This is a genomic window from Agrobacterium sp. 22-223-1 (genome assembly GCF_053522385.1).
This window is the reverse complement of the sequence record NZ_JBNWCN010000004.1, coordinates 113,467-171,137: the sequence shown is the minus strand read 5'-3', so window position 1 is coordinate 171,137 and position 57,671 is coordinate 113,467. Positions and strand designations below refer to the sequence as shown.

General features: G+C 60.5%; 43 protein-coding genes and 1 riboswitch (2 of these 44 only partly in view). Of the genes, 20 read left to right on the top strand and 23 right to left on the bottom strand.

The features are described from left to right. Positions 1–1,115, bottom strand: the 5' portion of a protein-coding gene (locus tag ACQZ60_RS18300) for an AGE family epimerase/isomerase (RefSeq protein ID WP_448735833.1). 70 nt of this gene lie to the left of the window's left edge; only the first 1,115 of its 1,185 coding nucleotides appear in the window; it begins with the start codon at positions 1,113–1,115; the stop codon falls past the left edge of the window. A gap of 433 nt (positions 1,116–1,548) precedes the next feature. Here ACQZ60_RS18300 and bcsN point away from each other — a divergent pair, with 433 nt between their 5' ends. The 5 genes from bcsN to ACQZ60_RS18275 all read left to right on the top strand — a co-directional run bounded on the left by bcsN (position 1,549) and on the right by ACQZ60_RS18275 (position 10,621). Then, positions 1,549–2,451, top strand: a complete 903-nt coding sequence (gene bcsN, locus ACQZ60_RS18295) for a cellulose biosynthesis protein BcsN (protein ID WP_448735832.1) — start codon at positions 1,549–1,551, stop codon at positions 2,449–2,451. Between the two features lie 94 nt (positions 2,452–2,545). Next, positions 2,546–4,735: a UDP-forming cellulose synthase catalytic subunit gene (gene bcsA, locus ACQZ60_RS18290; RefSeq protein WP_448735831.1), complete on the top strand. Its 2,190-nt coding sequence runs from the start codon at positions 2,546–2,548 to the stop codon at positions 4,733–4,735. Beyond that, positions 4,732–7,245 carry a cellulose biosynthesis cyclic di-GMP-binding regulatory protein BcsB gene (locus ACQZ60_RS18285; RefSeq protein ID WP_448735830.1) on the top strand — a complete coding sequence of 838 codons (2,514 nt, stop codon included), beginning with the start codon at positions 4,732–4,734 and terminating at the stop codon, positions 7,243–7,245. Before bcsA ends, ACQZ60_RS18285 begins: the two co-directional genes overlap by 4 nt. Further along, a complete protein-coding gene (locus tag ACQZ60_RS18280; protein WP_020810508.1) occupies positions 7,242–8,297 on the top strand; it encodes a glycosyl hydrolase family 8 in 1,056 nt (351 codons plus the stop codon). The genes ACQZ60_RS18285 and ACQZ60_RS18280 overlap by 4 nt, the downstream gene beginning before the upstream one ends. Continuing rightward, on the top strand, positions 8,288–10,621 hold the full coding sequence (locus tag ACQZ60_RS18275) for a cellulose synthase (protein ID WP_448735829.1): 2,334 nt from the start codon (positions 8,288–8,290) through the stop codon (positions 10,619–10,621). The genes ACQZ60_RS18280 and ACQZ60_RS18275 overlap by 10 nt, the downstream gene beginning before the upstream one ends. 37 nt (positions 10,622–10,658) lie before the next feature. Here the strand turns inward: ACQZ60_RS18275 and ACQZ60_RS18270 are convergent, their stop codons facing one another. Beyond that, positions 10,659–11,813: an amidohydrolase gene (locus ACQZ60_RS18270; protein ID WP_448735828.1), complete on the bottom strand. Its 1,155-nt coding sequence runs from the start codon at positions 11,811–11,813 to the stop codon at positions 10,659–10,661. Between the two features lie 60 nt (positions 11,814–11,873). After that, positions 11,874–13,520: a GNAT family N-acetyltransferase gene (locus ACQZ60_RS18265; protein ID WP_142780434.1), complete on the bottom strand. Its 1,647-nt coding sequence runs from the start codon at positions 13,518–13,520 to the stop codon at positions 11,874–11,876. Positions 13,521–13,754: 234 nt separating this feature from the next. Here ACQZ60_RS18265 and ACQZ60_RS18260 point away from each other — a divergent pair, with 234 nt between their 5' ends. Both ACQZ60_RS18260 and ACQZ60_RS18255 read left to right on the top strand, forming a co-directional pair. Then, positions 13,755–14,489: an SDR family NAD(P)-dependent oxidoreductase gene (locus tag ACQZ60_RS18260; protein WP_448735827.1), complete on the top strand. Its 735-nt coding sequence runs from the start codon at positions 13,755–13,757 to the stop codon at positions 14,487–14,489. A 36-nt stretch (positions 14,490–14,525) separates the two neighbouring features. Beyond that, positions 14,526–15,872, top strand: coding sequence for an aspartate aminotransferase family protein (locus tag ACQZ60_RS18255; protein ID WP_448735826.1), 1,347 nt, complete (start codon positions 14,526–14,528; stop codon positions 15,870–15,872). A 45-nt stretch (positions 15,873–15,917) separates the two neighbouring features. On the opposite strand, the gene ACQZ60_RS18250 is transcribed toward ACQZ60_RS18255, so the two are convergent. Together ACQZ60_RS18250 and ACQZ60_RS18245 are read right to left on the bottom strand one after the other, a co-directional pair. Next, entirely contained in the window at positions 15,918–16,355 is a 438-nt protein-coding gene (locus ACQZ60_RS18250; protein ID WP_059758266.1) for an EamA family transporter, read from the bottom strand. Between the two features lie 182 nt (positions 16,356–16,537). Next, complete coding sequence (locus ACQZ60_RS18245) at positions 16,538–17,884, bottom strand: dicarboxylate/amino acid:cation symporter (RefSeq protein WP_003519920.1); 1,347 nt, start codon at positions 17,882–17,884, stop codon at positions 16,538–16,540. Positions 17,885–18,120: 236 nt separating this feature from the next. On the opposite strand from ACQZ60_RS18245, the gene ACQZ60_RS18240 reads away from it, so the two are divergent. Both ACQZ60_RS18240 and ACQZ60_RS18235 read left to right on the top strand, forming a co-directional pair. Then, complete coding sequence (locus ACQZ60_RS18240) at positions 18,121–19,962, top strand: sensor histidine kinase (protein WP_448735825.1); 1,842 nt, start codon at positions 18,121–18,123, stop codon at positions 19,960–19,962. Position 19,963: 1 nt separating this feature from the next. After that, positions 19,964–21,328, top strand: coding sequence for a sigma-54-dependent transcriptional regulator (locus ACQZ60_RS18235; RefSeq protein ID WP_020810515.1), 1,365 nt, complete (start codon positions 19,964–19,966; stop codon positions 21,326–21,328). 89 nt (positions 21,329–21,417) lie between these two features. Here the strand turns inward: ACQZ60_RS18235 and ACQZ60_RS18230 are convergent, their stop codons facing one another. Beyond that, positions 21,418–21,894 carry a BA14K family protein gene (locus tag ACQZ60_RS18230; protein ID WP_020810516.1) on the bottom strand — a complete coding sequence of 159 codons (477 nt, stop codon included), beginning with the start codon at positions 21,892–21,894 and terminating at the stop codon, positions 21,418–21,420. A 179-nt stretch (positions 21,895–22,073) separates the two neighbouring features. On the opposite strand from ACQZ60_RS18230, the gene ACQZ60_RS18225 reads away from it, so the two are divergent. Beyond that, positions 22,074–22,784 (top strand): GntR family transcriptional regulator, encoded by a 711-nt coding sequence (locus tag ACQZ60_RS18225; RefSeq protein ID WP_003519916.1) that lies wholly within the window; start codon positions 22,074–22,076, stop codon positions 22,782–22,784. Positions 22,785–22,831: 47 nt separating this feature from the next. Here the strand turns inward: ACQZ60_RS18225 and ACQZ60_RS18220 are convergent, their stop codons facing one another. Both ACQZ60_RS18220 and alr read right to left on the bottom strand, forming a co-directional pair. Next, complete coding sequence (locus ACQZ60_RS18220) at positions 22,832–24,088, bottom strand: D-amino acid dehydrogenase (RefSeq protein ID WP_020810517.1); 1,257 nt, start codon at positions 24,086–24,088, stop codon at positions 22,832–22,834. 7 nt (positions 24,089–24,095) lie between these two features. Continuing rightward, entirely contained in the window at positions 24,096–25,262 is a 1,167-nt protein-coding gene (gene alr, locus ACQZ60_RS18215) for an alanine racemase (RefSeq protein ID WP_020810518.1), read from the bottom strand. Between the two features lie 127 nt (positions 25,263–25,389). Between alr and ACQZ60_RS18210 the strand changes: the two genes are divergently transcribed. After that, positions 25,390–25,848 (top strand): Lrp/AsnC family transcriptional regulator, encoded by a 459-nt coding sequence (locus ACQZ60_RS18210; RefSeq protein ID WP_003500727.1) that lies wholly within the window; start codon positions 25,390–25,392, stop codon positions 25,846–25,848. Between the two features lie 232 nt (positions 25,849–26,080). Here ACQZ60_RS18210 and thiD read toward each other — a convergent pair whose 3' ends face one another. From thiD to ACQZ60_RS18185, 5 genes are read right to left on the bottom strand one after another with little or no spacing between them, the layout of a single operon-like run. After that, positions 26,081–26,878 carry a bifunctional hydroxymethylpyrimidine kinase/phosphomethylpyrimidine kinase gene (thiD, locus tag ACQZ60_RS18205; RefSeq protein ID WP_448735824.1) on the bottom strand — a complete coding sequence of 266 codons (798 nt, stop codon included), beginning with the start codon at positions 26,876–26,878 and terminating at the stop codon, positions 26,081–26,083. Further along, a complete protein-coding gene (gene thiE / locus ACQZ60_RS18200) occupies positions 26,875–27,537 on the bottom strand; it encodes a thiamine phosphate synthase (protein WP_020810520.1) in 663 nt (220 codons plus the stop codon). The genes thiD and thiE overlap by 4 nt, the downstream gene beginning before the upstream one ends. Then, positions 27,524–28,264: a hydroxyethylthiazole kinase gene (locus tag ACQZ60_RS18195; RefSeq protein WP_020810521.1), complete on the bottom strand. Its 741-nt coding sequence runs from the start codon at positions 28,262–28,264 to the stop codon at positions 27,524–27,526. Before ACQZ60_RS18195 ends, thiE begins: the two co-directional genes overlap by 14 nt. After that, positions 28,261–29,211, bottom strand: coding sequence for an ABC transporter substrate-binding protein (locus ACQZ60_RS18190; RefSeq protein ID WP_020810522.1), 951 nt, complete (start codon positions 29,209–29,211; stop codon positions 28,261–28,263). The genes ACQZ60_RS18195 and ACQZ60_RS18190 overlap by 4 nt, the downstream gene beginning before the upstream one ends. Beyond that, complete coding sequence (locus ACQZ60_RS18185) at positions 29,208–29,993, bottom strand: ABC transporter permease (protein ID WP_448735823.1); 786 nt, start codon at positions 29,991–29,993, stop codon at positions 29,208–29,210. Before ACQZ60_RS18185 ends, ACQZ60_RS18190 begins: the two co-directional genes overlap by 4 nt. 124 nt (positions 29,994–30,117) lie before the next feature. Next, positions 30,118–30,220, bottom strand: a riboswitch (TPP riboswitch). 219 nt (positions 30,221–30,439) lie between these two features. On the opposite strand from ACQZ60_RS18185, the gene ACQZ60_RS18180 reads away from it, so the two are divergent. Continuing rightward, entirely contained in the window at positions 30,440–31,729 is a 1,290-nt protein-coding gene (locus ACQZ60_RS18180) for a pilus assembly protein TadG-related protein (protein WP_448735822.1), read from the top strand. 25 nt (positions 31,730–31,754) lie between these two features. On the opposite strand, the gene ACQZ60_RS18175 is transcribed toward ACQZ60_RS18180, so the two are convergent. From ACQZ60_RS18175 to ACQZ60_RS18150, 6 genes are all read right to left on the bottom strand, one after another. After that, on the bottom strand, positions 31,755–33,749 hold the full coding sequence (locus tag ACQZ60_RS18175) for an alpha-glucosidase (RefSeq protein WP_448735821.1): 1,995 nt from the start codon (positions 33,747–33,749) through the stop codon (positions 31,755–31,757). 11 nt (positions 33,750–33,760) lie between these two features. After that, the gene (locus ACQZ60_RS18170; protein ID WP_003519886.1) at positions 33,761–34,615 is read right to left on the bottom strand and encodes a carbohydrate ABC transporter permease; all 855 of its coding nucleotides are present in this window, start codon (positions 34,613–34,615) and stop codon (positions 33,761–33,763) included. A gap of 4 nt (positions 34,616–34,619) precedes the next feature. Continuing rightward, positions 34,620–35,531, bottom strand: a complete 912-nt coding sequence (locus ACQZ60_RS18165) for a carbohydrate ABC transporter permease (RefSeq protein WP_020810525.1) — start codon at positions 35,529–35,531, stop codon at positions 34,620–34,622. A 174-nt stretch (positions 35,532–35,705) separates the two neighbouring features. Further along, positions 35,706–36,956 carry an ABC transporter substrate-binding protein gene (locus ACQZ60_RS18160; RefSeq protein WP_448735820.1) on the bottom strand — a complete coding sequence of 417 codons (1,251 nt, stop codon included), beginning with the start codon at positions 36,954–36,956 and terminating at the stop codon, positions 35,706–35,708. Positions 36,957–37,008: 52 nt separating this feature from the next. Continuing rightward, positions 37,009–38,085: an ABC transporter ATP-binding protein gene (locus ACQZ60_RS18155; RefSeq protein ID WP_142780421.1), complete on the bottom strand. Its 1,077-nt coding sequence runs from the start codon at positions 38,083–38,085 to the stop codon at positions 37,009–37,011. Positions 38,086–38,420: 335 nt separating this feature from the next. Continuing rightward, the gene (locus tag ACQZ60_RS18150; protein ID WP_059758203.1) at positions 38,421–39,125 is read right to left on the bottom strand and encodes a GntR family transcriptional regulator; all 705 of its coding nucleotides are present in this window, start codon (positions 39,123–39,125) and stop codon (positions 38,421–38,423) included. A gap of 100 nt (positions 39,126–39,225) precedes the next feature. Between ACQZ60_RS18150 and ACQZ60_RS18145 the strand changes: the two genes are divergently transcribed. The 5 genes from ACQZ60_RS18145 (at position 39,226) to ACQZ60_RS18125 (ending at position 46,729) form a co-directional block, all read left to right on the top strand. After that, positions 39,226–40,383 (top strand): LLM class flavin-dependent oxidoreductase, encoded by a 1,158-nt coding sequence (locus ACQZ60_RS18145; RefSeq protein WP_003519880.1) that lies wholly within the window; start codon positions 39,226–39,228, stop codon positions 40,381–40,383. Next, entirely contained in the window at positions 40,383–41,276 is an 894-nt protein-coding gene (locus ACQZ60_RS18140) for an aldo/keto reductase (protein ID WP_269829510.1), read from the top strand. Before ACQZ60_RS18145 ends, ACQZ60_RS18140 begins: the two co-directional genes overlap by 1 nt. Then, on the top strand, positions 41,276–41,800 hold the full coding sequence (locus tag ACQZ60_RS18135; protein WP_003519878.1) for a flavin reductase family protein: 525 nt from the start codon (positions 41,276–41,278) through the stop codon (positions 41,798–41,800). The genes ACQZ60_RS18140 and ACQZ60_RS18135 overlap by 1 nt, the downstream gene beginning before the upstream one ends. A 562-nt stretch (positions 41,801–42,362) precedes the next feature. Further along, positions 42,363–46,169, top strand: a complete 3,807-nt coding sequence (locus tag ACQZ60_RS18130; protein WP_448735819.1) for an autotransporter domain-containing protein — start codon at positions 42,363–42,365, stop codon at positions 46,167–46,169. Beyond that, the gene (locus tag ACQZ60_RS18125; protein WP_020810533.1) at positions 46,169–46,729 is read left to right on the top strand and encodes an invasion associated locus B family protein; all 561 of its coding nucleotides are present in this window, start codon (positions 46,169–46,171) and stop codon (positions 46,727–46,729) included. Before ACQZ60_RS18130 ends, ACQZ60_RS18125 begins: the two co-directional genes overlap by 1 nt. Here ACQZ60_RS18125 and ACQZ60_RS18120 read toward each other — a convergent pair. The 4 genes from ACQZ60_RS18120 to ACQZ60_RS18105 all read right to left on the bottom strand — a co-directional run bounded on the left by ACQZ60_RS18120 (position 46,726) and on the right by ACQZ60_RS18105 (position 54,165). Then, a complete protein-coding gene (locus tag ACQZ60_RS18120; protein WP_020810534.1) occupies positions 46,726–49,866 on the bottom strand; it encodes an efflux RND transporter permease subunit in 3,141 nt (1,046 codons plus the stop codon). The two genes, ACQZ60_RS18125 and ACQZ60_RS18120, sit on opposite strands and share 4 nt — an antisense overlap. Continuing rightward, positions 49,863–51,140: an efflux RND transporter periplasmic adaptor subunit gene (locus tag ACQZ60_RS18115; RefSeq protein WP_448735818.1), complete on the bottom strand. Its 1,278-nt coding sequence runs from the start codon at positions 51,138–51,140 to the stop codon at positions 49,863–49,865. Before ACQZ60_RS18115 ends, ACQZ60_RS18120 begins: the two co-directional genes overlap by 4 nt. Positions 51,141–51,429: 289 nt before the next feature. Beyond that, complete coding sequence (locus tag ACQZ60_RS18110; protein ID WP_003519875.1) at positions 51,430–52,626, bottom strand: polysaccharide biosynthesis/export family protein; 1,197 nt, start codon at positions 52,624–52,626, stop codon at positions 51,430–51,432. Positions 52,627–53,040: 414 nt separating this feature from the next. Beyond that, positions 53,041–54,165, bottom strand: coding sequence for a glycosyltransferase family 4 protein (locus ACQZ60_RS18105; RefSeq protein ID WP_003519874.1), 1,125 nt, complete (start codon positions 54,163–54,165; stop codon positions 53,041–53,043). 503 nt (positions 54,166–54,668) lie between these two features. Between ACQZ60_RS18105 and ACQZ60_RS18100 the strand changes: the two genes are divergently transcribed. The 3 genes from ACQZ60_RS18100 to ACQZ60_RS18090 form a co-directional block, all read left to right on the top strand. Next, positions 54,669–56,195 (top strand): ABC transporter substrate-binding protein, encoded by a 1,527-nt coding sequence (locus tag ACQZ60_RS18100; protein ID WP_020808538.1) that lies wholly within the window; start codon positions 54,669–54,671, stop codon positions 56,193–56,195. 208 nt (positions 56,196–56,403) lie between these two features. After that, entirely contained in the window at positions 56,404–57,345 is a 942-nt protein-coding gene (locus ACQZ60_RS18095; RefSeq protein WP_035220817.1) for an ABC transporter permease, read from the top strand. Then, on the top strand, positions 57,345–57,671 hold the 5' end (the start) of the coding sequence (locus tag ACQZ60_RS18090; RefSeq protein ID WP_065655629.1) for an ABC transporter permease. It continues 549 nt past the right edge of the window; only the first 327 of its 876 coding nucleotides appear in the window; it begins with the start codon at positions 57,345–57,347; the stop codon falls past the right edge of the window. Before ACQZ60_RS18095 ends, ACQZ60_RS18090 begins: the two co-directional genes overlap by 1 nt.

The following is a 57,671-nucleotide window of genomic DNA, read 5'->3' as shown; positions in this document are numbered from 1 at the left end:
GGTGCCGGCTCGTCGAGCATCGGCCTGTCGGCCGGCCACTTGTCGAACCACAGGCCCTTGACCGGCGTGTCGAGGAAAGGCTGCAGCGCGCCGATGGCGCTGAGACCGGAGGCGAGGTAACGTTGCCGCTCCTCGCCGCCCGTGACGCTCGCAAGCCGCACCGAAGCCTTCAGCCATTCCGTCTGCGGCCATAACCGCGCCAGCCCGTCATGCACCGAAAAATCGTCATAGAGGCTCATCACCGCCACCTTGCGGCGCGGGCAGATGCCGTAGGCCTCGCCGATCTCGAACAGCCGTTTTGCCTTGCCGATCGCTTCGTCGTTTCCACGCAGGCTGCCCCAGCGCACCAGAAGCCAGGCCCATTCGAACTGGTGGCCGGGCTCCATGATCCGGCCCCTGTCGCTGTCATGCGGTGTCCAGTCATGGGTAAAGAATTCGCGCAAGCCGCCATTGCCGCCATCGATGAAGCGGTTAAGCGCAAGATCGGCGATCTCGTCGGCCAGCGCCGACCACGGGCCGTCCGGGTCCTGCACCTCCCAGGCCAGCATCGCCTCGAAGAGATGCATGTGCGGATTGGAGCAGAGCGGCGTGCGCGGCGGGTTCGCTTCCTCGAAGCCGGCGACTGGATGTTTGTAATCGCGTTCGAGGATGGCGAGGATATCGAGCGCCCGGCCGCGCATTTCGTCCCGGCGCTCGGGAAGGCTTGCGGCGGCCTGTGCGGCGGCGAAAAGCGCAAAGGCCTGATTGTAGAGATCGAAGGAGGGATCGATCAGCCGGCCGGTCTGGTCGGCAAGGTTGCCGTAAAGGCCGTTTTCAAGGCGATAGACCTTCTCGAACCAGGAAAGCCCGTGCAGGAGCGCGTCTTTCCACGGTCCCTGCCAGCCATGCTGACCGGCGGCGGCGAAACAATAGGCCTGACGCGGCTGCACGCGGGCGCGGCGGTCATCGGAAAAAACCGGTTTGGCATCCTGGCCGAGACGTTCGTAAAAGCCGCCATCCGGCCGCGCCGAACCCGCCTCCCACCACAGGGGCAGGGCGTCCTCATCCAGCCATTTGCGTAATCTTCCGATCTCTTCGGCAAGCGTCTGCGCGATGCTCGGAAATGGCAATGTCATGCGTCAACTCTCTGTTTTTACAGTTGAATAAAAAGCGGACCAATAAAAATACGTCATTATGGAGGCAAGTAGACCATGGGACATATTGCGCTGCAACCGTAAAATTATCGACCTGACAGGAAGCCAACCCCCGGCGGCGCGATTGGTTCCACCTTCTTCCATGGCGAACATGGGGCGGCAATGGTGATTCGCTAGCCATAAAGTGTCAGAAATTACAACGCAAATTTGAGATTGCTTATTCGTAGTCCTCACGTATTTCGTAACAATGGTCTGGTCATTAGTGATTCGGTCTCCTTTTAACCTGGGCGGCGTTGGGGAAATAAAGGGGCGTAAGGCAGTGAATTTTTCTGCCTATACTTCATTGCTGTTCTCCATTGCGGTTCTGTCGGGCTGCAATACTCCCGCGGGCGTTCGGTCCTTCGGGGGACCCCAGATGCTGTCCCCTTCCGAGGCGCTGGTTTTCCCGCCGCCCGGTGGCCCCGAAATCGTGACCGTGGTCAACCGCACCTATTCCAACGCCGTGGCGCAGCAGGTCATCTTGCGCTCCGAGGCCGTCACGCCCGGGCAAAATTACATCAAGGCCGAGTTTTTCGGTCCGCAACAGGCCGGCGATACCGGTGGCGACGCCCTGGCTTTTTCCGGTTTCAGGGCATCTTCCGTCGCGCGGGAAATCCGCGCCGAGTTTCCGGGCGAAAACATCGCCATGTCGGCAAATTACCTGCAGAACGGTTATGGCGCGTTCTCCTATGCCGCCGGCAGCGGCCGTGGCGACGATACCTGCCTTTATGGCTGGCAGGACATACGCTCGCCGGAAAGCATGCGGCAGGATTTCCGCAATCTCGGGCGCATCAAGGTGCGGCTGCGCCTTTGCCAGTCGGGCGCCAGCGTCGAGCGGCTGCTGGCGGTTATGTATAATTACACGATCACCGGCACCTATGCGTCGCCCAGCTGGAACCCTTACGGCACGCCGCAGGCGGTGGATAAAAATCTCGGGCGTCCGGGCCATCCGGTCTATCCCATAAAGGCGGATGAGGTGCCGATGCGGCCCGGCGGCGAGGTGACCGCGAGCGTGCCGCCCCGGCCGGTTCGTCGCACGGCTGCCGTTGCACCGCCCGCCCAGCCGGAACCGCAGCCGCTTCCACCCGTTGCTGCGGTCAGTATCCCGTCGCCCGCATCGGCTGGCGTACCCCTCCAGCCTGCAAGGCCCACGGTGGCGGGCAGGCGCGCTGACGGTGTGCCGGCGGATAGCGGCCGGCAACCGTCGCAGGTCCCGCAGGTATCCATTCCGTCACCCGCATGTCTGTCCGGTTCGGGGGTGGCGTCAGGATGCAGGTGATCGCCGGAACCAGCGGGAAAGAGCACGCCAAGGCGCAGATCGCAAAAATTCCGGGCCGGAATTCCGGGTGGGGAAGACAACGGAAAGTTTCTGGATGAGCAAGGCCATCACAATCATTGTCTGGTTACTTGTGTCGCTTTGCGTTCTGGCCATCGTCACGATGCCGGTCAGCCTGCAGACGCATCTGGTCGCCACGGCGATTTCGCTCATCTTGCTGGCGACGATCAAGAGCTTCAACGGGCAGGGGGCCTGGCGTCTGGTAGCGCTCGGTTTCGGCACGGCCATCGTGCTGCGCTATGTCTACTGGCGCACCACCAGCACGTTGCCGCCCGTCAACCAGCTCGAGAACTTCATTCCCGGCTTTCTGCTCTATCTGGCGGAAATGTACAGCGTCGTGATGCTGGCGCTCAGCCTCGTCATCGTGTCGATGCCGCTGCCGTCGCGCAAGACGAGGCCCGGTTCACCCGATTACCGGCCGACGGTCGACGTCTTCGTGCCGAGCTATAACGAGGATGCGGAGCTTCTCGCCAATACGCTCGCAGCGGCCAAGAACATGGATTATCCGGTCGACCGGTTCACCGTCTGGCTGCTGGACGATGGCGGCTCGGTGCAGAAGCGCAACGCCAGCAATATCGTTGAGGCGCAGGCGGCGCAGCGCCGCCACGAGGAGTTGAAGAAGCTCTGCGAGGACCTCGACGTGCGTTATCTGACACGCGAGCGCAACGTCCACGCCAAGGCCGGAAATCTCAATAACGGGCTTGCCCATTCGACCGGCGAGCTCGTGACCGTGTTCGACGCCGACCACGCGCCCGCCCGCGACTTCCTTCTGGAAACGGTTGGCTATTTCGAGGAGGATCCGCGGCTCTTTCTGGTGCAGACGCCGCATTTCTTCGTCAATCCCGATCCCATCGAGCGCAATCTGCGCACCTTCGAGACGATGCCGAGCGAAAACGAGATGTTTTACGGCATCATCCAGCGCGGTCTCGACAAGTGGAACGGTGCATTCTTCTGCGGTTCGGCCGCCGTGCTGCGGCGCGAGGCGCTGCAGGACACCGAAGGTTTCAGCGGCGTCAGCATCACGGAAGATTGCGAAACGGCGCTGGCGCTGCATTCGCGCGGCTGGAACAGCATCTATGTCGACAAGCCGTTGATCGCCGGGTTGCAGCCGGCCACCTTCGCAAGCTTCATCGGCCAGCGCAGCCGCTGGGCGCAGGGTATGATGCAGATCCTGATCTTCCGCCAGCCCCTTTTCCGGCGCGGTCTCTCGTTTACGCAGCGCCTCTGCTACATGTCGTCGACGCTGTTCTGGCTGTTTCCGTTCCCGCGCACCATCTTCCTGTTCGCACCGCTGTTCTACCTGTTCTTCGACCTGCAGATTTTCGTGGCCTCGGGTGGCGAGTTTTTGGCCTATACGGCGGCCTATATGCTCGTGAACCTGATGATGCAGAACTATCTCTATGGCAGCTTCCGCTGGCCGTGGATTTCGGAACTTTACGAATATGTGCAGACGGTTCACCTCCTGCCCGCCGTCGTTTCGGTGATTTTCAATCCCGGCAAGCCCACCTTCAAGGTGACGGCGAAGGATGAATCCATTGCCGAGGCGCGGCTTTCGGAAATCAGCCGGCCGTTCTTCGTCATTTTTGCGCTGCTGCTGGTGGCGATGGCCTTTGCCGCTTGGCGCATCTACAGCGAGCCTTACAAGGCGGATGTCACGCTCGTGGTCGGCGGCTGGAACCTGCTCAATCTCATCTTCGCGGGCTGTGCGCTCGGTGTTGTTTCCGAGCGTGGCGACAAGTCGGCGTCGCGGCGCATCACGGTCAAACGGCGTTGCGAAGTCAAGCTCGAGGGTAGCGACGCCTGGATGCCGGCTTCCATCGATAACGTGTCGGTGCATGGTCTGCTGATCAATCTCTTCGACAGCGCGACAACCATCGAAAAAGGCGCGACGGCCATCGTGAAGGTCAAGCCGCATAGCGAGGGCGTGCCGGAAACCATGCCTGTCAACGTCGTGCGAACGGTGAAGGGTGAGGGTTTCGTCTCGATCGGCTGCACCTTCTCGCCGCAACGCGCCGTCGATCACCGCCTGATCGCGGACCTGATCTTCGCCAATTCGGAACAATGGAGCGAATTCCAGCGGGTGCGTCGCAAGAACCCCGGCCTTATCCGTGGTACGGCCATCTTCCTGGCCATATCGCTCTTCCAGACGCAGCGCGGCCTTTATTATCTGGTCCGAACGCTTCGGCCTGCTCCCAGAGACGCCAAACCTGTCGGAGCGGTAAAATGACCGGCCGTAAACCCATCCGGGATTCTCTGGCAATGTTGATATGGGGGGCCGTCGCCACGGGCGCGATGGCGCAGTCCTCCCCCTTCGACATGTCGCCGGAACGGCCCGCCCAGACGGCTCCGACACCCGTGCCCCCGTCCGCCGTCGCGCCTGCCGCGCCGCGTCAGCAGCCACCTGCCCAGATGCCGGCCCAAATTCCGGTCCAGGCGCCGTCTCAGCCATCCGCCCCGTCACCATTTGCGGTTCAGCCCGCGCCGCAGCCGCAACAGCGCCCCGCCGTTCCGTTGCCGCCGCCGGTTGCGGCTCCTCCGCGTCAGGAAGGCGCAAGACCTGTTCCTGCAAGGGCCCCGTCGCTCAACGCCGACAGCCGCCGCCGATACATCCTGCCCTATGAAAAGCTCAGCCTTTCCGGGGAGATGGACAGGCGGCAATGGAGCATCTATCTGACGCCGGAGCAGGTGAATGCCGCCGTTTCGCTCAATATCGGTTATCAGAACGCCATCGTGGTCGCGCCGGAAAGCTCGAATTTTCAGGTCAGCCTGAACAATGTCGCGCTGGATCCGGCGCGTATCGAAGCGCCCGACAGCGAGGGCAATGTCTCCTTGAAGATCCCGCCCGGCGTCTTGCAGGTCGGCTCGAATGTCGTGAGACTGGGCGTGCAGCAGCGCCACAGAACCGATTGCACGATCCAGTCCACCTACGATCTGTGGACCGATATAGACCCTGCCAATACCTATATCGGCTTTAATGCGGATGTCGCCGGAAGCTTTGCCAATATCGACGATATTCAGGCAACGGGGCAGGACGGAAAGGCGATGACGTCGATCGAGATTGTCGCACCGGCGCTCGCCAATCCGGCATTTGCGGATTCTCTCCTGCGCCTTTCACAGGCACTGGCGCTCAGAACCCAGATGCCGAACCAGACGATCCGTTTCGTGGCCGCTCCTTCCGCTGAGCGCAAGGCGGGCACGCTGACGGTCTTCGTCGGCACCGCCCGCGAGATTGCCGGAATTGCCGGAACGTTGCCACCCGAGGCTTCGGCGGGCGCTTTCGCCGGTTTTGGCGCCGCCGCGCCGGGCGGTCTTTCGCCGCTTTTCGTCAGCGGCCCCACCCCGCAGGCGGTGCAGGCGGCAATTGAGACGCTGTTTTCGTCGATATCGCGCACACCCGGGGCGCAGAGAACGACTTTTTCGACCCGCAGCTGGCATGCGCCGGATGTGCCGCTCGTCATGTCGGATCGCCGTATCGCGCTTTCCGAACTTGGTTTCGAAAGCACCGAATTTGGCGGCCGGCGTTTCCGCAACGAGTTTTACGTCGGCATGCCAGCCGATTTTTATGCGTCCGCCTATGGTGAGGCGTCGCTTCTCCTTGATGCCGCCTATTCGTCGCAGGTATTGCCGGGCAGCCACGTCGATATCTACGTCAATGACCAGATCGCCTCGACCGTACCGATTTCCAACAATGGCGGCGGCATTTTCCGGCATCTGCCGATCAATGTGACGATGCGTCATTTCAAGCCCGGGCCGAACAAGGTCACCATCGAGGCAGTGTTGATGACGGCGCAGGATCAGGCCTGCGCCCCCGGTGCCCCCGCCAGCACGACGCCGCGTTTTGCATTGTTCGACACGTCTGAACTTCATATTCCGGACTATGCGCAGATCGGCCGCAAGCCGGATCTTGCCGCGATGGCGGGGGCCGGACAGCCCTATCGGACCGGCGGAGCGCCTGTTGCCCTGTCGCTCGACCGTTTCGACACCGATACCATGTCTGCGGCAGCCACGCTGATCAGCCGGCTGGCAAGCGTGGCGGGGCATCCCATCGACATCGAGACTGTCGCCTCGCCGCTGGTGATCGGCGATCGCGACGCGCTGTTCGTCGGCACGATTTCGCAATTCCCGCAGGCATTGATCGGCCAGTTCAATCTCGTTCCTTCCAGCCAGATATCCTGGAAAATGGGAACCGGCGTTCAGCCGCCCGCCCAGAGCAGCGAGACCCTTTTCAATGACTGGCGCGAGCGGGTGGACGGCGGTGTCTGGGAGGGGCAGGTGTCTTCTCTCGAGGAATGGATGAAGCGGAATTTCGACCTGAGCTCGGATACGCTGCGCTTCCTGCCAGCCGCCGAGCAGCTCTATGCGCCGCCAAGCAATGTCTCCTTCATGCTTGCTCAGGGACTTAGTCCCTCCGGAGAAGGGGTGTGGACGCTTGCCACTGCGCCGACGTCCGCCGAACTTCTTGACGGCATGGCTGCGATGACGCGGGAAAACCGCTGGCGCGGTGTCACGGGACGTGTTGCCGCTTACGATGCCGCTGCCGAAAAGCTTGAAACGGTGGAGGTGGAACGGCCGTATTTTTACGTCACGCGGGCGTTTTCCCTTTCCAACTGGAGGCTGGTCGCCGCCAACTGGCTGTCTTCCAACGTTCTTTCCTATTCGCTGGCGTTCATCGGTTTCGTGTCTCTCCTCGGCCTCGCCACTTTCACGATGTTGCGCATGATGGGACGGCATCGATGAAGAGCGGGATCTCGAAACTGGCCGGCATTTTCTTCCTGTCCATGATGACGGTGATTGCAGGTATTTCCGTCAGCCGCGCCGCTTCGGTTTCGCCGGAGGCGTGGTCTGCCTATAAAGGCGCGTTTCTCGATCCCGGCGGCCGCGTCATCGATACCGGCAACGGCAATATCAGCCACAGCGAAGGCCAGGGCTATGGCATGTGGCTTGCCGTGCTTGCCGACAATCTGTCCGACTTCGAGCTGATCTGGAGTTTCACGCGCACCGAACTTTTGGTGCGTGATGACGGGCTTTCCGCCTGGAAATGGGATCCGCGCACCAGACCACATGTAACCGATATCAACAACGCCACGGATGGCGATATTCTGATCGCTTATGCGCTGGCGCTGGCGGCCGGGCAATGGAACCGGCAGGATTATGCCGAAGCATCCGCGGCCATCGCATCCGCCATTCTCAAGAAGACGGTGGTGCAACGCGGCGGGCGAACGCTGCTTCTGCCGGCGGCCAGCGGTTTCGACGAGGATGACCGGGAGGATGGGCCAGTGGTCAATCCTTCCTATCTGATTTTCGAGGCCTTTCCGGTGCTCGATCTTGTTGCGCCATCGCCGCTTTGGAAAGCGCTTGCCGATGACGGTGTGGCGCAGATCGGCACATTCGCTTTCAGCGATAGAAAACTGCCGGCCGACTGGGTATCGGTGAAGACGAAGCCGCAGCCGGCATCGGGCTTCCCGCCGGAATTCGGCTATAATGCGGTGCGCATACCGCTTTACCTCGCAAGGGCGAATATGGGCTCGCCGGAGCTGCTCGCCCGGCTGAAAGGCGGCATGACGCTGGAAAGCGGCGCTGCCGGAATCTTCGATCTGAAGAACGGAGCGGTCAAGGATGTCCTGTCCGATCCCGGTTATCGCATCATTCCGGCGCTTGCGGCCTGTATCGGCGGCGGGCCGGCCGTTTCCGCCGAACTTAAAAACTTCCAGCCAACACTTTATTATCCTTCCACATTGCATCTTCTGGCATTGTCGTTTCTGGCAAGGAATAACGGGGAATGCCGATGAACAAGCCACTGTCGACCTCGGCTCTCATTCTGCTTCTGATAGCGCTCGCCGCCTTTCACTGGCGCGACAGCATTCTCGGGCGGGTGTCGGACGTGCATACCTCGGCGGTCGGCGACAACCGGGCGGTACAGCGTGTTTTGCCGACGGCGGCCAATCCGGCGCAGATCAACGCTTTCGTCAAGAGCCGTGAAATGGCGCAGGTAACGCAGCCCGCGACACCGCCGGTCACTGTGCCGGCGACCGACCCCTTGCCGGTGACACAGGCTGGCGGGCAGGCGCCGCAAACACAGACGGCGCAGACGCCGGCCCCCCGTGCTACCCAGCCTGCATCGGCCGATATGCCCGAGGTCGATCTGAGTGCGTTGCGCTATTTCGCGGCGAGGGGCGATACGCAGCGTCTTCAGGCCGAAATCGCGCGCCTGCGCACGCTTTATCCCAACTGGACGCCGCCTGCCGATCCTCTCGCCATTCCCGAAAACGGCGATCCTCGGCTCGACGCCATGTGGCAACTTTATACCGACGGCCGTTATGCCGAAGTGAGGAAGGCGATTGCCGACCGCCAGCAGGCGGAGCCCGGCTGGCAGCCGCCCGACAATCTGACGGGCATGCTTGCCCTTGCCGAAGCGCGCCAGCGGCTCGTCAATGCTTCCGATCTCAAGCAATATGCGACAGTGGTGGATACGGCCGCGAATAATCCCGGCCTGCTGACCTGCGGCGAGGTCGATGTGCTGTGGCGGGTTGCCGATGCCTTCGCCAATACCGACCGGATGGGACGGGCGCGCGACGCCTATCTCTACATCCTCAACAATTGCACGGTCGCCAGCGACAGGCTCGCCACCGTGCAGAAGGCATCCGCGCTTTTGCCGGCGGAAATGATGGACGAACTGCTGGCCAAGGAAAAACCGGGCGCCGACGGTCAGCTGGAATTCGAACCGGTCAAGAACGATCTTGCCCGTCAGTTCGTGGCCAAGGCAGGGGAGAAAGAGGGCGTTGCCGTTCCTTCGGCCTATATAATGCGGCTTCAGCGGCTTGCCGAGACCGACAAGCTTGCAAGCGACGCCCTCCTGCTCGGCTGGTACAATATCCGGCAGAAGAACATGACGGAGGCGGAAAAATGGTTCCGCAAGGCGCGGGAAGAGGAAGACAGCGCATCGGCCTCGCAGGGGCTGGCGCTGGCGCTGATCGACCGTAACGAGCCGCGTGAGGCCGAGGACGTCATGTATAAATGGCGCAAGGCATCCGACGATGCGCTTGCGACCTATCTCGCCGCAACGGCCAATCTTCTCGCGCTGGAGCCGCCGGTCGTTCTGCCGCCGGAGGTGCTGCAACGTATCGCCGCCGAAACGGTGGCGCGCAAGGATGCGGCGACGGCGCAGCAATTCGGCTGGTATTCGCTTGCCTTCCGGCAGACGCCGCTTGCTTTGCAATGGTTCAGCACGGCCCTTGGCTGGAAACCCGATGATGAGCCGTCAGCCTACGGCATGGCGGTCAGCTATCACGATCTTCGCAATCTCGCCGGCCTGCGTGGCATCCAGCAGCAATGGGGAAGCCGTTCGCAACGTATAGCCGATGTGGGAACGGCGCGCATGGTGGACCAGTCCGGGCAGGCGGTTGCTCCCATAACCGCGCCGCCGGTTGTCGCACAGGTAACGGCGCCGCACGTGCAGACCAGTGCACCGCAGGGTGAGACGGCGGTGGTGTATGACCCGCCTGTCGTTCAGCAGCTTGAACCTTCGCGCAAGCAGGCGCGCCGCCCCGTGCAGGTGCAAAGGGAAACCAGCGCCGCATCGCGCCCGCGTTCCTGCGCGGCCTATCCCGATCCGCAACGTCTGCCGCCACAGCAGGCGCTCGATCTCGGCTGGTGCCTGATGGAGACGAACCGGCCGGCGGAGGCTCTCAAAGCTTTCGAATCCGCGATTGAAAGCGGTCAGTCCAATGTCAAAAGCGACGCAGCCTACGGCCAGAGCCTTGCCTATCTGCGCATGGGCTTGACGGACCATGCAGCCGTCTCGGCGACGAAATCGCGTATGGATCGCCCACGCGCGACGGAGCTGCAGGTCTCGATCCTTGCCGATCGAGCGGTTTCCGCGTTCGGGTCGAAGCGATATGCCGAAACGCTTCTTCTGCTGGACCAGCGGGCGCGGCTGGCGGATGAGCGCACGGACCTGATGGTGCTGCGCGGTTATTCCTACCTCGCCATGCGCCGTTATGGTGAGGCCGCCCAGATTTTCGAAAGCCTGACGGCTATCGGAAACAAGGATGGCATCCGGGGGCTGGCTGCGGTGCGTGCCGCCCGGCCGAGCAACGGTCCCCAGGGCGGCTGATGGGCGGCTGATCGCGGCTGGATATAGCCGGCCGCTGCTATCCCGCGTCGGTGAGGTTGCGGATGATGCGCATGAAGATACGCGCGCCGGTGCCGATCAGCGCATCCGGAAAGTCGTAATCCGGATTGTGCAGGTCGGGATAATCCCGGCCTGCGCCGAGAAAGAACATCGCCGATGACGAAACGGCACGAAAGCGGCCGAAATCTTCGGAAGCCCGCATGGGCAGACCCTCCGAACCGTGGGAGATTTTCTCCTCATCCAGCGCTCGCCGGATATGCCCGACCGCGTCAGGCGCATTTTCGCAATGCAGGAAAATATCGTCATAGGTGATGTCGAGCGTCAGCTTCTGTTCGTCCGCCACCTTTTTGGCCAGCGTTTCTGCAGCCTCGCAGAGTTTTTCCATCCGGTCGTCGGTCAGTGTCCGGAGTGTCGCCCAGATTTCGGCATCGGCCGGGGAAATGCCGAAGGCGGCTTCGCCCATCACGGCATGGGTGATCGTCACCATCGAAAAATCGGGTTTGGGCGGGAACCCGGAGCCCAGTTCGGCCAAGGCCGGCATCAGCCGGGATATTGCCCGCATCGGCGAAATGCCATGTTCGGGCGAAGACGCATGCGCCGTCTTGCCGGAAAGGTGAATCTTGATGCCGCGCGACGCGCAGTTGACCGGTCCCTCCACGACGCTGACATGGCCGAAAGGCAGGCCGGGCAGGTTATGGAGCGAAAAGGAATAATCCGGCTTTATCTGCCCAAAGCGCGGGTCGGCGAGGACGGCGGCGGCGCCCGCGCCGGTTTCTTCCGCCGGCTGGTACAGAAGGATGACGCGGCCTGTTGCGGGCCGCTGCCGTGAAAGGCCGAGCGCCAGCGCCGTCAGAATGGTGGAGTGGCCATCATGACCGCAAAGATGGCCCTTGCCATCGGTGCCGGAGCGGTATTCGACGTCACTCTTTTCGTGAATGGGCAGGGCATCGAGTTCTGAACGGATCAGGATCGCCGGGCCGCTTTTGCCGCTGTCATAGACCGCAGCTACGCCATGGCCGCCGAGATCGGCGAAAAGCTGGTCGGGCTGCGCCTGCTCGAGGAAAGCGCGGATGCGCCGCGCCGTTTCCTTCTCCTCGCCGGAAATTTCCGGATGACGGTGAAGATCATGGCGAAGCTCAATGAGATCGAGCATGTCCTTGTTGGTCAGAAACATCAAAAATCCTTGCAAGTCGTCAGGCCGGTTTTTCCTGCCGCAACTTACAGGGCGTAGCCTTTAATGCAAAACCTTTGGCGGGTGCCAGCGTTTGCCCGCCGCTTTCGGCTTGATGGCGAGCGTGACGACATCGGCTGGCAGCGGAACCTTGGCTTTTGCCAGTTCCAGCCGGGCAAGGGCTGCACGGGCCTTTTCCGCATATTCCAGATGCGCCGCATCGTCCGAATGATAGTGCTGCAGCCTGTCGAGGATTTCCGCACCTTCCATCGTTCTTTCGGCGGCAATCAGCGCTACGGCGCATTTGTAAAGCGCCTCCCGGTGGAAGGGCGCGCGATTGGTCACCTGGCGGAAGGCCTCGGATGCCTCATGGTAATGCTGCTGCGCCAGCCGGGCCTCGCCGATACGCAGCCAGAGGACGACGGGTTCCTGTCCGGCGGCCAGAAGGCTGAGAAAGGCGATTTCGGCCTCCCGGAATTCACCCCGGTCGAACAACAGATTGGCCAGCCCGAATTGCGCGCCGAGATGGTCCGGTGCCGCAGTCAGCACCTGCGCGAAGGCAATATTGGCGGCCGCTTTCTGGCCGGTCTTATAGAGTTTGAGGGCTTGTTCGTAGACAAAACGGATGCTGCGCGGGTGAAGCGTGCCGCCGAGATTGTCGCCCGAGCGGGTGCGAAACAGCGTGCAGCTCAGCTTCTGCTCCTCCGGCCCGAAGAAATATTTGTAAGGCTCGTTGCCGCGCAGGAAATCATAGGTTTTGAAACCCTGCTCGATCGCCCTGCGAATGCAATGGCCATGCAGCACAAGGCCGGGGGAAGGGGTCTTCCAGTTCTCGTCGCGGCCGGTAATGTAGAACAGGACCGATTTCTTTTGGCGGTCGATGATATTGGCGAGCGCGCCGAGCGGCTGGTCGCCGAACCAGAGCACCGGCACTTCCAGATCGCCACGGATATAGACATCCATCAGCATCTGCCGTGTCGCGCCGATCAGGAGTTCGGTGCGTTCCTTGCCCTTGTGCGGCGCCCAGCGGATGCGCCAGAAATCGAACAGGATGTCCATGTCCCGCTTGATTGTTTCCCTCGTTGCAAATGTGATGCGATATTCGTCGCCGCCCTCCACTTTTCTCAGGAAACGCCTCAGCTTCTGCCGGGTCTGGCTGCTCATATGGCTGTCGAGATAGCCGTCGAACGTCTCCGGCAGGGCCACCACCGGGCAGATGCAATTGTTGATGTTGTAGGGGTTGGTCGGCATGTTGTCGCGAAACATGACGAGCGGGCCCTGAAGTGCGCGGATCATCGCCTCGCGGCGTTCCGGCGGACCGGAAAGATAATCGAGCTTCAATTCGGTCCAGTTCTGCTGGCGTATATAGGAACAGAAACCGGCGACTGCGTGATTTTCATAGTCCGGCAGGGTGATGAAACCGGTGTAATCCGCCGCCGCATTACCGGCCATGACGATGCTGTCGTGGAAGCGTCCGGTTTTCTTGTCCGGTTCGGTGACGATGCGCAGCGGGAAAAACGCCACATAGGGCGAGCCTTCCGCCCGTTCGCGCAGCGCAAGAATGAACCAGCGTCTGCGGCGCGGCATATAGTCCCTCAGCCACCCCCAGGAGAGGAAATGCCGGGCATGGGGATCGGCCATGAACACCGCATCCCAGTTTTCGCGGATCGCCTCGAAGCCGGCGTCCGTGTCGATGATATCGATACGCATTCGTCCCCCTCCCAATACTGATCACACATTCGGGAGGCTTCATTTTATGGGTAAACGGTCGGCTTCAAATATTCCCTTCGGGTGAAAGCCGCGCATCAAATGGGATTAGCCCGTCGCCGATCCGCCATCGCTGCGCCGCGACAAAAAAGACCTTGTCAGCCGGTGGCAGCGCTCTAACATGCGGGGCTGAATGCGCGGCCGGCTCAACGGTCCGCATGGCACAGGAGTTCTCACATGGCTGTTCCTTATATGCTTCTGACCGGCGCAAGCCGCGGAATAGGGCACGCCACCGTCAAGCTGTTTCAGGAAAAGGGCTGGAGAATTCTCACCGTATCGCGGCAACCTTTCTCCGAGGAATGCCGTTGGCCGTCGGCGCGGGAGAGCCATATTCAGGCCGATCTGGAGGACCTGTCCCGCATCGACGATCTGGCGGACGAGGTGCGTTCACGCCTGCCGGAGGGAAAGCTTGCGGCGCTTGTCAACAATGCCGGAATTTCGCCGAAGGGGAAGGGCGGTAGCCGTCTCGGTGTGATGGATACGACGGCGGAAATCTGGACGCGGGTGCTGAACGTCAATCTCGTTTCGACGGCGCTGCTCGCCCGCACGCTTTTGCCGGAACTGGAAGCGGCAAAAGGCTCCATCGTCAACGTCACGTCGATTGTCGGCTCACGGGTGCATCCTTTTGCCGGCGTGGCCTATGCCACGTCGAAGGCGGCGCTCGCGGCGCTGACGCGGGAGCTGGCGCATGAGTTCGGCCCGCGCGGCGTGCGCGCCAATGCGATTGCGCCAGGCGAGATCAACACCGCCATCCTCTCCCCCGGAACGGCGGAGCTGGTGGAAGCCCAGGTGCCGCTCGGGCGGCTCGGCACCACGGCCGAGGTGGCGCAGACCATCTATTTCCTGTGCTCGGAACAGTCGAGCTACATCAACGGCGCGGAAATTCACATCAATGGCGGCCAGCACGTCTGACACGCCGAGCATCAACCGAAAATGGAGCCTTCATCGATGACCATCCTGCCGAATTCCGTCGAGGCACGAGATATCGCCTATCAGATGCATCCGAACGTCAATCTGCGCAAATTCGAAAAGACCGGCGGTCTGGTGATCGAGAGCGGCGAGGGCATCTATGTCACCGATAGCAGCGGCAAGCGCTATATCGAGGCGATGGCGGGGCTGTGGTCGGTGGCGCTCGGCTTCGGTGAACAGCGGCTGGTGGAAGCGGCGACGAAGCAGATGCAGAAACTGCCCTATTACCACACCTTTTCCTACAAGACGCACGGTCCGTCGGTCGATCTCGCCGAACTGCTGATCGAGCTTGCGCCAGTGCCGATGTCAAAGGTGCATTTCACCTCCTCTGGCTCCGAGGCTAACGATCTTGTCGCCAAGATGGTCTGGTATCGCTCCAATGCGCTGGGCAGACGAGACAAGAAGAAGATCATCGGCCGCATCAAGGGGTATCATGGTGTGACGATTGCCTCGGCCTCGATCACCGGCCTGCCGCGCAACCATGAAAGTTTCGACCTGCCGCTGGACCGCATGTTGCATACGGCCTGCCCCTCCTATGTGCATTTTGGAAAGGAAGGGGAAAGCGAGGCGGATTTCACCGCGCGTATCCTGAAGGAGCTGGAGGATCTGATCCTGCGCGAAGGCCCGGAAACCATCGCTGCTTTCTGGGGCGAGCCGGTAATGGGCGCCGGCGGCGTGCTCCTGCCGCCGGAAGGTTATTGGGCGGGCGTTCAGGCGATCCTGAAAAAATACGATATTCTGCTTGTGGTGGATGAGGTGATCTGCGGTTTCGGTCGAACCGGCAAAATGTTCGCCTGCGAGACCTATGGCATCAAGCCGGATGTGCTTGTCGTCTCCAAGCAGATTTCGTCGTCCTATATGCCGCTTTCGGCGATCATCATGAATGACAATTTCTACCAGCCGATTGCCGATGAATCCGACCGTATCGGCTCCTTCGGCCATGGTTACACCGCCTCCGGCCATCCCGTCGCAACGGCTGTGGGGCTGGAGAACCTGAAGATCATTCAGGAGCGCGATCTGGTCGGCAATGTCGCACGGCTGGAGGGCAAGTTTCTTAGTCATCTGAAGGCGCTGGCCGATCACCCGCTCATTCATTCCTCGCGCGGTATCGGCCTGATCGGCGCGCTGGAGGTGAAGCCGTGGGAGGGCATGAAGCCGGGCGATACGACGCTCGCCCTTGCAGCGGCCATCGAAGAGGAGGGTGTCATCACCCGGCCTATCGGCGAATCCATCTGCTTCTGCCCGCCGCTCATCATTACGGCCGAACAGCTGGACGAGCTGTTTGCCGGTGTGAAGCGCGGTCTCGACAAGGTTGCGGCTGCCTGAGGCTGATAACTCCAGCGATTATGCCGGCCGGTTTATCCGGCCGGCCTATCCCCGATAGGCCACAAGTACCGCGCCGCAGGCGATCAGCACCACGCCGAGCCAGTTGGGCAAAGACAGCCTTTCCCCCAGAAACAGCACCGCAAAGACGGCGACAAACACGACGCTCAGTTTGTCGATAGGCGCGACGCGGGCGGCGTCGCCGAGTTTAAGCGCCCGGAAATAACATATCCACGATGCCCCGGTCGCCAGACCGGAGAGCACGAGGAACACCCAGGTTTTACCCGAGATGGTGGAAGGCTGCTGCCAGTTGCCGGTGATGTAAACCATCAGGCCGGCGGCGGCGAGAATGACGACGGTGCGGATGAGAGTGGCGAAATCGGAATTGATATTTTCGACGCCGATCTTCGCAAAGATGGCAGTCAAAGCCGCAAAGGCTGCCGATAGCAGCGCCCAGAATTGCCAGGCCAGAAACAGGTTCTTCATGCCGCCACTCCGCTTATCGCATTGGTTACGCTTCGGCTCTACCGCATCTTCCGGCCGATAAAAACCCCGTTTGATGGGGCGAGCCTGAACAATGAAAGCCCGGCGCATCCTGTCGATGCGCCGGGCTTCCCGTATGTGCCTGCCCGGAGAAACCGGGACAGGCCGGACCTTGGGAGGTCTTATTATTCGGCGGGCTGCACCGAAGCCGGAAGCTGATCCACATCGGCGATGCCGGTGAACTCTTCCTGGCCGCTCAGCACGCGGGCAAGCTGATCCTGATCCAGTTCGCCTTCCCAGCGGGCGACGACGATGGTGGCGACCGCATTGCCAACGAAGTTGGTGAGCGCACGGCATTCCGACATGAAACGGTCGATGCCGAGGATCAGCGCCATGCCGGCAACCGGAACCGAAGGCACAACGGAGAGGGTTGCCGCGAGCGTGATGAAGCCCGCGCCGGTGATGCCGGCGGCACCCTTGGAGGAGAGCATGGCCACCAGCAACAGCAGGATCTGCTCGCCGAAGGACAGGTGGATACCGGTCGCCTGCGCGATGAAGAGGGCCGCCAGCGTCATGTAGATGTTGGTGCCGTCAAGGTTGAAGGAATAACCGGTGGGGATGACGAGGCCGACGACGGAGCGCTTGCAGCCCGCCTTTTCCATCTTGCTCATCAGGCCCGGCAGGGCGGCTTCGGAAGACGACGTGCCGAGAACCAGAAGCAGTTCTTCCTTGATGTAGCGGATGAGCGCGACGATGGAGAAGCCGTTGTAACGGCATACCGCACCGAGAACCACGAACACGAACAGGAAGGACGTGACGTAGAAGGTGCCGATCAGCATCGCGAGGTTGGTGACGGACGAGATGCCGTATTTGCCGATGGTGAAGGCCATGGCGCCGAAAGCGCCGATGGGGGCGGCCTTCATCAGGATCGCGACCAGCTTGAAGATCGGATACATCAGGGCATGCATGAAATCGGTGACGGGCTTGCCCTTTTCACCGACGATGCCGAGCGCGATACCGAACAGAACCGAGAAGAACAGCACCTGCAGGATATCGCCGCTGGCGAAAGCACCGACGATGGTGGTCGGGATGATGTTCATCAGGAAGCCGGTGATGGTCTGCTCATGGGCCTTGTCGGCGTAGGTCGCGACTGCCTTGGCATCCAGCGTGGCCGGATCGATGTTCATGCCGGCGCCCGGCTGCACGGTGTTGGCGACGATGAGGCCAACAATGAGCGCGAGCGTGGAGAATACGAGGAAGTAGATCATGGCCTTGCCGGCCACGCGACCCACCTTCTTCATGTCGTTCATGCCGGCGATGCCGGTTGCGACGGTGAGGAAGATGACGGGTGCGATGATCATCTTGACGAGGCGGATGAAGCCGTCGCCGAGCGGCTTCAGCTGTTCGCCGAAGGCCGGATAGAAATGGCCGAGCGCGATACCGGCGATGATGGCCACCAGAACCTGGAAATACAGGTGCTTGTAGAATGGCTGCTTGGCGTGGCCTGCGGCCACGGCTGTCGTATCGATCATGTTTTTTCCTCCTCGGCCTCACCCTGCCTTTATTGGCCTCCCGGGTTCGCCGTGACGTTGACGGCTTCGCGCCGATTGCGGAGTCATGTGCAATACGCATGCCAGACTTGCTTATTTGGTGTAACTGGCTGATTTCAAAAGTAGTTTTTATTGGCGCTTCATCGGCCCACATGCATTTGTGCGGAATTCCGGACAAAATCTCTTGCGGTCTGTGTGTAAATCCGCACAATTGTCGCATGACCTATCAGGATCAGGCATCTCATTCCCATGCGAAGCGGCGGGCGCAATGGCTGGCGCTGGCGGGCCTGTGGCTGCTCGTCAGCCTTGGCGTTCTGCTGGTGGCCGATGAGTTCGCCCGCAATCAGGCGCTGCGCATGGCCGGTTCCGAAGCCGCTACGGACGCCGAACTGAAGATCGCGCTCCTGAATGTCGCGCTGGAGCGGCCGCGCGCCATTCCGCTTGTCCTCTCCGGAGATCCCGATCTTGCCGCCGCGCTGGATGGCGGCGGTGCTCCTGCCCTTGACCGGTTGAACCGCAAGCTGGAGGGGCTGATTGAAGGCACACAATCCTCGGTGATCTATGTGACCGGGCCGACCGGATTGACCATCGCGTCGAGCAACTGGCGGCAGGACGACAGCTTTGTCGGCTCCAATTATGCTTTCCGCGAATATTTTCAGGCGGCGATGAAGACCGGCATGTCCGAGCACTATGCTCTCGGCAATGTCAGTCGTCGGCCGGGTCTTTATATCTCCCGCCGCATCGATGCCGCCGATGGGCGGCCGCTTGGCGTCGTCATTGCCAAGGTCGAGTTCAACCGGCTGGAGACAGACTGGAACATTGGCGGCAAGCCGGTCTATGTGGTGGATAGAAACGGCGTCGTGCTGATGACCAGCGTGCCGGAGTGGCGCTTCAAGACCGTTGCGCCGATCGATGAGGCGCGGCGGAAAATCATTTCCGAGAGCCTGCAATTCGGCAATGAGGCGCTTTCAACGCTGCCGTTTCGCGCGGCGCGGCGCGCGAGCGAGGGTGTTCCGCTCATTCATGTCGATGAGCCGGGGAGGGAACGCGGCGACTATCTGCAGCTGGAAGTGCCGGTGCCGACCACTTCATGGACGCTGCATTATCTACAACCGGTCGCGCCGGCGCTGAATGCCGCCATCCGCGAGGGCAGGGTGGTGGCGCTGGCGACGCTGATGCCGCTGATGGCACTTTCGGCCCTGTGGCTCTGGCGCAGGCACAAGGCGCTCAAGGAAAAGGAAGAGGAGCAGCGCGCCCGTGCCGAGCTGGAAATGAAGGTGCAGGAGCGGACCCGTGATCTGACCAAGACCCGCGATCATTTACAGGCCGAAATCGCCCTGCATGAAAAGACCTCGGGCGAGTTGCGCAATGTGCAGCACGAACTGGTGCAGGCCAACCGCCTTTCCATTCTAGGGCAGGTGGCAGCGGGTGTGGCGCACGAGATCAACCAGCCGGTGGCGACGATCCGCGCCTTTGCCGACAATGCCCGCACGCTACTGAAGCGCGACCGCATGTCGGAGGCCACCGAAAATCTAGAAAACATCGCGGCACTGACCGAGCGTATCGGCACGATTACCGGCGACCTGAAGATATTGGCGCGTAAGGGCCGCACCGCCGCCGAGCCTGTCAGTGTTCGACTGGTTATCGAAGGTGCGGTCATGCTGTTGCGCAGCCGCTTCTCCGGGCAGATGGATGCCCTGGATATCGTGTTGCCGGATCAGGACCTGAAGGTGCTCGGCAGCCGTATCCGGCTGGAGCAGATCCTCATCAATCTTCTGCAAAACGCGCTGGAAGCCACTGAAGAGACTGGGGCGGCCCGTGTCGAAGTTCGTGTGCGCGAGGAAGGCGACATGGTCGTGCTTTCCGTCAGCGACAATGGCACGGGCATTCCCGAAGCAATCCGCGCCCAGCTTTTTTCGCCCTTCAATACCTCCAAGGAAAGCGGCCTCGGCCTCGGTCTCGTCATCTCCAACGATATTGCTTCGGATTATGGCGGGCGTATCGAGGTGGCGAGCAGCAAGGCGGGCACATGTTTTTCCGTATTTCTGAAGCGAGCATGACATGACGGTGGACGGAACCATATTCCTGGTGGACGACGACTCCCAGCTGCGCAAGGCGATGGTGCAGACGCTGGAACTCGATGGATTGCCGGTCACGTCGTTTTCCCGCGCAGAACAGGCGCTTGCGGCTTTGAACGAGGATTTCGATGGCGTCGTCATCACCGATGTACGTATGCCCGGCATGACCGGGCTCGAATTTTTCGACCATGTGCGCAAGATCGATGCCGATCTGCCGGTCATTCTCATCACCGGCCATGGCGATGTGCCGATGGCGGTCGATGCGCTTCACAATGGAGCTTATGATTTCATCGCCAAGCCATTTCCCGCTGAACGCATGGTGGAAAGCGCCCGTCGGGCGCTGGAAAAACGCCGCCTCGTGCTGGAAAACCGGTCGCTTCGCCGGGCGGGGGCCCAAGCGGAGGATGATCTGCCGCTGATCGGCCAGACGCCTGCCATGGAACGCCTGCGCACCACGCTGCGGCACATTGCCGATACGGATGTGGATGTGCTGGTGGCGGGCGAGACGGGCAGCGGCAAGGAAGTGGTGGCGACGGCCCTTCACCGCTGGAGCAAGAAACGCTCAAAGGGCAATTTCGTGGCGCTGAATTGCGGTGCGCTGCCGGAAACGGTGATCGAAAGCGAGCTTTTCGGCCATGAGCCGGGGGCTTTCACCGGCGCGCAGAAAAAGCGCGTCGGCCGCATCGAACATTCGAGCGGCGGCACCCTGTTTCTGGACGAAATCGAGAGCATGCCGCTTGCGGTGCAGGTGAAGATGCTGCGTGTGCTGGAAATGCGCGAGGTCTTGCCGCTCGGGTCGAATGAGGAGCGGCCGGTCGATATTCGCGTGGTCGCGGCGGCCAAGGTCGATCTTGGCGATCCTGCCGAACGCGGCACGTTTCGCGAAGACCTCTATTACCGGCTGAATGTGGTGACGCTGTCCATTCCACCGCTGCGCGAGCGCAAGGCGGATATTCCGCTCTTGTTTTCCCATTTCGTCACCAAGGCAGCCAACCGTTTCAACATGGCGGTGCCGCAGATCAGCGCCGGCATTTCCCGCCGCCTCAATGATCACGACTGGCCGGGCAATGTGCGCGAACTCGGCCATTTCGCCGAAAGGGTGGTTCTGGGGCTGGAGACGGAACCAGCGGAGGCGCCTGCGTTACAATCCACAATCCCCGCTTCTGGAACCCTGCCGGAACGCATGGATGAGATCGAGGCGCGTATCATCCGCGAAACGCTGGAACAATCGAATGGCGACGTGGCGGAAACCATCGCCACGCTCGGCATCGCCCGCAAGACCTTTTACGACAAGCTGCAGCGCCACGGCATCAACCGGGCGGATTATGTGAAGAGCGGCACGGCGTGAGTTGGCGCGGAGCGCGCATGGAAAAGCCGCGGACGTTTCCGTCCGCGGCCTGACATTAACGGTAATAACCGTGTTGAAGGTCTTCCCGATCAACCCGCAACGCAGAAATGACGCTGGCCGTCATAATCCGTATAGGTGCCGGTGCGGGTGTTGAAGCTGCGGTAACGCTGCGAGCAATAATCGTACCAGGCGTTGGTCCAGGGCTCGATGGTGCGATAGGTACGGCGCTGGTTGTAGACCGGGCGGCTATCGTAAACCGGCTGGGCGCGATAGACCGGTGCCGGGCGGTAAACCGGCTGCGGTGCTGCGCGGTAATAACGGTAATCCGGCTCTTCATAAACATAGCTCGGCTCGTCGACATAAACGCGCTCATCGTAGGCTGGCGCCGGGCGCGACATTGCGGAGCCGACGGCGACACCGGCGGCAAGGCCGAGCACGCCACCCAGAATGGCAGCATCGCGACGGTCGCGGCGGTCCCAGTCGCCGGCGGATGCGCTGCTCAAGGGAACAATGGTGGCGGCGGCGACAGCGATTGTCAGAACTGTTTTAGCTGCAAAGGACGACATGGTGTGTTCTTCCATACAGGTGGCAGGGCGCTGCCAGTTGCAAATTCGATGGTTAAGGAAATACAGCCGGGCTGCTGAACGGGCGCTGAATGAATTGTGGCAGACCGGCGGCGACCCGCAATTCCTGTTTGCGCGCGCCGCACTTCGCGCTAGAACTCAAGAACAAACAGGACGCACCGATGAGCCTTTCCCAGATAACCGTCAATTCCGACACCTCGCATGAAGACCGTGCCCAGGCCATTCGCGATACGCTGCGTGACGCCATTGTCGACCGGCGGCTGGCGCCGGGAACCAAGCTGTCGGAATCGGAAGTGGGAACGCTGTTCGATGTCAGCCGTACGGTGGTGCGCGCCGCACTTCAGATGCTGGCCTACGAGGGATTGGTGAAGGCCGAACGCAACCGGGGCGCCTTCGTTTCCAATCCCACACCGGATGAAGCGCGGCAGGTGTTCGCGTCGCGCCGGTTGATCGAACCCGGCGTCGTGGATGCCGCAATCGAAAAAATAACGCCTGCGGCGGTGAAGCGGCTGCGTGAGCATCTGGTGCAGGAAAGCCGCCACCAGCATGAACGCGGCCCGAGCGCCAGACGCGCGGAAATCAAGGCATCGGGCGATTTCCACCTGATGCTGGCCTCGCTTGCTGGCAATGCCATTCTGGAAAAATTCATGGACGAGCTGGTCGCCCGCTCGTCGCTGGTCATTGCGCTTTACGGGCGCTCGGGTGTTTCAAGCTGCGGGCACAATGATCATGCCGATCTCCTGGACGCGCTTGAGGCGAAAGATACGGCAAAGGCCCGCGCGCTGATGTTGCAGCATCTCGACCACATCGAGGCCGATCTTGACCTGCGCATGATGGAAGGTCTGGCGCTGAAGGATGCGCTGGCGCTCTGATTGGCCGCCATCCCGTCGCGGGACGGGAATGGCGGGTTGATTGCGCGTCAGGCGGCGTAACGGCTGATCGCGAGATCGTGCGTGTCGATCTCCGGCTTGTTGCCGCTGATGAGATCGGCGAGCACCCGGGCGGAGCCGCAGGACATGGTCCAGCCAAGCGTGCCGTGGCCTGTATTGAGATAAAGATTGCTGTAGCGCGTGGCGCCGATGACAGGCGTGCCATCCGGCGTCATCGGGCGCAGGCCGCACCAGAATTTCGCCTGGGTCTGGTCGCCCGCGCCGCCGAACAGGTCTTCCACCGAGTGGGCCAGCGTTTCCTGCCGCGCTGCCGGCAAATCCTTGCTGAAACCGGCGATTTCCGCCATGCCGCCGGCGCGGATACGTGAGCCGAGGCGGGTAATCGCCACCTTGAACGTTTCGTCCATGACCGTGGAAACGGGTGCGCGCTCCTCTTTCACGATCGGAACCGTGATGGAGTAACCCTTGACCGGGTAAACCGGCAGGGTAAGGCCAAGCTGGCGCACGAACTGCGGCGAATAGCTGCCCAGTGCCGCCACGAAAATATCGGCCTCCACCAGCCCGCGGGTGGTCTCCACAGCCTTGACGCGCCCTGCCTCGACGATGGGGCGCATGATGCCGGTATCGTAGAGGAAGGTGACGCCCGCCTCTTCCGCCATACGGGCAAGTTCGCTGGTGAACATGAAGCAATCGCCGGTTTCATCGCCCGGCAGGCGCAGGCCGCCGACGATCTTCTCCTTCGAAGGAGAAAGACCGGGTTCGATAGCGGCGCAGCCGTCGCGGTCGAGAATCTCGAAAGGCACGCCGCCCGCCGTCAGCACGTCGACATCCTTGCCGATGGCGTCGAACTGCTTCTGGGTGCGGAACACCTCCAGCGTGCCCTGCATGCGCTGGTCATATTCGATGCCGGTCTCTTCGCGCAGCGCCATCAGGCAATCGCGGCTATATTCGGCAACACGCACCATGCGGCTCTTGTTGATGGCGTAACGCGCCGAGGTGCAGTTGCGCAGCATCTGGCCCATCCAGCGCCATGCGGCCGGATCGGCCGTCGGGCGAATGATCAGCGGCGCGTGTTTCATGAACAGCCATTTCATCGCCTTGACCGGAATGCCGGGCGCAGCCCAGGGCGAGGAATAGCCTGGCGAAACCTCGCCGGCATTGGCGAAGCTGGTTTCCAGTGCCGCGGCCGGCTGGCGGTCGATCACCGTCACCTTGTGTCCGGCTTTGGCCAGATACCAGGCGGATGTCACGCCGACGACGCCGGCTCCGAGGATAGTGACGTTCATGATCGTCTCACTTGTGATTGACTGATGTTGAAGCGGCTGCCGGGGTTTCTCCCGGCTGAATATAATTGCGTCGATAGCGGCGTCCGAGGCCGGTCAGGATTTCATAGGCGATCGTGTCCGCATCCTCGGCGATGTCTTCCAGCGTCTGCTCAGGCCCGATCATCTGCACAAGGCTGCCCTGGGTCAATGTTCCCTCGGGCAGGGCGGATATGTCGAGAATGATGCTGTCCATCGAAACGCGTCCCGCAATCGGCAGGCGCACGCCGTTATACCACGCTGCGCCGCGATTGCTGAGCGAACGCGGCAGGCCGTCAGCGTAACCGGCGGCGATGGTTGCCAGACGCGTGGGCCCGGCCGCTTCGAAGGAGCCGCCGTAACCGACCAGCGAACCGGCGGGCACAGTGCGGGTCTGGATGACGGCGAGATCGAGGCGAACGATCGGCTTCATCGGGTTGGGGCGTGCAACGGAGGGCGCGCCGCCATAAAGCGCGATGCCGGGGCGCAGCAGGTGGTTGTGGTAATCATTGCCCAGAAAGATGCCGCCGGAATTCGAAAAGCAGACCGGCGCTTCAGGAAAGGCAATGGCGGCCTTACGCATCACTGCAAGCTGCGCGGCATTGGAGGCATGGTCCGGTTCATCGGCGCAGGCGAGGTGGCTCATGACGAAGGCGATGTCGATGCCATCCAGCAATTGCGGCCGGGAGGCGAGGATTTCGAGTTCTTCGGGCGAGAGGCCGAGACGGCACATGCCGGTATCGATCTGCACGGCGGCGGTGAGCGTCTTGCCAAGCTTCTTGGCGTGCGTCGACCATTGGGCGATCTGCTCCAGCGAATTCAGAACCGGGGTAACGGCCATGGCGGCGCAGGAGGTCTCATTGCCGGGCTGAAGACCGTTGAGAACAAAGATCCGCGCTTCTGCCGAAAGCCGCAGTCGCAACGCCAGCGCTTCATCGATATGGGCGACGAAGAAATTGCGGCAACCCGCGTCGAACAGGACCTGCGAGACGATATCCGCGCCGAGACCGTATGCATCGGCCTTGACGACCGCTGCCGTCTGCGACGCAGGCGCCATGGCCGCAAGGGTCAGATAATTGTCGCGCAATGCGCCGAGATCGATGGTCAGATGACCGCTTGCACCACCGGCGGCCTGCTGGCGGCTGATCTGCATGTCCATGGTCGTTCACCCTCATTTTTATCCCATGAGGGTATTGCAACGATTGTCGAATTTCTTGGCGATTGTTCGAAGAAAATGCGATAGAATTCACAATGGCGCAATTTTCTTTTGCTGATTGGAATCTTCTATGTCGTCACTCGATGCGACCGACCGCCACATCATCCGCCTGCTTCGGCTCAATGCCCGTATCAGCAATGCGAAACTGGCGGCTGAAGTCGGGCTTTCCGCATCCGCCTGCCTGCGCCGGGTCGATATTCTCGAGCGGGAAGGGATTATCCGCGGTTATACAGCGCTGACCAGCGGCCTTGCCGGCGGCGAGGTGATTTCGGTTATCGTGCAGATCACGCTGGATCGCCAGACGGAGGATTTTCTCAACCGTTTTGAAAATGCGGTGCGGCGCTATCCGGAGATCCGCGAATGTTATCTGATGACGGGCGGTTCGGATTATTTTCTGCGCTGCGAGGCGGAAAGTGCTGGCGATTTCGAGCGGATTCACAAGGAAATTCTGTCGAAGCTGCCGGGGGTTTCGCGCATTCATTCGAGTTTTGCGATCCGGAATGTGCTGGCGACGCCGAAGGCGCGGTAGTCGTATTTTACGAGCGGCAGAATATGCGGCCACCCCCCTCTGTCCTGCCGGACATCTCCCCCTCAAGGGGGGAGATCGACAAGCGGCTTGCTCGCCATATTCAGTATGACAGTTTATCGATAGTAAGACGGTTGCAAGGGAACGAGCGAAAGCCCCACCCGATCTCCCCCCTTGAGGGGGAGATGTCCGGCAGGACAGAGGGGGGTAAACCCCAAACTCCGCCCTCTCATCGCTAACCCCACCATCGATAAAAATGATGCACCGGCCCCCGCCCATGCCCGATGGCAAGGCCCCGCCCGGCATCGAGCGCCCCATTCAGATACTCCTTCGCAAGCCCAACCGCCTCCCGCAACTCACTACCCCTCGCCAGATGAGCGGTAATCGCCGCCGCCAATGTGCAGCCGGTGCCGTGGTCGTTGTTCGTCTCGACCCTCGGCGCGGAAAGCGCCTGCATGGTGCCATCCGCAAACAGATAATCCGTGCTCTCAGGCCCGTCGCCATGGCCGCCCTTGATGAGCACGGCTTTCGCGCCCGCCTTCAGGATCAACTCAGCCTGGCGGGCGATCTCCGTCTCCGTCTTCGCCATCGAAGTGCCGGTCAGCAGCGCCGCTTCCGGCAGGTTTGGCGTAACGATGGTCGCGAGCGGCAGCAAGTCGCGCCGCAATGTCTCGATGGCGTCTTCATGCAGCAGACGGTCGCCTGATGTAGCCACCATGACCGGGTCCAGCACCACCGGCTGCGATTGCCGCCGAAGCCGTTCCGCGATGGCGGCGATGGTTTCGATCCGCGAGACCATGCCGATCTTCACCGCATTGACGGCGAGATCGGAGAATACCGCATCCATCTGCGCGACGATGGTGGCGACCGAAATATCCTCCACCGCCGTCACGCCCTTGGTGTTCTGGGCGGTTATGGCGGTGATGACGCTGGCGGCATAGGCGCCGAGCGCGGAGAAGGTCTTGATATCCGCCTGAATACCCGCGCCGCCGCCGCTGTCGGAGCCGGCAATGGTCAATGCAATGGCTGTCATGGCTGTCTCGCTTTCAGCGCCGCGTCAATCCTGGAGCGGAAGTCCTTGGTTGCGCTGGCAATATCGCCCGCGCGGAAAATGGCGGAAATGACCGCCACACCATCCGCGCCGGCGGCAATGACGGGTGGCACACGGGCAAGATCGATGCCGGCGATAGCGCCGACCGGCATATCCGGCTTCCACTCCTTCAGCAGGGCCCGCAGCATGGAAAAACCGTCGATACCCACCGGCTTGTCCGGATTGACCTTTGAAATGGTTTCAAACACGCCGCCGATGCAGGCGTAGTCGACGGGCATGGAGGCCGCTCGTTCGGCATCGGGACGGTTCTTGACGGTGAGGCCGATGATCGCCTTTTCGCCGAGAATACGCCTTGCGGTTTTGGCGTCCATGTCGTCGGCGCCGAGATGCACCCCGTCCGCGCCCGAGGCGAGCGCCACATCCACCCGATCGTTGATGACCAGCGGCACGCCGGTGCCGGCGATGGCCTCGTGAATGGCGCGGGCGTTTTCGATCATCTCGCGCGTCGAGCCGTGCTTGTCGCGATATTGCAGAATGGTCGCGCCGTTCAGTGCGGCCGCCAGAGCAAGCTCCTGCAGCGGCGCAACGTCACTGAGGCTCGCATCAACCAGCGCGTTGAGGCGGTAATCAACCTTGTTCATGCTCTATCCTCGCGTGATTTGTGATGTCCTCACCGGAAATTTCGGAAAGCGCATCCAGAAACGCCGGTTCGAAGGTGCCGGGGCCTCTGGTGTGTTTTGCTGCGAGTTCGGCGGAAACGCCGGTGACGGCAAGGGCGGAGGCCGCCGCAGTCAGGGCGTCCTTTTCCACTGCCATGAAGGCGGCGATGACGCCGCCTGAAAGGCACCCCGTTCCCGTCACCTTCGCCATCCACGGATGACCGTTGACGATCCTGATGCTGCGGGTCGTGTCGCTGAGATGATCCACAGGCCCGGTCTCGATCCTCACCACGCCAGGCACATCGCCGATCAGGCTCATCTCGGCGTGATTGCCACGCACGATCGTCGGGGAAAGTGCGATGAGTTCGCGCGCGAATTCCAGACGCGACGGCGAATAGTCGCAATGCACGGGGTCGACGATCCACGGCTTGCCGGATGCATTGGCGATTTCGATCGCCAGCCGGATGACCTTGCGCCGCTCGGCATCCAGTGTGCCGAGATTGACGGTCAGCGCATCCGCCTTGGTGACAAAACTCTCGATTTCCTCGAGCGAGGTGGTCATGGAGGGAATTCCGCCGACGACGGTGATGCCATCTGCGGTGAATTTCTGCACCACGGTGTTCATCAGGCAATGCACGCGCGGGCGTGTCTGCCGCACCCGCTCCAGAATCTCGGCGGCCTTTGCCGCTGTCGGAAAAGTCGCGGTCATGGCTGCTGCAGCTCCACGGCGATGTCGTCCGCCGCCGGTGCCTGCTTGATCAGCTGCATCTCCTGCATGAAGGCGCCGAAACGGGCGTAGCGCGCGCGGTCGAGTGCAGCCGGGCGCTTGGCGAAGCGCGGCAGCGTGTCGAAGAAAGCCTGCTTGTTCAGCGCATCGTCAAGGTTCGGATAGGCCTTGATGAAAAGCTGCCAGGATTCCTGCGGATGGTTGGTGATGAAGATCGCGGCCTGTTCCACGGCGGAGAGGAAACGCGGCAGGCGGTTGTCTTTTGCGAGATCCCGGTGCGTGACGAAGATCAGCTCGTCATAGGCCGGCACGCCGTGTTCCTCCGGGAAGAAGGAGCGGCCTTCATGTCCCTCTAGCTTCATCTGCGTCAGCTCGAAATTGCGGAAGCCGCCAAGCGTGGCATCCACCTTGCCGGCGATCAGCGACGGCGAGAGCGAGAAGTTGACGTTGATGAGTTCGATATCGTCCTTCGTCAGGCCGTCCTTTTCCAGCATGCGCTTCAGCATCGCATCCTCGAAGCCGGAAACGGAAAAGCCGACCTTCTTGCCCTTCAGGTCTTTCAGGCTCTTGATCGGCCCATCGGCCAGAACGGTGACGGTGTTGAGGGGCGTCTCGACCAGCGTGCCGAAACGCACGAGCGGCAGGCCGGCATCGTGATCGAGATAGAGGTTCGGTTGGTAGTGCACGCCGATATCGGCCTGTTTGGCCGAGACGAGGCGCGGCACGGCGGAGGGGTCTGCGGGCGGAACCAGTTCCACCTCCAGCCCCGCATCGGCAAACAGGCCGCGTTCTTTCGCGATCACCATCGGCGCATGATCGGGGTTCACGAACCACTCGAGCAACACGGTCAGCTTGTCGGCCGCATGCGATTGCATGGGTGAAAGCACGCTTGCTGCCGCGACGACGAGGGAAAGAAGAGTTCGTTTCATGGTGCCGAAAGTCTCCGTAAAGATCTGAAAGGAATGGTGTGTTCTGTTTCCTTGGCCCAGGGGGCCAGATTGGCGGTCGAGAAGTCGACGATGAGCCGCAGCAGCACCGCCATGATGGCGAGAATGGCCATGGCGGCGAACATGGTGTCGGTCTGCATGCGGGCATTGGACTGGATCATCACAAACCCGAGCCCCGCCGATGCGCCCACCCATTCGCCGATGACGGCGCCGAGCGGGGCAAGCGGCGCCGCCACCCTCAGGCCGGAAATGAGCGATGGCAGCGCTAGCGGCACACGCAACCGGGTGAGGATCTGCCAGTGGCTCGCCTCAGTCAGCGAGGCGGCGTCGAGGATGGCGCGATCGGTGCGGTTGAGGCCATCCGTGAAAGCGGAGGCAACGGGGAAGAAGATGATGATCGCCGTCATGACCACTTTCGAAGCCATGCCGAAACCGAACCAGAGGACGAGGATGGGGGCGAGCACGAAGACCGGAAAGGCCTGCAACACCAGAACCATCGGCCAGACGAGGCGGCCGAGGCGCGGGATGGCGGCAATCGTGAACGCGACGAGAATGCCGGCGGCGATGCCTGCCGCAAGCCCGAGCGCCATTTCGCCGAGCGTTACCAGTGCCTGCCCGAACAGGAAGCCGGGCTGGCGCCAGAAAGCGCCGGCAACATCGGCGGGCGACGGCAGGATATAGCGGGGCGGCGAAAACAGCCATGTTCCCGCCTGCCAGAAAACCAGCAGAAGACCGACACCGTTCAGCGCATGGGAGGCACGCATGAGCCGGACCTCAGACGCAGACGCACCGTGTGCGAAGGGCGGAAGGTTTCAGCATCATCATTCGTCTCCAGATGTGACAATCCCGGAGATCAGGCAAAGCGGAGAAGAGAAAGGGCAGCGCCTCTTGGCGCGACAGTTCCGTTCCTACGCCGGCATGACCCGGATCAGGTTCAAGGGTCCGGCTCATCGCCATCTCAGCACCGTTCGGTGCTCCCCTCGGAAGAGTTTGTTTTGTAGGTCAAGTTTCATAAATGTCAACGTCCCGCCGGCGATCCGTCGTCAGGCGTGATCGTGAATGCCTGAACGGGCTTGCGCTGGTGCGCATCTCCCATTGACGTATTAGTTATTGAGGAAATTAGATTTATCGAAAATTAGTTATCTATTGAAACTGCCTTTCAATATTATTCGGCTAACTTTCGCTCCGGGGAAAGGTTCCGGGGGCGAATTTGAAGAACATCTGGCAGGATAAATCGGGAAATTTCGGCATTCTCAGCGCCCTGTTGATGGTGCCGCTGATCGGGGCGGCCGGCGTGGCCCTTGATGTGACGCATGGCATGGCTGTCAAATCGGACCTGCAGATGGCGGCGGATGCTGCGGCGCTTGCTGTGGTTGCCGATACGTCGTCGAGCGTTCAGAAGGCAAAGGAAATGTCGGGCGACGGTGTCATTTCGCTTGGCACTGATGAAGCCTCCGCATTTTTTGAAAGCAATGAGCGGGCCAATCCCGATTATAAGCTCCTGTCTCTTGATGTGTCGGTGATCAAACACGGTAACGCCATCGAATCCTCGGTCAATTTCACGGCATCCGTCGGCACCACGCTTTCACGGATACTCGGAGAGGATCTCATTACCGTTTCGGGCAAGGCGACCGCCAAATACGAGACGGAAACATTCAGCGACTTCTATGTCCTGCTGGATAACACCCCTTCGATGGGCGTTGGCGCGACGCCAACCGACGTTGCTACCATGGTTGCCAATACGAGCGACAAATGTGCTTTCGCTTGTCACATCGTGAAAAACGGGGTGGTCGATACAAACAGCTATTACTACAAAGCCAAAAGCCTCGGGGTTACGACGCGCATCAATGTGGTGGCGCAGGCTACGGCGAGCCTGATGGATACGGCAAAGTCCACGCGGAAAAGCAGCAATCAATATCGCATGGCTGTCTATACCTTCGGAGAGAAGGCGGAAGATACGAAGCTGCTCGAAGTCGTTCCCCTGACCTCTGATCTGGCGACTGCGAAGAAAAAAGCGGGCGAAATCGATCTGATGTCCATTCCCTATCAGGGCTATAATAACGACCAGCAGACCGACTTCGACCGGGCGCTGACCCAGATTGGAGACAGGATCGGCTCTTCGGGCACCGGTGCGAGTTCGGCGAGCCCGGAGAAGATCGTTTTCTTCGTGTCAGACGGCGTCGGCGATAGCTACAAGCCATCCTCCTGTACCAAAAAAACCACCAGCGGCCGCTGTCAGGAACCGATCGATATCAAATATTGCACGAAGCTGAAGGAAAAGGGTTTTCGCATCGCCGTGCTTTATACCACCTATCTGCCGCTGCCGACCAATGGCTGGTACAATAGCTGGATCGCGCCCTTTCAGCCGGAAATCGGTGCACGCATGCAGCAATGCGCTTCGCCGGGCCTGTTCTTCGAAGTCAGCCCGTCGCAGGGCATCAGCGATGCGATGACCGCCCTTTTCAAAAAGGCCATCACATCACCCCGCCTGACGGGGTGATGGCAGTGAGGAACTCGGCTATCGTTCAGCCGATGGTGCGAAGCTGTTCAAACAGCGGACGATGGCTGCTATCGGCAGAATAGAATACCGCCGGCTCGCCGAGCGGCGCGTCGACGGTGGCGTTTTGTCCGCCGGGATAATGCGTGCCGCTCCACAGGTGCACCCATTCACCGTCGCCCGGAAGATAGAGCGAGCGTTGCGTTTCGCCCGCTTTCCAGACCGGTGCGACAAGCATGTCCGCCCCGTAGAGATAGCAGTCCTGAATGGTATAGGTCTGCAGGTCATTCTCGTAGTGCAGGAAGAGCGGACGCTGCACCGGCAGGCCTGTTCTGGCCGCTTCCGCCGAGAGCGATTTCAGATAAGGGGCCAGCGCGACATAGATGGATGTCATGCGGGCGAAATGGGCAAGAACCGCCTCATCCTGATCGATCTGGAGATTGTCGCGCGGCCGATTGCCCTCATGGGTACGCATGACCGGCGTGAAGGCGGCCATCTCCGTCCAGCGCATGATGAGTTCCGCGGTTCTGACATTGCCGAACAGGCTGGTGTAACCGCCAATATCGGAATGGTGATAGGCATTGCCCATGAGGCCGGAGGAGAGCGCCCCGCAGATGACGGTGACCAGACCGTCGTGACGGGAGAAGTCGACCGACTGGTCGCCGCCCCAGATGAGCGGGCAATGGGCCTGCACACCGGTGAAGCCGGCCCGCATGAAGAACAGCGCTTCGCCGGTCTTGCCGCGACTTTCGACGGCCTTGGCGTTGACCTCGGCCCAGAGCGTTGGCCAGGCATTGTGCATCAGCTTAGCGTCGACACCGTTGGAAAGGGTAATGTCGATCGGCAGATATTCGCCGAAATCGGCCATCCAGCCGGAGAGGCCGAAATCGAGCATGTTCCTGCCGATGATCTCCTCGGCAAACCAGTCGGCCGCAGCCGGATTGGTGAAATCGACCACGCCGCAATCGAACTCGCCGAAATCCACCAGCGCCGTCTTGCCCTCGGCGTCGGTTGCGAAATAGCCGGCTTTTTCGGCAACCGGGAACAGCGGGCCATCGACGCAGAGATAGGGGTTCACATAACCCAGGAAGCGGATGCCCTGATCGGCAAGCTCGGCGATCTTCTGGCGCAGATGCGGATAACGCGTATCATTCGCCTGCCAGTCCCAGAACAGGCGCGCGCCGAAGGATGTCTGGCGAAGACCCACCCAGTCTTCGCACCAGAGACCGGACACCTTCGTTCCGGCCGCGTGGATTTTCTCCAGTCGCGCAAAGGAGTTGACGCCGTCCTTTAACCCGATGATCGCGCCGCCATAAATCCATTCCGGCAGTTCCGGCTGGCGTCCGAACCGCAGCGACAGGGCGGAAACGATATCGGTGAAATGATCGCCGGTGAAGAATTCGATCTTTTCGGGGATGGCCCAGATTTCGATCTCATGGAAATCGCCGTTGCGGAAATCGAAGACCGAATAGGCGCTTGTCTCCACATGGAGGGCGTATCTGCGCGACGACAGGTAAGTCGGCTGCGGGTAGTTGGTATTGTAATAATCACCGCCCGCCTTGCCACTGACATCGGCCTTGAAGGTGATTTCGGTGGTCTTGTCGCGGCCGACCCCCGGCTCGGAGGTCCAGAGCGGGAAATGTCGGCCGCGCATGTCGAAATAGGACATCTGCTCGCCGCCGCCCCAGACGTGCTCATCCGTTTCCGCAACGACGCGCAGCCAGAGGCGGTTGACGGTGTCATCCAGCGCCGTTAGCCGCATCGCGTTGCCGTCGAGCGTCAGGCGAAGGCGCGGTGCCTGTCCCGGTGCGGATGAGAGCGTGACGCTGTCGCCGCTGACCTCGGCGTGGCGCAGGGCGTTTCGTTCGACAACGTAGTCCTCGATATCGAAATTGCCGCGATACATATCCATTCGCTCCTTGCCGAAACCGGCGAAGAAGGCCGGGTTTTCAGGGGAATGGGAAAGTATGGTGCGGTTGCCGATGGTGAGCGCAAAGCCGTCTTTGGTCGTTTCGAAATGCATGACTTTACCTTTTAGCCCTTGAGACCACCGGCGGTGAGACCCGAGACGACCCGCTCCTGAAAGATGACGATCAGGATGGCGACCGGCACGATACCTACCACCAGCGCCGCCGAAATGACCGGCCAGGGGAAGGCGAATTCACCCTGATAAAGCTGGATGCCGACGGGAAGCGTGCGGAGCGCCGGATTGGAATTGAAGGAAAGCGCCAGCAGAAACTCATCCCAGGCATTCACGAAGGCAAGGATGCCGGCGGTGAAAACGCCCGGCGCGCAGAGCGGCACGACGACCTTGAACAGCGCGCCGATGCGGGTGCAGCCGTCGATCATGGCGGCATTTTCGAGATCGCGCGGAATGCTTTCGAAGAAGGAGACCAGCATCAGCGTGCAGACCGGCAGCGAAAGCACCGTGTAGGGCAGGATCAGCGCCGTCCAGCTGTTGAGCAGGTTGAGCGCCCGCATGATTTCGAACAGCGGCACCAGCAGCGTCACCAGCGGGAAGGTGGAAACGGCGATGATGAGCGAGAGGATCAGCGCCCGGTACTTCAGGTTCAGCCGCGCCAGCGCGTAAGCGGCCAGCACTGAAATCAGGATGGTGAGCGCGGTCGAAAGCAGCGCCACCATGAAGCTGTTGAACAGGAAGAGGTGCAGCGGCTGGTCGGAAAAGGCCTGCATGTAATTGGCCAGCGTCGGCGCGTGCGGAAACCAGGTGATCGGCTTGACCGTCAGTTCCGCTTCGGTCTTCAGCGAGGTGAAAAGGATCCAGATCGCCGGAAACAGGCCGTTGACCAGAAGAATGGAGGCCGCGATGAAGCGCAGCGGCTTGCCGGAAAAGAAGGAGGACAGACCGGAATTCGCAACGGTGCTCATGGGATCAGTCCTTCGTCCTGATAATGCGGAGATAAACGGCGGTAACGCACATGGAGAGCGCAAACATCATGACCGCCAAGGCCGAACCGTAACCCAGATCGAGGAAGGAAACGGTGTTCTGGTGAATGTACATGGCAAGCGTCGTGGTGGATGTGCCGGGACCGCCGCCGGTCATCATGTAAGGAATATCAAAGGTCTGCAGCGCCGTGATCGTGCGGAAGATGAGCGCCACGACAATCGAGGGCTTCAAAAGCGGTAGGGTGATTTCGAAGAACTGCCGGATTTTGCCGGCGCCATCCACATCCGCCGCCTCGTAGAGCGAACGCGGAATGGTCTGCAGGCCGGCAAGGATCATCAGCGCCATGAAGGAGGATGTCTTCCAGATGATCGTCAGGCAGATGGCCGCAAAAGCCCAGTTCGGCGAATTGAACCAGATGATGCCTTCGAAGCCGAAACGGTTGAGCACATCGTTGACCACGCCATATTCGTAATGGAAGAACCATGCGAAGATGAGGCCGGCGAAGGATAGCGGCAGCGCCCAGGGGATCAGCAGCGAAAGCCGCATCGGCCACTGCATGGAAAAAGGCAGGTTGGCGAGCAGTGCCAGGCCAAGGCCCATGATGAGCGCGCCGGGCACGGTGATCAGCGTTATCAGCACCGTATTCCAGGTCGTTTCCCAGAAGATCGGGTCGTCGAACATCGCCGTATAGTTTTCAAAGCCGATGAATTCCGCCGGCAGGCCCGATGTCAGCGACAGGCTGAAAAACGAGGTATAGACGAGCCGCGCCACCGGATAGACGATGATGAGCGACAGCAGGATCGCCGCCGGCGCCAAGAGAAGCACGGCCAGCGGCCGGTCGCCGAGATCGAGCCACCGCGTCCAGCGCGGCTGCGGTTTCTCGTCCACCCGAACCATGGTTCTTTCCGGCATTGTCACGTCTGCCACTCCCGCAACTGGATTCACGTCGTCGTCTCCCGATCGGACCGGTTCTTATCCGGCCCGTTTATCGCGCCCTTCAGGCGGCTTTATTCCTGTCAGTCGAAGCGGCCGGAAAGGGCATGACAAGCATGCCGCTTTCCGGCCCAAAGCTTAGCGCAGAACGCGCCGCAGACGGCTTTCCATCTGCTTTGCGCCATCCTCCGGCGTCATCACGCCGGCAAGCACACCGTTGACGGTGGTGCGGATCGTCTCGCTGACCTCGTTGTAACGCGGCGTCACGGGGCGGGCCTTGGCGGTTTCAACCACGGGCAGGGCGTCAGCGAACCAAGGGATCGTCTTGGTCACATCCGAATCCTTGTAGAGAGCGGCATAGGTGGGCAGCAGCGCGGCGTTGATGGCCATGAACTTCGACACATCCTGACCGGAGAGATATTCCACCAGCTTCTTGGCTTCCTCCTGCTGCTTGGAATAGGCGGAAACACCGAACTCCCAGCCGCCGAGGCAGGTCGTCTGCTCGCCGCCCTTGACGGCCGGCAGGCGGGCGACACCGACCTTGTCGTTCACCTGCGATTCCTTGCCCTGGAAATGGGTCCAGGCGTAGGACCAGTTGACGGCGAAGAGCACCTTGCCGGCTTGGAATTCCTTGCGGGTATCGTCGGTCGCCACTTCGGAAATATTCTTCTTGGAAATGCCTTCATCGACAAAGCTCTTCCAGAGCTTCAGCGAATCCACGGCAGCCTTGTTGTCGAAATTCAGCTTGCCGTTCTCAACCAGCGACTTGCCCTCGCTCCAATAGGGCAGGAGGAAGGTGCAGACCGCGCCTTCGATCGCCTTGCCCTGGAAGGACAGGCCCTGAAGCTCGGGGTTCTTTTCACCTTCCATCACCTTCTTGGACGCCTCTTTCAACTCGTCCCAGGTGGTTGGCGGCTGAATGCCGTATTTGTCCAGCAGGTCCTTGCGGTAATATAGGAACATGGAGTCGGCAAAAGCGGGCAGCGCCACGATCTTGCCATCCACGGTGTTGGCTTCCGCATAGGTCGGTAGATAGGCGGACATGTCCTTGCCGGAGAAATTGCTGGTCCAGCCGGCGGTGGCGAATTGCGCGGGGCGGATGACGTCGAGCATCAGCACGTCAAGGCTCGAATCCTTGGCCGACATCACGGTATTGAGATATTGCGCCTGCATTTCCGAGGTGTTGCCGCCGGTTTCGATGACAACCTTCACGCCCGGCGTCTTCGCCTCATATTGATCCAGCGCCTTGCGCCAGACATCCGGCTGGTGCTGGCTGGAAACGAAGATTTTCAGTTCGGCGTCGGCAAAGGCCTGTCCCGAAAAGGCAAGCATGGTTACGCAGAGCGCGGCACCCATGAGGGCTTTGCCCTTGATGGTTTTAAATGTCATGTGTTCCTCCCGTTATTAAACCTGTTGGCCGCAGCGTTTCTTCGCCCGGCAATCAGTGGATAGAGCGCTCCGTCGCGGCGTCGAAAAGATGGACCTTGGACGGATCGACGCCGATCTTCAGTTCCTCATTTGGCGCAGGTCGCAGATGCGGCGGCATGCGTGCGGTCAGCGCCGCATCGCCAAGGCTGAAATGGACGAGCGTGTCCGAGCCCAGCGGTTCCACCACCTGCACTTTGACCGCAAGCTGCGTGTCGAAGCCCTCGACAGGGCCGAAATGTTCCGGACGAATGCCGACGATGACTTCACGCCCGTCGAGCCCCGTTTCGCGGGATGGCCGGATTGCGGCCATCGGCAGGGAATTGCCGTCGGAAAATGCCAGCCGGTCGCCGCTCACCTTTGCGCGAGCGAAATTCATCGCCGGCGCGCCGACGAAACCACCGACAAACACGCTTTCCGGCCGGTTATAGACCTCGTCCGGCGTGCCGACCTGCTCGATATCGCCGCCGCGCAGGATGACGATGCGGTCGGCCAGCGTCATGGCCTCCACCTGATCATGGGTAACGTAGATGATGGTGGTGCCAAGCTGCTGGTGTAGCCGCTTGATTTCCGTGCGCACCTGTCCGCGCAGCTTGGCGTCCAGATTGGAAAGCGGCTCGTCGAACAGAAACACCTGCGGGCGGCGCACGATGGCGCGGCCCATGGCCACACGCTGGCGCTGGCCACCGGAAAGCTGGCCGGGCCTGCGGTCAAGAAGGTGCTCGATGCCGAGCATCTTCGCCGCTTCATCGATACTGGCATTGGCCTGCGATGCGCTGACACCGCGCACCTTCAGGCTGAAACCCATGTTCTCACGCACCGTCTTGTGCGGATAAAGCGCATAGTCCTGAAACACCATGGCAATGTCGCGCTCGCGCGGCGGCAGCCGGTTGACGACGCGGTCGCCGATCTTCACTTCGCCGCCGGTAATGCTTTCAAGCCCGGCGACCATGCGCAGCGTCGTCGATTTGCCGCAGCCGGAAGGGCCGACGAACACGACGAATTCGCCATCGTTGATTTCAAGGTCTATGCCCTTGACGATGCGAAGCGCACCGTAACTCTTGTCCAGCTTGCGCAGGCTGACCGAAGCCATATTTTCCTCCTCACGACCGGCGCGTCCAGAATTCGGATGGACGCCATTGCCGGTATCAACCTTCAAGTTCCACGCATCGCATCGTCGAAAATCGATCCCGATTGTCTGGCGATATCGTGGGATGGCGAAACGCCTGTCTCCCTGAGGACGTGATATTACCTTTCAAAAAAAGGAAATCAATAGTGTATCAATTTTATTTCTGACAGAAATCAAAAACTATTAAGTCATTGATTTAAAGAAATATAGTCGCAAAACAGCCTGCGGGACAGGCCGCTGCTTGCTTGCCTCCCGTCAAATTTCTCCATTCATCTGGATCACGCGAATTTTGCGCAGTCTCAACGTATGCGAGAAACGTATCGGGCAACGCTATGATCGAACCAGGTCCATGAAACTTCGGCCACCGCACCATCCTGCGCCTGGCTGAGACGCAGAACCCGCGGCACCAGCGCGCCTGATTTCTGACCGAAGACCTCGGGCGTCCATTCCGGTACTTCGCCGAGATCGATGCGATCCTCCGCCTTCGATATCCAGAGGTTGAGGCGGGTGCGGTAATAGAGATAGAGGGATTCCGACATGTTCTCGATGGCGATGGTGTCGACGTAAGAACCGTCCAGCCAGATTTCTTCGATGGCCGCCGGTTTGCCGGCAATGCGCCGCAGGCGGCGAATCCTGTGTCCTTCGGCCGATGTGCCGAAGGCGGGCAGGTCGGCGGGCTTGGCAAGACGCGCCACATCCAGAACTTCCGCCGTCGGCAGGCCGCCGCCCTCGATCAGTTCAAGCCGGAAGAAGGCGTAGACGCTTTGCGGATCGCTGACGGCGCGGATGTAGTTGCCCGAGCCCTGCACGCGCTCCAGCAGGCCGCGCTCCTGCAATTCGGCGAGCGACTTGCGAAGCGTGCCAACGGCGATGCCGAGATCGGCCGCCATATCGCGCTCCGGCGCGAGCTTCTCGCCATCGATCAGCCGGCCCGCCGCCACTTCGCGCACCAGCATTTCCGCGATCTGCATATACATTGGCAGGCTGCCGCCAGTGTGTTTCATATGCCGTTTCCTCCCCCGAAACAAAAATTGATACATCATTGATTTACATATTTCTTGATGTTATGCAAGAAAAACGAGAGCGGCCCTGAGGAGGAATTGCATGACCGTCGTACCCGTTACATCCGCTGATCTCGATGCTGCCGAGGTCTCCTGGTTTTCCGCTTTGTGTTCCGATGACTACGCTTATCTTGGCGTGCCGGATGGCAGCCTGCGTTCCAGTTTCGAACATTGTTCCGATATCGTCAAAAAGGCCGAAGAACTCGGCTTCCGCAACATCCTCTGCCCTTCGTCCTATCAGGTCGGGCAGGATACGCTGAGCTTCGTCGCCGGCTGTGCGCCGATCAGCGACCGCATCAATTTTCTTGCTGCTATCCGTTGCGGTGAAATGCAGCCGATCATGCTGGCGCGCACGGTCGCGACGCTCGACCACATGCTGAAAGGCCGCCTGACGCTCAACGTCATCAGCTCCGATTTCCCCGGCGAAGTGGCCGATAGCGCCTTTCGCTACAAGCGCAGCCATGAGGTCGTTGAGATTCTGCGCCAGGCCTGGACGCGCGACACCATCGACCATGACGGCGAAATATACCAGTTCAAGGGCGTCTCCACCGAGCCGGCAAGACCCTACCAGCAGAATGGCGGACCGCTCCTTTATTTCGGTGGCTACTCGCCGGATGCGCTGGAACTCTGCGGCGCGCAATGCGACGTCTATCTGATGTGGCCGGAAACGAAGGACCAGCTTGCGGACCGCATGCGTGCCGCAAATGAGCGCGCCGCCGCCCATGGCCGCACGCTGGATTACGGCCTGCGCGTCCATATGGTGGTGCGCGATACCGAACAGGAAGCCCGCGAATATGCCGAACATCTTGTCTCGAAGCTCGATGACGAATATGGGCAACTGATCCGCAACCGCGCGCATGACAGCGGCTCGCTCGGCGTGTCGCATCAGGCGCGTGCCCGCGAACTCGCCGACAAGTTCGGTTATGTCGAACCCAATCTGTGGACCGGAATCGGCCGGGCGCGTTCGGGCTGCGGTGCGGCGCTGGTCGGTTCCACCGACAAGGTGCTTTCGGCGCTGGAGGAATACCAGAAGATGGGCATTCGCGCCTTCATCCTTTCCGGTTATCCGCATCTCGATGAGGCGGAGCACTTCGGCACCAAGGTTCTGCCGCAGATGAAAACCTGCTCCCTGCCGCATGCCTATGGCCGGGTGCCTTCTGAAACGCCGGCCACGCCGCTCGGCAACGGGGAACGCCACTGATGGAACGCATCGCTCTTTCCGACAAACTCGAACTCAGCCGCATCGTCTACGGCATGTGGCGCATCGGTGACGATGCCGATACCTCGCCCGCCCATGTGCAGGCCAAGATCGAGGCTTGCCTCGCGCAGGGCATCACCACCATGGACCAGGCCGATATTTACGGCGGATACACGGCGGAAGCCATTCTGGGGGCCGGCCTGAAAGCCGCGCCCGGACTGCGCGACAGAATAGAAATCGTCACGAAATGCGGCATCGTTGCACCCGCAGGCCGTCACGCCGCCGCCCGCGTCAAGCATTACGACACGACGACTGGCCACATCAACGCTTCGGTTGAAGCGTCGCTTCGCGACATGGGGACGGATCACGTCGACCTGCTGCTCATTCACCGTCCCGATCCGTTGATCGATGCGGAAGAAACCGGCAAGGCGCTCGATGCGCTGGTGGCATCCGGCAAGGTCAAGGCCGTCGGCGTCTCCAACTTCCGCCCTTGGGATTTCTCCCTGCTGCAATCGGCGATGAGCAACCGGCTCGTGACCAACCAGATCGAAATGAGCCTTCTCGCGACGGATAGTTTTACCAATGGCGATCTGGCCTTCTTGCAGGAAAAGCGCGTTTCTCCGATGGCATGGTCGCCGCTTGGCGGCGGCTCGCTGTTCTCCGGTGCCCATGGCGGTACCATGGCCGCCCTGCAGCGCATCGGCAAGGAGCAGGGCGTGGATGCCACGGCAGTGGCGATCGCCTGGCTTTTGCGGCATCCGGCCAAAATCGTGCCTGTGCTCGGCACCAACAATATCGAGCGTATCAGAACGGCGGCCGATGCGCTTCGCGTGACGATGGACCGCCAGACGTGGTTCGAACTCTACACCCTTGCGCTTGGAAAAGAGGTGCCGTGATGACAGTGGCAGAGGCGATCAAAATGCCCAATGAGCATGTATTCGTTCCCGGCGGCGAAAACAGCCGCAGCTTCCGCAATGCGCTCGGCGCTTTCACGACAGGCGTGACGGTGGTGACCGCCACGACGCCGGAAGGGCCGATCGGCATGACGGTCAACAGCTTCGCATCTGTGTCGCTCGATCCGCCGCTGGTACTCTGGTCGCCGGCCAAAAGCTCGTCGCGTTATCAGGCCTTCAGCGGTGCAACCCATTTCGCCATCCACGTGCTGAGCGCCGATCAGGATGTGCTGAGCGCCCGCTTCACCCGCAACGGCCGTGCTTTCGACGATCTTGACTGGGAAATGAATGACGAGGGCGTTCCGGTCATTCCCGGCACGCTTGCCCGTTTCGAATGCCGGCAGGCGGCGTCCCACGATGCGGGCGACCACACCATCATCGTCGGCGAGGTGTTGCGCGCCGCCCATCGCGACGGGGACCCGCTGTGCTTTTCGGGCGGAGCCTTTGGCCGGTTTTCGCGACAATAGGAAATGTCCATTAGTATTTCTTTGAGTGCTTAAAAGCGAATTATTACAGAAATATTTCAATTTCTTCATGGGGTGCACTCGTTGCACTCCATTTTTTATTTTTAAATCATCAATAAATATGAGTTCTATTATGATTTATGGCAATTATTTTTCCAAATGGGCTAATTGAGTTGAATATGAGGATGATTCGCCGGATCGAGAGAGGGCGGAGCGAAGCGCCGGTATGGGAGGTTGGATGTCCGGTTGTTTCTACCGTGAAACGGGGAAGCCGCGAAAGACTGGCTTAAGGGCGATAGTTTCGCCCGGGCGTTCCCGGCAGACACCGGCGAGCTTCCTCATTTTGTTGTTTTCCGTTGCAATCGCTCACCCTGCCTTAGCCGAGACGATAGTCTGGCAGGGCTCCGCGACAGACGACTGGTTTTCCACTTCCAATTGGCCTTCTTACCTATGGGTGCCCGGGCCGGATGATGCGGCCATGATCAATGGTGATGGGCCGACGATCGCCGACGGCAAAGAGGCCAAAGCCTACCATTTGTTTGTAGGAATCACAGCTGATGGCACCATGTCGGTCGAAGGTGGCCTGTCGACAGCCTATACCCGTCTCGGAAATTCCTTTGGCGTCTCCGGCACCCTGAATTTTTCTGGAGGAACATGGTCGAACGACCGCGATGTGCTGGTGGGTGAAAGCGGTCTCGGCGAACTCCGCCTCATTGGAGGCAGTCAGGCGGTTTCCGGCGGAAATATCTATGTTGGCGAGAGCCAGGCGGGACAGGGCACTTTCGTGCTGGACGATTCATCCAGTTTTGAGAATTCCGGCACGGTTTTCGTGGGCTACGGCGGTGGCGTCAATCTGCTGGAGGTACTGGGCGCAAGCCGTCTGGAAACCGGCGGGCTGGTCGTGGCCAACGGGGACGGCATGCTCGGAACAGTATCCGTGGAGGGACAGGGCAGCAGCCTGACCGTTTCCGACGGAATGGTTGTCGGCGGTGGCGGTACTGGAGTTTTCACCATTGCTGGCGGTGGGGTGGTTGCGAGCCGGGGCACGACCGTGATTGGCGATTTGGAGTCGTCGGATTCGAGTGCGCTCACAATAAATGGCGCAGGTTCTCTGCTGGAAACAGAAGGTACTCTGGTCGTCGGTAATTTGGGTGCCGCCACCATGTCGGTCGGCACGGCGGCGACCGTTGACAGCGGAACCGTAGTTATCGGCCGCCATTCGGTAGGTATTGTTACTATAAAAGGTGGCGGCACCAAATGGATGACAGGCGGCTTGCTGATCGGTGGCGATGCTTCTGATCCCATCGGAAATGCCGGGAGTGGCAGGCTTACCGTCGAGACGGGCGGTACGGTGGAAAGCGTCTCCGGGCGCCTCGGCATTGTTGCCGGCTCTACGGGTCACGTGACTGTGGACGGCGGCGGTTCTGCCTGGACGGCTGGAAGCGGCGGCCTTGGCGTGGGCGTTGACGGCGCCGGCGAGCTGGCCATAACCGGTGGGGGGATCGTCGGTTCCGCCCGCACCGTTCTTGCTGCAAACGCTGGCAGCACCGGCTCCGCCGCTGTTTCCGGTTCCGGAACCACCCTGCGTAATGACGGCGACCTCTATGTGGGCGGCGCCGGCGAGGCGTCCCTGCATGTCTGGGCGGGCGGCACTGTCACCAGCGATAATGGATATGTCGCGACGCTCGCCGGTTCGAAGTCCTCCGTGATCGTCTCTGGCGGCGGATCGAGCTGGACGCTGGCCAGGGCCCTGTTCGTCGGCGATCAGCGAGGTGCGGAAGGAGAGGTTGCGGTCACTACTGGCGGTGATATTCGGGCAGGCGAGGTCAAGCTGGGCTATTTTGCTGGCTCTTCCGGCACGATGACAATAGACGGGGCCGACTCGAGTGTAACCGTGCGGGTCGACAATAATCTTGCCTATTCCGGCTATATGGATATCGGATACGGTGGTTTCGGCAGGGCTATAGTGTCCGATGGCGGTTCGCTCGATGCCTATCGGCTTTTATTGGGCACGAGGGCGGGTTCGAGCGGGATATTGCGGGTGAGCGGCGTAGGATCGCGCGTCGAAACCGAGAATGCCCTTACTATAGGCCACGCCGGCAGCGGTGCGGTGGAGGTGACGGGCGGTGCTTCGCTTGCTGCGACAATCCTCATCATTGCATCCGAAGCGGGATCGACCGGTGTGCTGAATATTGGCGCCGCTGCCGGGCAGACGGAACGTTCCGCCGGGGAAGTCGAGGCGGAGGCGATCGTGTTCGGTGCCGGCAACGGCCGCATCGTGTTCAACCATTCCGAGACGAATTATACCTTGTCGGCCGATATTTTCGGCGCAGGCCATGTCGATGCGGAAAACGGCGTGACGACGCTCAGCGGCCAGAACACCTATTCCGGTGGTACCAGTGTCTCTGCCGGAACGCTGAAGGGAAGCGCCACGAGTTTCGGTTCGGGCAGGATCGCCAACGATGCGCAGCTTGTCGTGGATGGGGCGGGTACGCTTTCGAATGTCATCAGCGGTTCCGGCGCCATTGAGAAGACGGGCAGCGGCAATCTGGTTCTTACCGGTAACAACAGCTATTCCGGCGGCACCACGATTGCGGCCGGCACATTGACGGGAGGGGCGACAGGCTTCGGTTCGGGAGAAATCATCAATAATTCGCAACTTGTCGTGGAAGGTGCGGGAATTTTTTCGAATGCCGTCAGCGGCACCGGCGCTTTTGAGAAGACGGGCGATGGCAATCTGGTTCTTAGCGGCGACAGCACATATACTGGCATTACCGAGGTTTCGTCCGGCAAGCTCAGCGTCAACGGCTCGCTTGTCAGCACCGTTTTCGTAGATGACGGGGCGACGCTTGGCGGTTCCGGCACCATTGGCGGCCTGACCGTTGCTTCCGGCGGCACGCTTTCGCCTGGCAATTCCATCGGCACGCTCACCTCCACCGGCGATGTGACATTCGCCAGCGGCTCGGTCTATTCGGTCGAAATCGATGCGTCCGGCAATTCCGACAGGCTCGATGTCAATGGCACGATCACCATCGGCAACAATGTCAATCTCGTCGTCACGACGCTTTCGAGCCATTCGGCCTATAGTCTCCGCACAAGATACACCATCTTGACGGCGACCGGCGGCGTTACCGGCGTTTTTTCCAGCATAGATGAAAATTTCGCCTATTTGATCGCAAGCGTAACGAAGAGCACCGATAGCGGTACCGCCTATCTCTCCTTCACCCGGACATCGCTTGAGGCAGGGCTCCTTGCCTCCGCGACGTCGACGGAAAATGCGGGCGCGGCGAATGCTGTCGAGGCGCTGGGGGAGGCTGCACCGCTTTATCAAGCAGCCGTGTTTCTTCAGCAGGGAGAAGCCCAATCCGCCTTCTCGCAGCTTGCGGGCGCGCTCCAGCCTTCGCTTGCAATGGCGTTGATAAGCCGTAGCCAGCTGACGCGCGACGTTATTCTCGACAGGATGCGCAGCGCCTTTAACGGTATCGATGCGCGACCGATCCTGCCCATTGCCGGTTCAGGCGGAAAGCAACCAGAGAATATCGGCGAAGACCACCTCACTTTCTGGTCCAGTGGTTTTGGCTCGCGCAGTCGTCTCGGTGGCGATGGTCATGGTTTTTCTGTCGAGACCAATGGTGGCGGCGTTCTTTTCGGTGTCGATGGAGATTGGGACAACGGCTGGCGCACGGGTCTGGCCGCCGGTTACGGTCGCGACACCGTCAGCCAGATCGACCTCGCCGCGTCGGCGAATGTGGACAGCTATTATCTCGCCGCCTATGCGGGCACGGCGATTGGACCCACTTCCCTGAACTTCGGCGCAATTCACGCCTTTCAGAATGTGGAAACCCAACGGGCGATTTCGTTTTCGACACTGAAGGGGGAACTCGCTGCCGGTTACGATGCCTCCACCACGCAGGCCTTTGCTGAAGCGGCCTGGCGTTTCGATTTCGACCCGACCCATGTCGAGCCCTATGCCAATATCAGCTACGTGAACACCCATACGGATGCTTTTCAGGAGATTGGCGGCATTGCCGCCGTTTCGTCCGGCCCGGCAAACCACGGCCAGCTCTATACCACGCTCGGCGCGCGCATCAGTCGCGATTTCGCCGTTGAGGGTGGGCTTGGGCGGGCGATGTTCGACGTGGCGTGGCGACATGGCTATGGCGATAGGGCTCTGGAGAGCAGATTATTTTATGATGGCGGCAGCGGCTTTTCCGTCGCAAGTGCTGCGACGGCGCGTAATGTGGCATTGCTGAATGTCGGCCTGAGCTATGATCTCAATCCCTTCGCCACTTTGACATTCCATTATGGTGCAGTTTTCGGAGCGGGGGTGGTGGAGCAATCCGCCTTTGCCGAGCTGGGAGTTCGTTTCTGATGACGTGCACTCTAAACCGGCTCTGGAAAGCATTCCTGCTTATTTTCGCCGTCACCGGTGGGGCGAATGGTTCGCCTGCGCAGGAGGCTGCGAAGACGGTTGCGCCCTTGCATGAGGTTTATGGCAGCTGGCAGGTCGCCTGTGCAGCGCTTGCGAAAACAGGGGATGCCGTTGCAGCCGTAAAACCGCTCTGCGCCATCGCCCAGATACAGCTCGAGGAAAAAACGCGCAAGCTGGCCATGTCCGCCGAATTCCGGCTGGACGATGCGGCAAGGCCGGACAGGCTTTCCGGCGTATTGGTGATGCCTTTCGGTCTGGCTGTCACGAAGCTTTTTTCGGTGAAATCCGGAAATATCCGGCTGCAGGAAGTGCAGGTCAGCACCTGTCTGCCGGTGGGTTGCATTGTTTCCTTCACGCCATTCGTGGAACTCGCGTCGGCCTTGAAGGCGGAGCAGACCTTGACGATTGAGGCCCCTGATCTCGAGGGGCGCATCATTTCGTTCCAGTTGCAGGGCAAGGGATTTGCCGAGGCGCTGAAGCGCCTCGAAAATCTGCGTTAAGCGGCAACGGAGTCCGGTTCGCCGGTCCCTTCCGGCTTTTGCGGCTCGGCGTGTTTTTCCGCCTTTTTCCGGCGGGAAAACAGCCCGGTGAGGAAATGGCCGAACCGGTCCATTTCCACGAAGATGACAGGCGTGATGAACAGCGTCAGCAATTGCGAGACGATGAGGCCGCCGACCACGGCGATGCCGAGCGGCTGGCGCAGTTCCGAACTCGCGCCCGAGCCGAGCGCGATGGGAAGCGCCCCAAGCAGCGCGCAGAAGGTCGTCATCATGATCGGCCGGAACCGGCGCACGCAGGCCTCGTGAATGGCGGTTGCGGGCGGTTCGGCCTTTTCCCGCATCAGTTCCACCGCGACATCGATCATCATGATCGCGTTTTTCTTGACGATGCCGATCAGCATCAGCAGGCCGATCAGCGCGATGATCGAGAAATCCATGCCCATCACCTTCAGCGCCACCAGTGCGCCGAAGGCCGCCGCCGGCAGGCCGGAGAGGATAGTCAGCGGGTGGATGAAGCTCTCGTAAAGCACGCCGAGAACCACATAGATGGTCAGCACCGCCGCCAGAATGAGGATGCCGGTATTGCCCTGGCTCTGCTGGAAGATCGCCGCCGTGCCGCCATAACTGGTGAAGACATCCTGCGGCAGGCCTATCGTGCTCTTGATCTGATCGATCCGGCTTGTGGCATCGGAAAGCGCCACGCCATCCGGCAGGTTGAAGGAGATGGTGGTGGAGACGAGCTGGCCCGTCTGGTTGATGGTGACAGGCGCCTGTGTGCGGGTGAGCGTGGCGAAGTTTGAAAGCGGAACCAGAACGCCCGATTTCGCCGAAAGAATGTTGATATCGCTGAGGAAATCATCATTCCACGGTTTCGAGCTGTCGAATTCCACAATCACGTCGTAGCTGTCGCCGGTGGACTGGATCTGTGCCGCCGTATAACCGCCAAAGGACATTTCCAGCGTCTTGCGCAACTGGTCATTGGTGATGCCGAAGGCGGCGGCCTTTTCCGGATCGACGGAAATCGTCGCGGCGATCGCGCCGTTCTGGGCATCTGACGTGACGGAGGTGAAGGTGTGGTCGCGGCGCATCGCTTCCATCAGCTTGTTCGACCATTCATTGGTCGTGTCGGCATTCAGGCCCTGAACGACGAGCTGGTATTGGCTGGCGGAGCTGCGCCCGCCGAAACGCAGGCTCTGCTGCGGATTGATATAGGTGCGGATGCCCGCCACTTTCGATGTGGCCTGCCCCAGTTCCGTCAGCACCTGGCTCAGCGGCGCGCGCTCTTCCTTGGGCTTCAGCTCCACGAACATCGAGCCGTTGTTCAGCGGATTGCGTGAATTGCCGCCGACAATGGAGGTGACGTGCACCACGGCCGGATTCTTGCGGATCTGATCGGCGACCTGAGCCTGGAGATCGCGCATCGCCGTATAGGAAATATCCTCACGCGCCTGTGTCGAAACCGAAAGACGACCAATATCTTCCTGGGGAAAGAAGCTGGAGGGCAGGGTTTCGAAGAGATAGAGCGATGCCGCGACCGAAGCAAGAAACGATGCCAAAACGATGCGGCGATGGGTGAGGCACCAGCCGACGGCGCGGCCATAGGCGCGTAGCGTCCGTTCGAAACCCGCATCGAACCAGCGGATGATCGCCGGTGGTCTGGAGGAGTGGCCGGAGAGGCGCGAAGCGAGCATCGGCGTCACCGTCAGCGAGACCAGTGCCGAGGCCATGATCGCGAGCGTGACGACCATGCCGAATTCGTTGAAGAGTCTGCCGATGACGCCGCCCATCAACAGGATGGGAATGAAGACCGCAACCAGCGAGACGGACATGGAGAGAATGGTGCTGCTGACTTCCGCCGCGCCCTGAAGGGCCGCTTCGCGCATGGGCAGGCCTTTTTCATGCAGGCGCAGGATGTTTTCCAGCATGACGATGGCGTCGTCCACCACCAGCCCCACCGAAAGTGTCAGGCCGAGCAGCGAGATATTGTCGATGCTGTAGCCCAGAACATACATCATGCCGAAGGCGGTGATGAGAGACAGAGGCACGGCAAGGCCCGGAATGATGGTCGCCGTCAGGTGCCCGGTGAAGAGATAGATAACCGCAACCACCAGTCCGATGGTAAGAAACAGCGTGAACTGAACGTCCGAAATCGCGTCCTTGATGGCGGTCGAGGCGTCATTCATGACGTTGATATTGACCGAAGGCGGCAACTGCTGGTGAAGCGCCGGCAGCTTGGCCTTGATGGCGTCCACTACATCGACCGTATTGGCGTCCGGCTGGCGCTGCACGGCAAGAACGATGGCCTGTTCGCCGTCGAACCAGCTGCCGGCATTGGTGTTGTCGATGCTGTCGGTGACATTGGCGATATCGCCGAGATGGATCGGCGCGCCATTATTCGTCGAGACGACCAGCGAGCGGAAGGCGGCCGCATTGGTGCGCTGGGTATCGGCCTCGATCGTCAGGCGCTGATTGTCGTTCTGCAACGCCCCGACGGGCACCTGATTATTCGCCTGGGCGATGGCGGTGGTGACGGTGTCGACGCCGAGCCCTCTTGCCTGAAGCTGGGCCGGATCGAGGCCGATACGCACGGCATAGGTCTGCGCGCCATAGATGCTCACCTGCGCGACGCCCGATATGGTGGAAAGAAGCGGCGAGATGATGTTCTCGGCGATTTCGTCCACCTTGCTGGTCGGCATCTCCTTGCTATTGACGGCCAGCAGCAGCACCGGCGCATCGGCCGGATTGGTCTTGCGATAGCTCGGCGTCGTCGTCATGTTGCTCGGCAATTGCCGCTGCGCGCGGGAAATCGCGGCCTGCACATCGGCTGCCGCTGCATCGATATCGCGGTTGAGATCGAACTGCAGCACGATCGAGCTGTTGCCGAGCGTATTGGTGGCGCTGATTTCGCTGACGCCGGGAATGGTCTCGAACTGCTTGACCAGCGGTGTGGTGACCGATGTGGCCATGGTTTGTGGCGAAGCGCCGGAAAGCGACGAGGAAACGTTGATCGTCGGGAAATCCACCTTCGGCAGGGCGGCGACGGGCAGCAGGCGGAAGCCGGCAAGCCCGGCCAGCACCAGGCCGATGGCGAGAAGCGTAGTGGCGACGGGCCGGTTGATGCAGAAATTCGGGATCATTGGTCGCCAACCTTTTCCTGCGGAATATTGGCGGCCAGATTGCCGGCCGCGCCGCCCTTGTCGGAAAATTGCTCGACCACGAACTGGCCGTCGGCAAGTTCGGATTGACCCTCGATAATCACATGCTCGCCACCATTGAGGCCGCTTGCGATGGCGGTAAGATCGCCATTCGAGCGGGCGACTTCCACCGGCGTCATATGGGCATGATGCTCGCTATCGACGGTATAGACGAAATTGCCCTTCGGCCCCGGCCGCACGGCGACCGTCGGCACAACGATCATTTCATCGTCCGAAACGAAGTGCGCGGTGACATTGACGGACTGGCCGGGCCATAAAAGACCGCGATCGTTCTTGAATTCCGCCTTGGCCAGCACCGTACCGGAGGTCTGATCCACCGTATTGTCGTAGAACCGCAGTACGCCGCTCATCGGTTCGCCCCCCGTCGCCGCGGGGTCGACATCGACTGCGGTATCCTTCGCCACGCCTTCGCGCAATTGCGGTAGATAGCGCTGTGAGAGCCGGAAACTGACCGAAATCGGATCGTATTTGGTGATCGTCACGATATTGACGCCGGCGCTGAGATAGGCGCCGGGGCTGACGCTGATATCACCGAGCCGCCCATCGAAAGGGGCACGGATTTCCATGTGCTCGAGCGTCACCTGGTCGGAGGCAAGCGTTGCCTTGTCGGCATCGATCTTGGCGCTGGCGCTATCCCGCGCCGCCCTTGCCTGATCCAGCACCTGCTGGGATTCCGCGCTCTGCTTGACGAGGTTGGCGGCGCGCTGGAAGGCGGCCTCCGTCTGCTCCAGCGTTGCCTGATCGGCGGCGATATTGGCCTTGTCCTTGTCGACAGCGGCGCGGGCGATGCGGTCATCCATCTTGAGGATAAGGTCGCCCGCCTTGATATGCTGACCGTCCTTCGCCTCGATTTCCATGACAAGGCCGGCCTGAAGCGGCGCGATATTGGTGATGTCGGCCGCAACCGCCCAGCCCGTCGCCGTTGCATCCATCGGCAGCGTCGCCTTGCCGACGGCGATGGTGCTGACGGTGGGTGGCCCGCCATTGCGCCGTCCTCCGCCCTGTCTTTGTCCCTGCTGCCGGGCTGGTTGGCCGCTTTGGGAGGACTTCGCCGCCGTTTCGGCGTCGGCCCTGGGGGACACGCTGGCAAATTGCTTGAGATAGGGGACTTGATCGAGCGGCAGGCGATCCTTGAAATACCAGGCACCGGCGGCTGCGATGGCAAGAACGCTGAGAGCGGTCCAGAAACGTTTCATCTGACGATTCCGCGTAATGAGAGCGATACATGTTTCCCGAACATGTGCGGTAAGCCTTGGGAGCAGCTTTCCCCCACAAGACACCCAATGCGCTGCGAAATCACCTTAAACTTTTGTAATGGCGGCGACAATGACCGTCGCTATATGCCCTGTCTTTTGGGGAACTGACGTTTTCGGTTCCTGCCCCATGCAATGCTTGACCATGTTCCCTTTCGCCACTGGTTCCGGCCAAAGAAAAAGCCGCCTCGTTTCCGGGGCGGCTCTGGCATGGATGGTGAAAAGCCTCCGATTAGAAGGCCCGGATGGCGTTGCGGGTCGCAAGCACGTCCTCGGCGACATTGCCCGTCGTTGCCGGTACGGAGCCGACGAGATCCAGGAACTTGTAAAGTTCGGTGGCCTGCGAGTTGGTGACATAGATGATGTCGCGATCCTGCATCGGGAACTTCGTGGCGGCGAAGAAGGTCGACGGATCGCGCAGATTGGCGCGGAAGATGACCGGAACGTCCTGTCCGGGGAACTTCGACGTATTGATGCCGAGCTTCACGAGAAGATCGCGCTTGACGATACGATAGACATAGACCTGAGCCGGGTCAGCACGGGAATCGAGCAGTCCGCCCGCTTTGCCGAGTGCATCCGAAAGCTTGAGATCGGCATCCTCGAACTCGAAACGTCCGTTGAGGCCCGAAGCGCCGAAGGCAAGGTAGGTGCGGCGTTCACGTTCCACCATGATCGTGTCGCCCGGAACCACATAGATATTTTCGGACGGCGTGCTGACGAGGTGGTTGTAATTGACGCGGGCGGTCTTGCCGCGGCGGATCAGCGTGACATAGGATTCGATATTCGGGGCGCTGAGGCCCTTTGCATAGGAGATGACGTCGAGAACCCGATCGCCCGCTTCCGAAAGCTGAACTTTCGTCGGTTCCTTGACGTCGCCCAGCACGGAGGCCTGTGCGGAGCGGCTGGAAATCTTGGTGATGAGAACCTGCGGCTCGATGGCGCGGTTGGCGAGCCGTTCCTCGATTTCGCTCTGCACATCCTCGACATTGCGGCCGGTGGCGCGAATCTTGCCCGCATAGGGAACGCTGATATTGCCTTCCCGGTCCACGGTCTGGTTCGGCAGGCTGATGAAGTTGCCGGGACGGCTGCCCGCGTCGTTCGGAATGAAGAGGCCGCCGGCCTGGCTTTCAAAGATCGCGACCTGCACCACGTCGCCGACGCCCATCGGCAGCGCCGGAACGCCGCCCTTGCCGCCGCCGAAACTGCCGAGCAGGGTGGTGGTTGTGGTGTCGCCGACGTAGTTGAGGACGGAGCTGTTGATGTCGAGCAGCGCGTAGTCGACACCGGCGGTTTTCTGCTTGTCCTTGGAGGCGAATTTCACAGAAGCGTTAGATTCGATCGAGGCTGCATCGGGGCCGGAGGCCGCAGTAACCGTGCAACCCGCCAGTGCTGCAGAGGCAAGCAGAATCGAAACATTCAATAAACGCATTTGGTCCTCGAAATGAATGTCGTCCGAAAAGCAGAAATAATCCGGACATCGTATAAGTTTTTAAAAATAAGCACTTCATAAATGACACCGGTAAAGGAAATCCAAACCGGCATTACATCCGTTCAGCGGAATCGCATCCCAGGATGTTTACGTCTCCTATCAGGCATATGCCCAATTTCAGACGATGCTTCAAGTTCATCATCGCTCAACTGCGCCGAAAAATTCCGGGCGAGGCACGATGTTCGAATCCCCTGATGGTGTCAGTATTGTTGCGCTTCAATATTCAGTCGGATGCCATAATCTCTTTGATTGCTGCATTGCGCTAGTGCAGTTTTGTCACGCTTGCGCGGTTTCTTTTGCTGTTGACTGACGTGAAGACTAATTAATTGTTTTGTAAATGTTTTTATGTGCCTGTCATGCCCGCTCAGCCAGTGCGAAATTCACGGTATCCGCGAATTCCCGCAGGAAACGCTCGCGTGAGAAGCGGGCGGCATTGTTGATGCAGGCGTTCTTGTCGAAGCGGTCGGAATTGTCGACGAACTCCTGTACGGCGGCGCAGATCGCCTCCGGTGTCTGCTCACCGAAATAAAGGCCGGTCGGATGGTTGGAGGCGCCGAGCGGAACGACGGTTTCCAGCACGCCGCCCTTGCCATAGGCGATGACCGGTGTGCCGAGCGCCTGGGATTCGACCGGCACGATGCCGAAATCGTCTTCTGCCGCAAAGACGAAGGCCTTGGCCTCGGCCATGTATTTGTGAAGCTCGTCATTGCCGACGAAACCTAGAATTTCGACATTCGGCGTGGCGATTTCGCGGATGCGTTTCATGTCCGGCCCGTCGCCGATGACGACCAGCCGTTTGTCGGGCATCTTTGCAAAGGCTTCCACGATCAGGTGCACCTTCTTGTAGGGCACCAGCCGCGATGCTGTGACGAAATAGTCACCCTTAAGCTCGGACGGGGAAAGATGGGAGGTGTCCACCGGCGGATAGATCACGGTGGAATCGCGGCCATAACACTTGCGCACCCGGTTACGGATGAATTTGGAGTTGACCGTCATCAGGTCGACACCGTTGGCGGTGCGGATGTCCCACATGCGGATATAGTGCAGAATGGCGCGCGCGATCCATGAGGTGAAGCCGCGCGTCAGTCTGGTTTCCTTGAGATACTGGTGCTGGAGGTCCCAGGCGTAGCGGATGGGGCTATGGATATAGGAGACGTGAAACTGGCCCGGGCCGGTGATGACGCCCTTGGCAACCGCATAGCTCGAGGAAATCACCAGATCGTAGCCGCTCAGATCGAACTGTTCGATGGCGAGCGGCATCAGCGGCAGATAGGAGCGGTATTTTTTCCGGGCGAAAGGCAGCTTCTGGATGAAGGAAGTGTTGACGGGACGGCCGCCGAGAAACCCCCGGTCGCGCTCGCTCATGAAATCGACAAGGCAGTACAGATCCGCGTGAGGGTAAATTTCAAGAAGGTTGTGAAGCACTTTTTCGGCCCCGCCTCTGTCGGTGAGCCAGTCATGCACGATTGCCGTCTTCATAATTTCCTCAATAATTTCAACGTAATAAAAATTAATGTTCCGCCATGGAATAAAGTTTGGCGGTGTAGAATATCAGGTCTGTCTGCAGCCCTTGAAAATACGGCTGGCGGCGTCAAATAGCGTAACGATTAATAAGAATATGCCGGTATGTCTGTGGTGGCCTAGCGTTAGTCCGCTCTTTAATAGCACTTTGTTCGCAAATGCGAAATATCCAACCTTCTTAATTCCCTTTCTTCCTTTGCAGTCAAACGCCGGTCGTCATTCCCTCTCTCCCAGCCGGAAGAGATGGTTATCACGGCACGCCGTATTTTTGGCGAAACTCCCGTTTTTTCATCGCCTTAAACGATGCCGCCTTCTTTCGCAAATACCTGTCCTGCGTTTCGCCGATCATGGAAACCCATCATCGTGCCGCATTGTCATTGACAAGGCGTCTTATCGAGATATTCTGTTATAAAGATGCATATAACATAATAATGGAACACATAAGAGCTGGGAGCTTGACCATGAGACGTAAACTTGCATTTCTCGCCACCGCCGCTTTGCTGCTTGCGCCGGGTGTAATGATGGCTGCGGAGAAGGGTGGCGTCATCAATGTCGCCACGATCGGCGAACCGCCGACCCTCGACCCCATGGCGTCTACTGCCGATCTCGTCGGCATCGTCACGCAGCATATTTTCGAAACGCTCTATACCTTCGACAAGGGCTGGAAGGTGACACCGCTTCTGGCGGAAAGCCTGCCCGAGATCAGTGCGGACGGCAAAACTTACACAATCAAGCTCAGGCAGGGCATCAAGTTCCATGACGGCAGCAACATGACGTCCGAAGATGTCGTCGCCTCGCTCGGCCGCTGGATGAAGATCGCCTCGCGCGGCAAGCAGGCAGCCGGCTTTATCGAGAATATCTCCGCGCCGGATGCCGGAACGGTCACGATTGCCCTCAAGCAGCCCTATGCGCCGCTCGCTTCGCTGCTCGCCTTCAACAATTCCGCAGCCATCATCCTGCCGGCCGAAAAGCAGGCGGAGCCGATGGCCGAATTCATCGGCACCGGCCCCTATATGCTGAAGGAACGCAAGGCCGACCAGTATATCCAGCTCGTCCGTTTCGATGGCTACAAGTCCCGCGACGGCGAAAGCGATGGTTATGGCGGTGCACGCCATCAGTATCTCGATGAAATCCGCTTCGTTCCGGTGCCCGATCCGAATACCCGCGTCGAAGCCGCCGTTTCCGGGCAATATGATTATGTCGATTCCATTCCGGTGGAATCCTTCGACAAGGTGAAGTCGTCGTCTGCCTCGCAGCCTTTGATGCTGAAGCCTTTCGGTTATCCGGTCTTCGTGTTCAACACGAAGGAGGGGCTTTCTTCCAAGCTGGAGGTCCGCAAGGCGGTGACCGAAGCGCTGAACATGGAGGATATGCTGGCGGCTGCATTCGGCAGCACGGATTTCTATGCGCTCGACGGCGCCTATTATCCCGATAATTTCTCCTGGCATTCGGAAGAGGGCGTCGAGGGCAATTACAATCTCGGCAACCCGGAAGCCGCCGCCGAAAAGCTGAAGGCGGCCGGCTACAACGGCGAGCCGCTGCGCATCCTCACCAGCCGCCAGTATGAGTTCCACTACAAGATGGCGCAGGTCGCGGCGGAATATCTGAAGCTTGCCGGTTTCAAGGTGGATATGCAGGTGGTGGACTGGGCGACGCTGACGCAGCGCCGCGCCGACCCGAAGCTCTGGGATATCTACATCACCCACAGCCCCTTCCTGCCGGAGCCGGCGCTGATCGGCGCGCTCTCCACCGGCTCGCCGGGCTGGTGGGATACGCCGGCACGCAAGGCGGCGGTTGACGCCTTCACCTCGGAAGCCGATCCGGACAAGCGTATCGCGCTTTGGGCCAATGTGCAGAAAACGATCTATGCCGAGCTGCCGCTCATCAAGATCGGCGACTTCAATGCCGTGGCGGCCAAGTCCAACAAGCTGGAAGGCGTCGATCCGGCTCCATGGCCTTACTTCTGGAATGCATCGGTTACGAAATAAGGCCGACACCGCACGCCGTCACCCCGGCCTTGAGCCGGGGTCCAGCGCGATCAAGTCCTTGGTCGCAAGAGACCTTTTCACCACGCGGACGCGTGGTGGCTGGATGCCGGATCAAATCCGGCATGACGGAAGTGAGCAGTCGATCTTTAAGCAACCCGGTTCAACCGTCGCCTGATAGCGGCAATCACGCGCTTCGGAGCCTTCATACGTGATACGGTATATTTTCCAGAGACTTGCGGGAATGATTGTGGTGATGTTCCTTGTCGTCACCATCGTCTTCGTCATCCTGCGCGTAACACCCGGAGACCCGGCGGCCGTGATGCTGGGGCCGGATGCCTCGGCGCAGGACATTGCGGAGCTGCGCAGCCGGCTTGGCCTCGATCAGTCGCTCGGCGTGCAATATGTCTATTATATCGGGCAATTGCTGAAGGGCGATCTCGGCCAGTCGATCTTTCTCAACATGCCGGTTGGCTCAGCGCTGCTGGACCGGGCCGAACCGACCTTCTTCCTGACGATCTTTTCGCTGTTGATCGCCAGTGTCATCGCCCTTCCCATCGGTATCTATGCCGCTTACCGGCGCGGTTCCTTCGTGGATCAGGCCGCGACCACCGTGGCGATGCTGGCGGCGAGCATTCCGAGCTTCTGGCTCGGCCTCATTCTCATGCAGGTCTTCGCCGTCAGGCTCGATATGTTCCCGGTGTCGGGTTATGGCGGTCCGGGCGCGAGCTTCCTTGAGCGCATGTATCACCTGACGCTGCCGGCCATCGCGCTCGGCCTCGTTTCCTCCGCCCTCATCCTGCGCTTCACCCGCGCCTCGATGCTGGATGTTTTAGGTGACGACTATGTCCGCACCGCCCGTGCCAAGGGCGTCAAGGAGCGCCGCGTGGTGATGAAACATGCGTTGAAAAACGCACTCATTCCCATCCTGACCGTGCTCGGGCTCACCGCCGCCGTGCTGATTTCCGGCGCAGTGGTGACGGAAACCGTTTTCGGCCTGCCGGGCGTCGGCAATCTCGTCGTCTCGGCCGTTCTCCGGCGCGATTATCCGGTCATTCAGGGCGCGCTTCTCGTCATCGCCGGGCTTTACGTGCTCATCAATTTTGCAATCGACATGCTCTATCTGCTGGTCGATCCGAGGGTTCGTTACTGATGGCCGATATCGTTTCCACCGCCCCGCCGGCACGCAACCCGACCGTCCTGTTCATCCGGCGCCTCCTGAAGCGCAAGACGGTCGCTGCCGGTCTCATCGTGCTGCTGGTCTTCGTGCTTCTCGCGGTTTTCGCGCCGATGATTGCGCCGTATTCGCCATCGAAACTGTCGATTGTGAACCGCCTGAAGCCGCCAAGCGAGCTTTACTGGTTCGGCACCGACGAGTTCGGTCGCGACGTCTTCTCGCGCACCATTTATGCCGGAAGGCTGTCGCTTCTGGTCGGTGCCGCCGTGGTGGCGCTTTCGGCGCTGATCGGCATCACGCTC

Bases quoted from the DNA above. Each gene is read 5' to 3' on its own strand.
- bcsN (WP_448735832.1), top strand. From the start codon at position 1,549: ATGCTGTCCCCTTCCGAGGCGCTGGTTTTCCCGCCGCCCGGTGGCCCC.
- bcsA (WP_448735831.1), top strand. From the start codon at position 2,546: ATGAGCAAGGCCATCACAATCATTGTCTGGTTACTTGTGTCGCTTTGC.
- ACQZ60_RS18285 (WP_448735830.1), top strand. From the start codon at position 4,732: ATGACCGGCCGTAAACCCATCCGGGATTCTCTGGCAATGTTGATATGG.
- ACQZ60_RS18280 (WP_020810508.1), top strand. From the start codon at position 7,242: ATGAAGAGCGGGATCTCGAAACTGGCCGGCATTTTCTTCCTGTCCATG.
- ACQZ60_RS18275 (WP_448735829.1), top strand. From the start codon at position 8,288: ATGCCGATGAACAAGCCACTGTCGACCTCGGCTCTCATTCTGCTTCTG.
- ACQZ60_RS18270 (WP_448735828.1), bottom strand. From the start codon at position 11,813: ATGTTTCTGACCAACAAGGACATGCTCGATCTCATTGAGCTTCGCCAT.
- ACQZ60_RS18265 (WP_142780434.1), bottom strand. From the start codon at position 13,520: ATGCGTATCGATATCATCGACACGGACGCCGGCTTCGAGGCGATCCGC.
- ACQZ60_RS18260 (WP_448735827.1), top strand. From the start codon at position 13,755: ATGGCTGTTCCTTATATGCTTCTGACCGGCGCAAGCCGCGGAATAGGG.
- ACQZ60_RS18255 (WP_448735826.1), top strand. From the start codon at position 14,526: ATGACCATCCTGCCGAATTCCGTCGAGGCACGAGATATCGCCTATCAG.
- ACQZ60_RS18250 (WP_059758266.1), bottom strand. From the start codon at position 16,355: ATGAAGAACCTGTTTCTGGCCTGGCAATTCTGGGCGCTGCTATCGGCA.
- ACQZ60_RS18245 (WP_003519920.1), bottom strand. From the start codon at position 17,884: ATGATCGATACGACAGCCGTGGCCGCAGGCCACGCCAAGCAGCCATTC.
- ACQZ60_RS18240 (WP_448735825.1), top strand. From the start codon at position 18,121: ATGACCTATCAGGATCAGGCATCTCATTCCCATGCGAAGCGGCGGGCG.
- ACQZ60_RS18235 (WP_020810515.1), top strand. From the start codon at position 19,964: ATGACGGTGGACGGAACCATATTCCTGGTGGACGACGACTCCCAGCTG.
- ACQZ60_RS18230 (WP_020810516.1), bottom strand. From the start codon at position 21,894: ATGTCGTCCTTTGCAGCTAAAACAGTTCTGACAATCGCTGTCGCCGCC.
- ACQZ60_RS18225 (WP_003519916.1), top strand. From the start codon at position 22,074: ATGAGCCTTTCCCAGATAACCGTCAATTCCGACACCTCGCATGAAGAC.
- ACQZ60_RS18220 (WP_020810517.1), bottom strand. From the start codon at position 24,088: ATGAACGTCACTATCCTCGGAGCCGGCGTCGTCGGCGTGACATCCGCC.
- alr (WP_020810518.1), bottom strand. From the start codon at position 25,262: ATGGACATGCAGATCAGCCGCCAGCAGGCCGCCGGTGGTGCAAGCGGT.
- ACQZ60_RS18210 (WP_003500727.1), top strand. From the start codon at position 25,390: ATGTCGTCACTCGATGCGACCGACCGCCACATCATCCGCCTGCTTCGG.
- thiD (WP_448735824.1), bottom strand. From the start codon at position 26,878: ATGACAGCCATTGCATTGACCATTGCCGGCTCCGACAGCGGCGGCGGC.
- thiE (WP_020810520.1), bottom strand. From the start codon at position 27,537: ATGAACAAGGTTGATTACCGCCTCAACGCGCTGGTTGATGCGAGCCTC.
- ACQZ60_RS18195 (WP_020810521.1), bottom strand. From the start codon at position 28,264: ATGACCGCGACTTTTCCGACAGCGGCAAAGGCCGCCGAGATTCTGGAG.
- ACQZ60_RS18190 (WP_020810522.1), bottom strand. From the start codon at position 29,211: ATGAAACGAACTCTTCTTTCCCTCGTCGTCGCGGCAGCAAGCGTGCTT.
- ACQZ60_RS18185 (WP_448735823.1), bottom strand. From the start codon at position 29,993: ATGCGTGCCTCCCATGCGCTGAACGGTGTCGGTCTTCTGCTGGTTTTC.
- ACQZ60_RS18175 (WP_448735821.1), bottom strand. From the start codon at position 33,749: ATGCATTTCGAAACGACCAAAGACGGCTTTGCGCTCACCATCGGCAAC.
- ACQZ60_RS18170 (WP_003519886.1), bottom strand. From the start codon at position 34,615: ATGAGCACCGTTGCGAATTCCGGTCTGTCCTCCTTCTTTTCCGGCAAG.
- ACQZ60_RS18165 (WP_020810525.1), bottom strand. From the start codon at position 35,531: ATGGTTCGGGTGGACGAGAAACCGCAGCCGCGCTGGACGCGGTGGCTC.
- ACQZ60_RS18160 (WP_448735820.1), bottom strand. From the start codon at position 36,956: ATGACATTTAAAACCATCAAGGGCAAAGCCCTCATGGGTGCCGCGCTC.
- ACQZ60_RS18155 (WP_142780421.1), bottom strand. From the start codon at position 38,085: ATGGCTTCGGTCAGCCTGCGCAAGCTGGACAAGAGTTACGGTGCGCTT.
- ACQZ60_RS18150 (WP_059758203.1), bottom strand. From the start codon at position 39,125: ATGAAACACACTGGCGGCAGCCTGCCAATGTATATGCAGATCGCGGAA.
- ACQZ60_RS18145 (WP_003519880.1), top strand. From the start codon at position 39,226: ATGACCGTCGTACCCGTTACATCCGCTGATCTCGATGCTGCCGAGGTC.
- ACQZ60_RS18140 (WP_269829510.1), top strand. From the start codon at position 40,383: ATGGAACGCATCGCTCTTTCCGACAAACTCGAACTCAGCCGCATCGTC.
- ACQZ60_RS18135 (WP_003519878.1), top strand. From the start codon at position 41,276: ATGACAGTGGCAGAGGCGATCAAAATGCCCAATGAGCATGTATTCGTT.
- ACQZ60_RS18130 (WP_448735819.1), top strand. From the start codon at position 42,363: ATGTCGGTCGAAGGTGGCCTGTCGACAGCCTATACCCGTCTCGGAAAT.
- ACQZ60_RS18125 (WP_020810533.1), top strand. From the start codon at position 46,169: ATGACGTGCACTCTAAACCGGCTCTGGAAAGCATTCCTGCTTATTTTC.
- ACQZ60_RS18120 (WP_020810534.1), bottom strand. From the start codon at position 49,866: ATGATCCCGAATTTCTGCATCAACCGGCCCGTCGCCACTACGCTTCTC.
- ACQZ60_RS18115 (WP_448735818.1), bottom strand. From the start codon at position 51,140: ATGAAACGTTTCTGGACCGCTCTCAGCGTTCTTGCCATCGCAGCCGCC.
- ACQZ60_RS18110 (WP_003519875.1), bottom strand. From the start codon at position 52,626: ATGCGTTTATTGAATGTTTCGATTCTGCTTGCCTCTGCAGCACTGGCG.
- ACQZ60_RS18105 (WP_003519874.1), bottom strand. From the start codon at position 54,165: ATGAAGACGGCAATCGTGCATGACTGGCTCACCGACAGAGGCGGGGCC.
- ACQZ60_RS18100 (WP_020808538.1), top strand. From the start codon at position 54,669: ATGAGACGTAAACTTGCATTTCTCGCCACCGCCGCTTTGCTGCTTGCG.